Origin of the sequence: Lysobacter sp. TAB13 (assembly GCF_052113885.1) — a bacterium.
In the GTDB taxonomy this organism is placed as follows: Bacteria; Pseudomonadota; Gammaproteobacteria; order Xanthomonadales; family Xanthomonadaceae; genus Lysobacter; species Lysobacter gummosus.
Genome location: NZ_JBFRDR010000003.1, coordinates 1 through 57105 on the forward strand (window position 1 = coordinate 1; position 57105 = coordinate 57105).

The 57105-nt window shown below is 67.2% G+C and carries 46 protein-coding genes, 8 tRNA genes and 1 pseudogene (1 of these 55 only partly in view); 18 read left to right on the forward strand and 37 right to left on the reverse strand.

Features of this window, described 5'->3' with window-relative positions:
• Positions 1-236, reverse strand: a pseudogene (locus AB4Y92_RS04640) (IS1595 family transposase); the annotation flags it as partial.
• A gap of 362 nt (positions 237-598) precedes the next feature.
• Here AB4Y92_RS04640 and dnaE point away from each other — a divergent pair.
• The 3 genes from dnaE (at position 599) to AB4Y92_RS04655 (ending at position 6041) form a co-directional block, all read left to right on the forward strand.
• Entirely contained in the window at positions 599-4120 is a 3522-nt protein-coding gene (gene dnaE, locus AB4Y92_RS04645; RefSeq protein ID WP_441818587.1) for a DNA polymerase III subunit alpha, read from the forward strand.
• 155 nt (positions 4121-4275) lie between these two features.
• The gene (locus tag AB4Y92_RS04650) at positions 4276-5235 is read left to right on the forward strand and encodes an acetyl-CoA carboxylase carboxyltransferase subunit alpha (RefSeq protein WP_057943563.1); all 960 of its coding nucleotides are present in this window, start codon (positions 4276-4278) and stop codon (positions 5233-5235) included.
• Between the two features lie 20 nt (positions 5236-5255).
• Positions 5256-6041 carry a transglycosylase domain-containing protein gene (locus AB4Y92_RS04655; RefSeq protein ID WP_441818588.1) on the forward strand — a complete coding sequence of 262 codons (786 nt, stop codon included), beginning with the start codon at positions 5256-5258 and terminating at the stop codon, positions 6039-6041.
• 154 nt (positions 6042-6195) lie between these two features.
• Here AB4Y92_RS04655 and AB4Y92_RS04660 read toward each other — a convergent pair whose 3' ends face one another.
• Positions 6196-7218 (reverse strand): NADH:flavin oxidoreductase/NADH oxidase, encoded by a 1023-nt coding sequence (locus AB4Y92_RS04660; protein ID WP_441818589.1) that lies wholly within the window; start codon positions 7216-7218, stop codon positions 6196-6198.
• A gap of 149 nt (positions 7219-7367) precedes the next feature.
• On the opposite strand from AB4Y92_RS04660, the gene tilS reads away from it, so the two are divergent.
• The 3 genes from tilS (at position 7368) to ispA (ending at position 10030) form a co-directional block, all read left to right on the forward strand.
• Complete coding sequence (gene tilS, locus AB4Y92_RS04665; RefSeq protein ID WP_441818590.1) at positions 7368-8669, forward strand: tRNA lysidine(34) synthetase TilS; 1302 nt, start codon at positions 7368-7370, stop codon at positions 8667-8669.
• A gap of 132 nt (positions 8670-8801) precedes the next feature.
• On the forward strand, positions 8802-9077 hold the full coding sequence (locus AB4Y92_RS04670; protein WP_057943566.1) for an exodeoxyribonuclease VII small subunit: 276 nt from the start codon (positions 8802-8804) through the stop codon (positions 9075-9077).
• Between the two features lie 71 nt (positions 9078-9148).
• Positions 9149-10030: a (2E,6E)-farnesyl diphosphate synthase gene (gene ispA / locus AB4Y92_RS04675; RefSeq protein ID WP_441818591.1), complete on the forward strand. Its 882-nt coding sequence runs from the start codon at positions 9149-9151 to the stop codon at positions 10028-10030.
• Positions 10031-10103: 73 nt separating this feature from the next.
• Here ispA and AB4Y92_RS04680 read toward each other — a convergent pair whose 3' ends face one another.
• From AB4Y92_RS04680 to pmbA, 4 genes are all read right to left on the reverse strand, one after another.
• The gene (locus AB4Y92_RS04680; protein WP_057943568.1) at positions 10104-10451 is read right to left on the reverse strand and encodes a DUF4870 domain-containing protein; all 348 of its coding nucleotides are present in this window, start codon (positions 10449-10451) and stop codon (positions 10104-10106) included.
• Between the two features lie 298 nt (positions 10452-10749).
• A complete protein-coding gene (locus AB4Y92_RS04685; RefSeq protein WP_441818592.1) occupies positions 10750-11889 on the reverse strand; it encodes a DUF1501 domain-containing protein in 1140 nt (379 codons plus the stop codon).
• 1 nt (position 11890) lies between these two features.
• The gene (locus tag AB4Y92_RS04690; RefSeq protein WP_441818593.1) at positions 11891-13426 is read right to left on the reverse strand and encodes a DUF1800 domain-containing protein; all 1536 of its coding nucleotides are present in this window, start codon (positions 13424-13426) and stop codon (positions 11891-11893) included.
• Positions 13427-13591: 165 nt separating this feature from the next.
• Positions 13592-14917: a metalloprotease PmbA gene (gene pmbA / locus AB4Y92_RS04695; protein ID WP_441818814.1), complete on the reverse strand. Its 1326-nt coding sequence runs from the start codon at positions 14915-14917 to the stop codon at positions 13592-13594.
• A 141-nt stretch (positions 14918-15058) separates the two neighbouring features.
• Here pmbA and yjgA point away from each other — a divergent pair, with 141 nt between their 5' ends.
• Positions 15059-15637: a ribosome biogenesis factor YjgA gene (gene yjgA, locus AB4Y92_RS04700; RefSeq protein ID WP_441818594.1), complete on the forward strand. Its 579-nt coding sequence runs from the start codon at positions 15059-15061 to the stop codon at positions 15635-15637.
• Positions 15638-15892: 255 nt separating this feature from the next.
• Here the strand turns inward: yjgA and tldD are convergent, their stop codons facing one another.
• From tldD to AB4Y92_RS04720, 4 genes are all read right to left on the reverse strand, one after another.
• Positions 15893-17335 carry a metalloprotease TldD gene (gene tldD, locus AB4Y92_RS04705; protein WP_386787787.1) on the reverse strand — a complete coding sequence of 481 codons (1443 nt, stop codon included), beginning with the start codon at positions 17333-17335 and terminating at the stop codon, positions 15893-15895.
• A 259-nt stretch (positions 17336-17594) separates the two neighbouring features.
• Entirely contained in the window at positions 17595-21659 is a 4065-nt protein-coding gene (locus tag AB4Y92_RS04710; RefSeq protein ID WP_441818595.1) for a YhdP family protein, read from the reverse strand.
• 114 nt (positions 21660-21773) lie between these two features.
• Positions 21774-23261, reverse strand: coding sequence for a ribonuclease G (gene rng, locus AB4Y92_RS04715; protein ID WP_441818596.1), 1488 nt, complete (start codon positions 23259-23261; stop codon positions 21774-21776).
• A gap of 170 nt (positions 23262-23431) precedes the next feature.
• Positions 23432-24001 (reverse strand): Maf family protein, encoded by a 570-nt coding sequence (locus AB4Y92_RS04720; protein ID WP_441818597.1) that lies wholly within the window; start codon positions 23999-24001, stop codon positions 23432-23434.
• 125 nt (positions 24002-24126) lie between these two features.
• Between AB4Y92_RS04720 and AB4Y92_RS04725 the strand changes: the two genes are divergently transcribed.
• From AB4Y92_RS04725 to AB4Y92_RS04735, 3 genes are all read left to right on the forward strand, one after another.
• A complete protein-coding gene (locus AB4Y92_RS04725; protein ID WP_441818598.1) occupies positions 24127-24909 on the forward strand; it encodes an SIMPL domain-containing protein in 783 nt (260 codons plus the stop codon).
• Positions 24906-25100 (forward strand): hypothetical protein, encoded by a 195-nt coding sequence (locus AB4Y92_RS04730; RefSeq protein ID WP_441818599.1) that lies wholly within the window; start codon positions 24906-24908, stop codon positions 25098-25100. The genes AB4Y92_RS04725 and AB4Y92_RS04730 overlap by 4 nt, the downstream gene beginning before the upstream one ends.
• A gap of 175 nt (positions 25101-25275) precedes the next feature.
• A complete protein-coding gene (locus tag AB4Y92_RS04735) occupies positions 25276-26262 on the forward strand; it encodes an energy transducer TonB (RefSeq protein WP_441818600.1) in 987 nt (328 codons plus the stop codon).
• Between the two features lie 84 nt (positions 26263-26346).
• Here the strand turns inward: AB4Y92_RS04735 and rlmH are convergent, their stop codons facing one another.
• The 9 genes from rlmH to AB4Y92_RS04780 all read right to left on the reverse strand — a co-directional run bounded on the left by rlmH (position 26347) and on the right by AB4Y92_RS04780 (position 35836).
• A complete protein-coding gene (gene rlmH, locus AB4Y92_RS04740) occupies positions 26347-26817 on the reverse strand; it encodes a 23S rRNA (pseudouridine(1915)-N(3))-methyltransferase RlmH (protein ID WP_441818601.1) in 471 nt (156 codons plus the stop codon).
• A 158-nt stretch (positions 26818-26975) separates the two neighbouring features.
• Positions 26976-27272: a hypothetical protein gene (locus tag AB4Y92_RS04745; protein ID WP_441818602.1), complete on the reverse strand. Its 297-nt coding sequence runs from the start codon at positions 27270-27272 to the stop codon at positions 26976-26978.
• Positions 27273-27420: 148 nt separating this feature from the next.
• Positions 27421-29412, reverse strand: a complete 1992-nt coding sequence (locus tag AB4Y92_RS04750; protein WP_441818603.1) for a peptidyl-prolyl cis-trans isomerase — start codon at positions 29410-29412, stop codon at positions 27421-27423.
• Positions 29413-29637: 225 nt separating this feature from the next.
• Positions 29638-29714 (reverse strand) — tRNA-Asp (locus AB4Y92_RS04755).
• Positions 29715-29827: 113 nt separating this feature from the next.
• A tRNA-Asp gene (locus AB4Y92_RS04760) sits at positions 29828-29904 on the reverse strand.
• A gap of 102 nt (positions 29905-30006) precedes the next feature.
• Positions 30007-30081: transfer RNA gene (locus AB4Y92_RS04765), tRNA-Val, on the reverse strand.
• A gap of 63 nt (positions 30082-30144) precedes the next feature.
• Entirely contained in the window at positions 30145-30417 is a 273-nt protein-coding gene (locus AB4Y92_RS04770; RefSeq protein ID WP_057943583.1) for an HU family DNA-binding protein, read from the reverse strand.
• A gap of 237 nt (positions 30418-30654) precedes the next feature.
• Positions 30655-33084: an endopeptidase La gene (gene lon, locus AB4Y92_RS04775; RefSeq protein ID WP_441818604.1), complete on the reverse strand. Its 2430-nt coding sequence runs from the start codon at positions 33082-33084 to the stop codon at positions 30655-30657.
• Positions 33085-33613: 529 nt separating this feature from the next.
• The gene (locus tag AB4Y92_RS04780) at positions 33614-35836 is read right to left on the reverse strand and encodes an alpha-galactosidase D (RefSeq protein WP_441818605.1); all 2223 of its coding nucleotides are present in this window, start codon (positions 35834-35836) and stop codon (positions 33614-33616) included.
• A gap of 84 nt (positions 35837-35920) precedes the next feature.
• Between AB4Y92_RS04780 and AB4Y92_RS04785 the strand changes: the two genes are divergently transcribed.
• On the forward strand, positions 35921-36145 hold the full coding sequence (locus AB4Y92_RS04785) for a hypothetical protein (protein ID WP_441818606.1): 225 nt from the start codon (positions 35921-35923) through the stop codon (positions 36143-36145).
• 157 nt (positions 36146-36302) lie between these two features.
• On the opposite strand, the gene clpX is transcribed toward AB4Y92_RS04785, so the two are convergent.
• The 4 genes from clpX to AB4Y92_RS04805 form a co-directional block, all read right to left on the reverse strand.
• Positions 36303-37592: an ATP-dependent Clp protease ATP-binding subunit ClpX gene (gene clpX / locus AB4Y92_RS04790; RefSeq protein ID WP_057943585.1), complete on the reverse strand. Its 1290-nt coding sequence runs from the start codon at positions 37590-37592 to the stop codon at positions 36303-36305.
• Positions 37593-37802: 210 nt separating this feature from the next.
• The gene (gene clpP / locus AB4Y92_RS04795; RefSeq protein WP_057945515.1) at positions 37803-38429 is read right to left on the reverse strand and encodes an ATP-dependent Clp endopeptidase proteolytic subunit ClpP; all 627 of its coding nucleotides are present in this window, start codon (positions 38427-38429) and stop codon (positions 37803-37805) included.
• Between the two features lie 211 nt (positions 38430-38640).
• Positions 38641-39942 carry a trigger factor gene (tig, locus tag AB4Y92_RS04800; RefSeq protein ID WP_441818607.1) on the reverse strand — a complete coding sequence of 434 codons (1302 nt, stop codon included), beginning with the start codon at positions 39940-39942 and terminating at the stop codon, positions 38641-38643.
• 414 nt (positions 39943-40356) lie between these two features.
• Positions 40357-40442: transfer RNA gene (locus AB4Y92_RS04805), tRNA-Leu, on the reverse strand.
• A gap of 218 nt (positions 40443-40660) precedes the next feature.
• Here AB4Y92_RS04805 and pip point away from each other — a divergent pair.
• Positions 40661-41614: a prolyl aminopeptidase gene (pip, locus tag AB4Y92_RS04810; protein WP_441818608.1), complete on the forward strand. Its 954-nt coding sequence runs from the start codon at positions 40661-40663 to the stop codon at positions 41612-41614.
• A gap of 68 nt (positions 41615-41682) precedes the next feature.
• On the opposite strand, the gene AB4Y92_RS04815 is transcribed toward pip, so the two are convergent.
• The 5 genes from AB4Y92_RS04815 to AB4Y92_RS04835 all read right to left on the reverse strand — a co-directional run bounded on the left by AB4Y92_RS04815 (position 41683) and on the right by AB4Y92_RS04835 (position 43474).
• On the reverse strand, positions 41683-42588 hold the full coding sequence (locus tag AB4Y92_RS04815; protein ID WP_441818609.1) for a DUF2268 domain-containing putative Zn-dependent protease: 906 nt from the start codon (positions 42586-42588) through the stop codon (positions 41683-41685).
• A 428-nt stretch (positions 42589-43016) separates the two neighbouring features.
• Positions 43017-43092, reverse strand: a tRNA-Lys gene (locus AB4Y92_RS04820).
• A gap of 55 nt (positions 43093-43147) precedes the next feature.
• A tRNA-His gene (locus tag AB4Y92_RS04825) sits at positions 43148-43224 on the reverse strand.
• 55 nt (positions 43225-43279) lie between these two features.
• Positions 43280-43356 (reverse strand) — tRNA-Arg (locus AB4Y92_RS04830).
• Positions 43357-43397: 41 nt separating this feature from the next.
• Positions 43398-43474, reverse strand: a tRNA-Pro gene (locus AB4Y92_RS04835).
• 238 nt (positions 43475-43712) lie between these two features.
• Here AB4Y92_RS04835 and AB4Y92_RS04840 point away from each other — a divergent pair.
• Entirely contained in the window at positions 43713-44471 is a 759-nt protein-coding gene (locus AB4Y92_RS04840; protein ID WP_441818815.1) for a Bax inhibitor-1/YccA family protein, read from the forward strand.
• A gap of 159 nt (positions 44472-44630) precedes the next feature.
• Here AB4Y92_RS04840 and rsfS read toward each other — a convergent pair whose 3' ends face one another.
• From rsfS to AB4Y92_RS04880, 8 genes are all read right to left on the reverse strand, one after another.
• Entirely contained in the window at positions 44631-45065 is a 435-nt protein-coding gene (gene rsfS, locus AB4Y92_RS04845; protein WP_057943589.1) for a ribosome silencing factor, read from the reverse strand.
• A gap of 130 nt (positions 45066-45195) precedes the next feature.
• A complete protein-coding gene (gene nadD / locus AB4Y92_RS04850) occupies positions 45196-45852 on the reverse strand; it encodes a nicotinate-nucleotide adenylyltransferase (protein ID WP_441818610.1) in 657 nt (218 codons plus the stop codon).
• A gap of 13 nt (positions 45853-45865) precedes the next feature.
• The gene (gene holA / locus AB4Y92_RS04855; protein ID WP_441818611.1) at positions 45866-46912 is read right to left on the reverse strand and encodes a DNA polymerase III subunit delta; all 1047 of its coding nucleotides are present in this window, start codon (positions 46910-46912) and stop codon (positions 45866-45868) included.
• 47 nt (positions 46913-46959) lie between these two features.
• Positions 46960-47469 carry an LPS-assembly lipoprotein LptE gene (locus AB4Y92_RS04860; RefSeq protein WP_057943592.1) on the reverse strand — a complete coding sequence of 170 codons (510 nt, stop codon included), beginning with the start codon at positions 47467-47469 and terminating at the stop codon, positions 46960-46962.
• A gap of 151 nt (positions 47470-47620) precedes the next feature.
• Positions 47621-48295: a glutathione S-transferase family protein gene (locus AB4Y92_RS04865; RefSeq protein ID WP_441818612.1), complete on the reverse strand. Its 675-nt coding sequence runs from the start codon at positions 48293-48295 to the stop codon at positions 47621-47623.
• Positions 48296-48509: 214 nt separating this feature from the next.
• Complete coding sequence (gene leuS / locus AB4Y92_RS04870; RefSeq protein ID WP_441818816.1) at positions 48510-51233, reverse strand: leucine--tRNA ligase; 2724 nt, start codon at positions 51231-51233, stop codon at positions 48510-48512.
• Positions 51234-51520: 287 nt separating this feature from the next.
• Positions 51521-51730, reverse strand: coding sequence for a hypothetical protein (locus tag AB4Y92_RS04875; RefSeq protein ID WP_441818613.1), 210 nt, complete (start codon positions 51728-51730; stop codon positions 51521-51523).
• Positions 51731-52051: 321 nt separating this feature from the next.
• A complete protein-coding gene (locus AB4Y92_RS04880) occupies positions 52052-52267 on the reverse strand; it encodes a hypothetical protein (RefSeq protein ID WP_441818614.1) in 216 nt (71 codons plus the stop codon).
• 348 nt (positions 52268-52615) lie between these two features.
• Between AB4Y92_RS04880 and AB4Y92_RS04885 the strand changes: the two genes are divergently transcribed.
• From AB4Y92_RS04885 to AB4Y92_RS04895, 3 genes are all read left to right on the forward strand, one after another.
• The gene (locus tag AB4Y92_RS04885) at positions 52616-53932 is read left to right on the forward strand and encodes an amidohydrolase family protein (protein WP_441818615.1); all 1317 of its coding nucleotides are present in this window, start codon (positions 52616-52618) and stop codon (positions 53930-53932) included.
• A gap of 368 nt (positions 53933-54300) precedes the next feature.
• Complete coding sequence (locus tag AB4Y92_RS04890; RefSeq protein ID WP_441818616.1) at positions 54301-54507, forward strand: hypothetical protein; 207 nt, start codon at positions 54301-54303, stop codon at positions 54505-54507.
• Positions 54508-54647: 140 nt separating this feature from the next.
• The gene (locus tag AB4Y92_RS04895) at positions 54648-54860 is read left to right on the forward strand and encodes a hypothetical protein (protein WP_441818617.1); all 213 of its coding nucleotides are present in this window, start codon (positions 54648-54650) and stop codon (positions 54858-54860) included.
• A 64-nt stretch (positions 54861-54924) separates the two neighbouring features.
• Here the strand turns inward: AB4Y92_RS04895 and AB4Y92_RS04900 are convergent, their stop codons facing one another.
• Positions 54925-55587: a hypothetical protein gene (locus tag AB4Y92_RS04900; protein WP_441818618.1), complete on the reverse strand. Its 663-nt coding sequence runs from the start codon at positions 55585-55587 to the stop codon at positions 54925-54927.
• A gap of 114 nt (positions 55588-55701) precedes the next feature.
• Here AB4Y92_RS04900 and AB4Y92_RS04905 point away from each other — a divergent pair, with 114 nt between their 5' ends.
• On the forward strand, positions 55702-56571 hold the full coding sequence (locus AB4Y92_RS04905; protein WP_441818619.1) for a tetratricopeptide repeat protein: 870 nt from the start codon (positions 55702-55704) through the stop codon (positions 56569-56571).
• 130 nt (positions 56572-56701) lie between these two features.
• Positions 56702-57105, forward strand: partial view of a DUF4442 domain-containing protein gene (locus tag AB4Y92_RS04910; protein WP_441818620.1) — the 5' portion only. 46 nt of this gene lie beyond the right edge of the window; the window shows 404 of its 450 coding nt (coding positions 1-404); its start codon is at positions 56702-56704; the stop codon falls past the right edge of the window.

Here is a 57105-nt window from a genome sequence, read left to right on the forward strand (position 1 = left end):
GGCCCGAAGAAGGATTCATCGACTTCGACCTGACCGGTGAAGGGCGAATGTTGTTCGCAGTCGTGAGCAATGACACGCCGCATGGCCAGGAAGATCGTGTTGACCGAGCGCACGCTCAAGCCGGTCAACTGAGCGGTGTTGGTGGCGGTRAGATCCAGTGCCCAACAGCGCACGAGCGCCCGAAATCGGGCCTCGCTGATTTTCGAACGGCTGTAGTACCTGCTTTTCTTTTGCATTTCAGGAAGATAGCTGCGTTATGGGACAGCTTTGCTTCCTAAGACCCTTTTCAAAAGGGGGGAACAGCCACGGCGTGAGCTGAAACCGTGCGCGTGAATTCGCCCCCTTTGTTGAGGGGGCCAGCGCCCGGCGCAACCACGCAATCCGAAGAACACCCGAAGCGCGGGGGATTTGTCCCGCCGCCTCCCCAGACCACCACCCACCAGTTTTCGCGATTCACCCGATTCCCCCCACAACCCCCAATCCGATCCTGTCAAGGCTTGCCCCAGGCCGCCGGGCTGATACCCTGCAAGGCGGCTCGCACGCCGCCAGCCGACCCACGGCTTGAGTCTCCATCGGCACGGCCGCAGAACCGGTACGCATGTCCGCTCCATTCGTTCATCTCCACTTGCACAGCGAGTACTCGCTGGCCGACTCGACGATCCGCATCGGCGATCTGGTCAAACGCTGCGTCGCGCTCGGCCAGCCGGCCGTCGCGCTGACCGACGTCGACAACATGTTCGCCGCGGTGAAGTTCTACAAAGCCTGCGAAGGCGCCGGCATCAAGCCGATCATCGGCGCCGACGTGCATCTGGCCGACGGCAACGAAACCGCTTCGCGCCTGACCCTGCTGTGCCGCGACCGCGGCGGCTACCTGAGCCTGTCGCGCCTGCTCAGCCGCGCCTGGATGGAAGGCCACCGCACCGAAGGCGTGGTGCTGCGTCCGGAATGGCTGCGCGAGGACAACGAAGGCCTGTTCGCGCTGGCCGGCCGCCACAGCCTCGCCGGCCGTCTGGCCGCGAGCAACCGCGACGAACTCGCCCACGCCTGGCTGGTCGATTGGCAGGGCGTGTTCGGCGATCGCCTGCACCTGGAGCTGACCCGCTCGCAGCGCGACGGCGAGGAAGCCTTCAACGCCTTCGCCCTGCACGCCGCCAGCAAGCGCGGCCTGCCGGTGATCGCCAGCAACGACGCGCGCTTCATCGATGCGGAAGGCTACGAGGCCCACGAAGCGCGCGTATGCATCGCCTCGGGCCGCGTGCTCGACGATCCCAAGCGCCCGCGCGACTACAGCGCCGAGCAGTTCCTCAAGTCCAGCGAGGAAATGCGCGAGCTGTTCGCCGACGTGCCCGACGCGATCGACAACGCGCTGGCGCTGGCCAAGCGTTGCAACGTCGAACTCAAGCTCGGCGAATACGCGCTGCCGGATTTCCCGGTGCCGGACGATCACACCATCGAGTCCTGGCTGCGCGCGCAATCGCGCGAAGGCCTGATCAAGCGACTGGAGAAAAATCCGATCGCGCCGGGCAAGACCCGGCAGATCTACGACGAGCGCCTGGAAACCGAGCTGGACGTCATCATCAAGATGGGGTTCCCCGGTTACTTCCTGATCGTCGCGGACTTCATCAACTGGGCCAAGGACCACGACATTCCGGTCGGTCCGGGCCGCGGTTCGGGCGCGGGTTCGCTGGTGGCCTGGGCGCTGGGCATCACCGATCTGGACCCGCTGCCTTACGACTTGCTGTTCGAGCGATTCCTCAATCCCGAACGCGTGTCGATGCCCGACTTCGACATCGACTTCTGCATGGACCGCCGCGACGAAGTCATCGACTACGTCGCGCGCAAGTACGGCCGCGACCGCGTCAGCCAGATCATCACCTACGGCACCATGGCGGCCAAGGCGGTGGTGCGCGACGCCGGCCGCGTGCTCGGCCATCCGTACGGCTTCGTCGACGGCATCGCCAAGCTGATTCCGAACACGCTCGGCATCTCGCTCGACGACGCGCTGGGCGAATCCGAAGCGGCGGCGAAGAACCAGGAACTGGCCTCGGCCGATCTGATCGCGCGCTACCGCAGCGAAGACGACGTGCGCGATCTGCTGGATCTGGCGCGCGAACTCGAAGACCTGACCCGCAACGCCGGCAAGCACGCCGGCGGCGTGGTGATCGCGCCGAGCCCGCTGTCGGACTTCTGCCCGCTGTTCGCCGAACACGACGGCGAGGGCCGCGGCAAGAGCCCGGTCACCCAGTTCGACAAGGACGACGTGGAAGCCGTCGGCCTGGTCAAGTTCGACTTCCTCGGCCTGCGCACGCTCACGATCATCGATTGGGCGGTCAAGGCGATCAACAAGCGCCGCGGCAAGGAAGGCCAGGGCCCGCTCGACATCACCGCGCTCGAACTCAACGACCAAGCGACTTACGAGCTGTTCGCGCGCGGCGACACCGTCGCGGTGTTCCAGTTCGAATCGCGCGGCATGCGCGAGTTGCTCAAGCGCGCCAAGCCCGACACCTTCGAAGACATCATCGCGCTGGCCGCTTTGTTCCGTCCCGGCCCGCTGGGCTCGGGGATGGACAAGGACTGGGTCGATCGCAAGCACGGCAACGCCGAGGTCACCTACCCGCACGACAGCCTGGAACCGGTGTTGGGGCCGACCTACGGCGTCATCGTCTACCAGGAACAGGTGATGCAGATCGCCCAGGTCCTGGCCGGCTACTCGCTCGGCGGCGCGGACATGCTGCGCCGCGCGATGGGCAAGAAGAAGCCGGAGGAAATGGCGAAGGAGCGCGCCAAGTTCGAAGCCGGCTGCGCCGAGCGCAACATCCCGGCGCGCCAGGCCAGCCCGATCTTCGACTTGATGGAGAAGTTCGCCGAGTACGGCTTCAACAAGTCGCACTCGGCCGCGTATGCGCTGGTCGCGTACCAAACCGGTTGGTTGAAGCGCCACTACCCGGCCGAATTCATGTCCGCGACCTGTTCGTCGGACATGGACAACACCGAGAAGGTCGTCAACTTCCTCGACGAAGCGCGGGTCATGGGCCTCACCGTCCTGCCGCCGCACGTCAACGAATCGGACTACATGTTCGAAGCGATCGACGCCACCACCATCCGCTACGGCATCGGCGCGGTGAAGGGCGTCGGCCGCGGCGTGTGCGAGGCGATCGTGGAAGCGCGCCGCGCCGGTCCGTTCTCGGACCTGCTGGATTTCTGCAAGCGCGTGGACACCGGCAAGCTCAATCGCCGCGCGCTGGAAGCGCTGGCCCACGCCGGCGCGCTCGACGGCCTGGGCCGCAACCGCGCCAGCTTGATGCTGCAGTTGCCGGAAGTGCTCAAGGTCACCGACCAGCTGGCCAAGGAACGCGCCGCGGGACAGGTCTCGCTGTTCGGCGGTTTCGAAGCTGCCGCGCCGGCGCTGCACCTGGACCTGCCCGAAGCCAACGAATGGCCGCTGAGCCAGATCCTGCACGGCGAGCGCGAAACCCTCGGCCACTATCTCAGCGGCCATCCCTTCGATCCGTACCGCGACGAGTTGCGCAGCCTGGTCGGCAACGACTTGGGCGAGCTGGAAACGATCTGGGAAAAACGCCCGGAAAGCGCGCGCAGCGGCTGGCGTCCGGAGCTGGAGATCATCATCGCCGGGCAAGTCGTCGGCTTCCGCAAGAAGGGCGACAGCCAGATGTTCGTGCAGATCGAGGACGGCCGCGGCCGCCTGGAGTGCGCGTTCTTCTCCGAGACCTACAGCGAGTTCGCCTCGATGCTGGCGCGCGACCGCCTGCTGGTGATCCAGGGCGGCCTGCGCGAGGACGCCTTCAGCGGCGGCTTCGCCCTGCGCGCGGCGCGCTGCTGGGACTACGCCCAGGTCTGCGCCAAGCACGCGCAGCGCCTGGCCCTGCGCCTGGACCTGCGCGTGCCCGGCACCTGGCAACGCGTGGACGCGCTGCTGGCCAAGCAGCGCCCCGGCCCGACGCCGATCCGCCTGGACCTGCTGCGCCAGGGCGCGGCCGGCATGCTCGACCTCAACGGCCCGCAGTCGGTGCGCGTGGATGCCGATCTGGTCGGCATCCTGCGCTCGCAACCGGGCGTGACGGCGGTGAAATTGAGCCTGTCCAAGCCCTGGGCGAATTGAAGCAGGAACGAGTGGAGAGGAGTGAGGAGTGAGTAAAGGCGCGCTCCTACTCACTCCTCACTCCTCTCCACTCGTTCCTCGCCCCCCCCATCCCCCTCGGTACGGTCCGCCCCACTGGGCTAGACTGTCCGTTGACCAAGGCCCACGGCCCCCGAATGAATCCGAACTACCTCGACTTCGAGCAGCCCATCGCCGACCTGGAAGCCAAAATCCAGGAACTGCGACACGCCAGCAGCGGCCCGGCGGTCGATATCGACGCCGAAATCCACGCCCTGCAGGACAAGCTGCGGCTGCGCACGGCGCAGATCTTCCGCGACCTGTCGTCCTGGCAGATTTCCCAACTCGCCCGCCACCCGGCGCGGCCGTACACGCTCGATTACATCCGGGTGATGTGCGACGAGTTCCAGGAACTGGCCGGCGACCGCGCCTTCGCCAACGACTACGCCATCGTCGGCGGCCTGGGCCGCATCGCCGGGCGCAGCGTGGTCATCGTCGGCCACCAGAAGGGCCGCGACACCAAGAGCAAGATCAAGCGCAACTTCGGCATGCCGCGTCCGGAGGGCTACCGCAAGGCGCTGCGCCTGATGAAGCTGGCCGAGCGCTTCAAGCTGCCGCTGCTGACCTTCATCGACACCGCCGGCGCCTGGCCGGGCATCGACGCCGAAGAGCGCGGCCAGTCCGAAGCCATCGCGCGCAACCTGCTGGAAATGGCCGAACTCAAGATTCCGGTGATCTGCACCGTGATCGGCGAAGGCGGCTCCGGCGGCGCGCTGGCGATCGGCGTGGGCGACCGCACGCTGATGCTCGAATACAGCACCTACTCGGTGATCACGCCCGAAGGCTGCGCCTCGATCCTGTGGAAGACCGCGGAAAAAGCCAAGGACGCGGCCGAACAGCTCGGCCTGACCGCCAAGCGCCTGCACGAGCTGGGCCTGATCGACAAGATCGTGCGCGAACCCATCGGCGGCGCCCACCGCAATCCCAAGCAGATGGCCACGCGTTTGAAGGCGGTGTTGATCAACGAGATCGACGCGCTGGAAAACGTGCCCGCCGATGAGTTGCTGCAGCGGCGCTATGAGCGTTTGCGCGGGTACGGCGCTTACGAGGCGGCGTAAGCGACGATACGAGGTCACGGATGACCCTCAGCAGCTTTTTCAAATGGATCGGCGGCGGCTTGGTCGCGCTGACGGCGTTGCTGTGCCTGTTTTTGCAAGGCGTGTATTGGTGCGGCGCGGCGCAGTTGCCGAGCGAATTGCCGCAGCCGCGGCGCACCTATCCGGCTCCGGCCCGCGTGGCCTTGTGGCGAATGATCGGCGATGGTGAGACCGCGCTTTCGGTAAGAAAGCTCAATATTTTCAGCTACGCCGGGAACCATATCGGGTTCATTGCAAGCTACTCGGCCGGCTCTCCAACCAAGTTGCCGGCCGTCCCCGCCGACCTGACCTTGCTGCAATTCACTGGTAATGCTGTAAGCGCGGCAATCCGCCGAGCGCGCAAGGCTCAGTCCCCTCCCGTACCGCAAGCGGCTCCGACCAGCAACGCCGAAGCCTTGCAACAAGTGAGTTACCAGGATCAACTCGAACCGGTTGCATTGCTCATTCGCATCAGCCGCGAATGGCCGCCCGAACGCATGGCCGACATGGTCCTGGGAACACTCGATTACGGCCGCGACAGCGAAGGTTTGGAACAAGCGGCCAGAACCTACTTCGGCACCGCAGTCGAAGACCTGTCATCACCCGAACTGTCGATGTTGATGGCGATCGCACTGCGCTCCGGAAATCGCGATCCTTACTGCTATCCCGAGCAATTTCTAGAGAATTACGACGAGCACTTCGACCGGCCCTGGACCCGTGCCCTGCCCGCGATTTCGGTGGCATCGTCAGCGCGTCTCAAACCGGTGGACTGCAAAAAGCAGCCATGAGTCGAGCTCGGGCCAGCACCCCGACCCGCGCATGCCACGCGGCCAACTGAGACGAAAGCATCGGGCCTGAAGGCCCTCCCACAACAGCGGCCGATAGCACGAAGTCTTTTGTGGGAGGGCCTTCAGGCCCGATGCTTTCGTTACAGCCGCAGCCTTAGCCCCAAGCCCGCTGATACTGCTCCGGCACATGCGTCGCCGCGCCCAGTTCGCGCGCGGCGCGATGCGGGAAATACGGATCGCGCAACAACTCGCGCGCCAGCAGCACCACGTCGGCTTCGCCGTCTTCGATGATCCTCGAAGCCTGCCGCGCCTGCGTGATCAATCCGACCGCGCCGGTGGCGATACCGGCTTCGCGGCGGATGCGCGCGGAGAACGGCACCTGATAACCCGGCTCGTTCGGAATCCGCACATGCGGCACCAGGCCGCCGCTGGAAACGTCGATCAGATCGACGCCGAGGTCTTTCACGATCCGCGCCAGCTCCACGCTCTGTTCGATATCCCAGCCGCCGTCGGCCCAATCGGTCGCGGAAATGCGCAGCCATAGCGGCAAGCGCTCGGGCCACACCTCGCGCACCGCGGCCAGCACCTCGCGCAACAGGCGCGTGCGGTTTTCGAAACTGCCGCCGTAGCGATCGGTGCGCTGGTTCGACAGCGGCGACAGGAACTGATGCAGCAGATAACCGTGCGCGGCGTGGATCTCGACCAGTTGGAAGCACGAATCCAGCGCGCGCTGCGCCGCGGCGGCGAAATCGTCGATCACGGTGCGGATCTCGATCGGCTGCAATTCGCGCGGTTCCGGCCCGTCTTCGCGGAACGCCAGCGGCGACGGCGCGACCGTGGTCCAGCCGCCGTCTTCCGCCGACACCGCGTTGCCGCCCAGCCACGGCGGCTCGACGCTGGCCTTGCGCCCGGCGTGGCCGAGTTGAACGCCGACCACCGCCTCGCGCGAGCGCAGGAAGCAGGTGATGCGATGCCAGGCCTCGGCCTGCGCGCCGTTCCACAGACCGGTGTCGGCGGCGGAAATGCGGCCCTCCGGCGAGACCGCGCTGGCCTCGGTCATGACCAGGCCCGCACCGCCGACCGCGCGGCTGCCCAGATGCACCAGATGCCAGTTGTTAGGCAGGCCATCGACCGCCGAGTACTGGCACATGGGCGAAACCACCAGACGGTTGCGCAAGCTCAGGGATCGTTGCGAAAGCGGAGCGAAAAGCCGGGACACGGGGGAATCTCTGCATGGATGACTGCGAACCAAGGTAGTGGCGGCCTCGCGCCGTTGCAGCATCACGCATGGGTTGCTGCGTCCCGTGGCCGTGGCACCATGCCGGCATGTCCGTATCAAACGCCGATGCGATCACCCTCGCCCTGGCTCAAACGCCGGATGCGCCGCTGTGCGTGGCCTACAGCGGCGGCCTGGATTCGACCGTGCTGCTGCATGCGCTGGCGGCGCGCGCGCGTTCGCGCGGCCAGCGCGTGCGCGCCTGGCATGTCCATCACGGCCTGCATCCGAACGCCGACGATTGGGCGCGGCATTGCCAGCAAATCTGCGACCGCGACGGCCTGGAACTGACCGTTTCGCGGGTATCGGTTGCGCGCGAGGACGGCGACGGCCCGGAGGCCGCGGCGCGCCGTGCCCGTCACGCCGCCTTCGAGGCCGGGCTGGGCGAAGGCGAAATCCTGGCGCTGGCGCACCATCGCGACGACCAAGCCGAAACCCTGCTGCTGCGCCTGCTGCGCGGCTCCGGCCCGGACGGCTTGGCGGCGATGCGGCCCTGGCGCGATTGCGGCCGCGGCCGCTTGTGGCGGCCGTTGCTGGCGCTGCCGCGCGAGGCCTTGCAGGCCTACGCGCAAGCGCACGGCCTGCGTTGGATCGACGATCCCAGCAACCAGGAACACCGCTACGACCGCAACTTCCTGCGCCATCGTGTATTGCCGCTGCTGCGCGAACGCTGGCCGCAGGCCGACGCCGCCTTCGCCGCATCGGCCCAGCTCAGCGGCGAGGCCGCGCGCTTGCTCGACGGCGAAGACGCGCAAGCCCTGGCCCGGGTGCGCAGCCTGGACCCGCAGGCGTTGTCGCGCTCGGCCCTGCTCGCCCTGCCGGCGGCGCGGCGCGCGCGGGTGCTGCGGCGCTGGATCGCGGCGCTCGAACTGCCGCCGCTGCCGGCGCAGGGCGTGATGCGGATCGAAACCGACCTGTTACCCGCGCGCGCCGACGCCGAAGCCGAATTCGCCTGGCAAGGCGCGAGCATCCGCGCCTGGCGCGATCTGCTGCACGCGCAGCCTCAGCGCCCGGCCTGGCCCGAGAACTGGAGCCATGCCTGGGACGGCCGCGCGCCGCTGCGGCTGCCCTGCGGCGGACAATGGCGGCTGGAAAACGCTACAGCCTTCGACACCCCGCTTCTGGCGCATGCGCGCCGTGGCGGCGAACGCATCGCCCTGCCCGGTCGCGCGCACCGGCATTCGCTGAAGAATCTGTTGCAGGAACTGGGCGTGCCGCCGTGGGAGCGCGCGCGCCTGCCGTTGCTGTCCTCGCCGCAGGGCGAACTGCTGGCGGTCGGCGATCTGGTGTACTCGGCGTCGATGGATGCTTGGCTGCGCGAACGCGCGGCGCGATTGCACTGGACCGGTTGAGCGCGAAGGCGCTGCGAATATCGCCGCGATCGGCAACGCGGCCGCGGCCTGGAAGCTGACCGCGACCGATTGTCGCGGCCATCGCCACGGGCGCGCATTGACCCCGCCCCGTCCCCGCCGCACACTTCTCACATGGCCCGTAAATCCACCACAGACGCCTCGCCGGTCGCAGATTTCGAGCAGTCCCTGGACGCGCTCGAACAACTGGTCGAGAAAATGGAGCACGGCGAAATGAGTCTGGAAGACTCCCTCGCCGCCTACGAACGCGGGGTCGGGCTCTACCGCCGCTGCCAGAGCGCGCTGGAGCAAGCCGAACTGCGCGTGCGCCTGCTCACCGATCCGCAGGAACCGGCCAGCGCCGAGCCCTTCGGCAATGCCGGCCCGCCGGGCAGCGAAGTCGATGCCTGACATGCCCGCGACCGGCCGCTGACACCATGGCCGTTCCCGTTCCGACCGGCTCACCAAGGCCCGATTTCTCCATGCTCGACGGCATCTTGAGCGAATGGCGCCAACGCGCCGACGCCGCACTCGCACGCGCCCTGCCTCCGACCGACGAGCAACCGCGGCGTCTGCACCAGGCCATGGGCCACGCGGTGCTGCTGGGCGGCAAGCGCATGCGGCCGCTGCTGGTCTACGCCAGCGGTGCCTTGTTCGAAGTCGCCCCGCTGGTGCTCGACGCGCCGGCCGCGGCGGTGGAATTCATTCACGCCTATTCGCTGGTCCACGACGATCTGCCGGCGATGGACGACGACGCGCTGCGCCGCGGCCAGCCCACAGTGCACGTAGCCTTCGACGAAGCCACCGCGATCCTCGCCGGCGATGCGCTGCAGTCGCTGGCCTTCGGCGTGCTCGCCGACACCCAGGTCTCCGACGCGATCCGGGTCGATCTGCTGCGCACCCTGGCTCAGGCCGCGGGCGTGGCCGGCATGTGCGGCGGCCAGGCGCTGGACATCGACGCCACCGGCGCCGGCGTGCGCCTGGACGTGGCGGCGCTGGAACGGCTGCATTCGCTCAAGACCGGCGCGCTGATCCGCGCGTCGGTGCGCCTGGGCGCGTTGTGCGGCGGCGCCGACACGGCCGCGCTGGAGGCGCTGGATCGCTACGCGCGCGCGCTCGGCCTGGCGTTCCAGGTGCGCGACGACATTCTCGATATCGAAGGCGACAGCCAGACCCTGGGCAAGACTGCGGGCAAGGACATCGCTCAGGACAAATCGACCTTCCCCGCGCTGATCGGCGTGGAGGCTTCGCGCGCGCGCCTGGACGAACTCGCGCAGGTGATGCGCGATGCGCTGGAGCCGTTCGGCGAACGCGCGAACGCGTTGCAGGCGCTGGGCCGGTTGGCGATCGAACGCGATCGCTGAGGCGCCGACGCAAATCGCGGACATGAAAAAAGCGGGCCGAAGCCCGCTTTTTTTTGTTACCGCGATGCGCGCCTTACTTGACCAGACGCAGCGTCCACGGATAGCGGTATTCCTCGCCCTTGTTGGCGGCCAGCGCGGCCATGATGGTCAGCACCAGCCATGCCAGACCGACCAGCGGCAGCAGCACCAGGCCGATCAGCACGAAGGTCAGCAGGAAGCTGACGATGCCGGCGATCAGCGCGGTGATGTTGAAGTTCAGCGCTTCTTTGCCCTGGTCGGCGACGAAGGGCATGGTGTCCTTCTTGACCAGCCATACCACCAGCGGGCCCAGGACGGTGCCGAAGGGAATGATCAAACCGACCAGCGTGCTCAGATGAGCCAGCATGCCCCAAGTCTTTTCGTCCTGACTGATATCGTTCATTACGCTTCCCCTACGTGTTGGATGGTGTCGGTTTAGGTGCCAGCAAAGCACAGCCCTGGCACCCTTGCGGGCATCATAAACCTTTATTCATCACAGAATAACAACGCAGTGGCGCAAGTTTTCCGGCCCTTGGTCCACGTAGGAAGGACGAAAAAGCGGCCGTGCGCGGCCTCATGGGGCACGGAATAAACACGGGTTTGCCAGCCCTACGGCGCTGGCCGAACCGGCGGTCCGGCGATTGACCGGCGAACCGCGCGCATTCGCGCCAGTCAGCGCTGCGATCCGGCCAAGTCCGCGCTCAGGCCAGGCTCACGCCCTGCATCGCCGCGACCGCGCGGCTGCCGGGGAACACCTTCGATTCGATCGCCGCATCGGCCAGCCCCACGTGTTCGACCAGCACGCGCTTGAACAAGCCGCGCAGGTCGCTGGTGGCGCGCACGTCGCGGCCTTCGTTGAGCTGCGCCGGCGCCAGGCCCGGCCAGTCGCCGCCGATGCGGCCGCCGTGCACGGCGCCGCCGCACAGCAGGGCGACGCCGCCGGTGCCGTGGTCGGTGCCGCCGCTGCCGTTGATCGCCGCGGTGCGGCCGAATTCGGTCACCACCGCCACCACCGTGCGCGGCCACGCCGCGCCGAACGCGTCGCGCGCGTTGGCCAGGCCTTGATCGAGTTCGGCGAGCTTGCGCTGCAGCAACGCCGCCTGATTGCGGTGCGTATCCCAGCCGCTGTCTTCGACGAAGCCGATGCGCGGGCCGTCGGCCGCGCTCATGCGCTGCGCGGCCACGCGCATCGCCTCGGGCAGCGCGAACGCGCCCTTGCCGTCGCGCATCATCGTCGCGCCGTGGATGGAGCGCTCGAAGGTTTCGCTGAGCCGCGCATCGGCCGCGTACAGCGGGCCCAACTGCTGCAGCAACAGCGGATCGACTTTCTTCGACAACGGCGGCGACCAGTTGCTGGCGCGATCGCTGCCGCGCAGCGCCAGCGGCATCACCGCCGCGATCGCGATCGCCGAGTTGCCGGGCATGGCGCCGACGCAGCGGCCGAGCCAGCCGTCGCGCGCGCCGCTGGGCGTGGCGGTGCCGTTCTCCAGGCAATCCTGCGCTTCGAAATGCGAGCGCTGGCGATAGGGCGGCGCGATCGCCACGATCGGCAGCAATTGTTTTTCGCGGTACATCGCCGCGCTCTGCTGCATCGCCGGATGCAGGCCGAACTGGCTGTCGATGCGGATCGGATCGGCGATGGCGCCGTCGCCGCGCAAGGCGGCGTAGGCCGGATCGCCGATGGCCGGCAGCATGTGCAGGCCGTCGAGGCCGCCGCGCAGCAGGACCAGCAGGAAACGCGTGTCGTGTCCGGTCGCCGCGCGGGTCGTGCCGGGGAATAAGGTCAGCAGCGCGCTCGCGCCGAACGCCGCCAGCAGGCTACGTCGTTGAGCGTCGATCATCTCAAGCTCTCCATTGGAACGCCGGGCTGGCGAACAGCAGCGAATAACCGTCGCTGGCCGAACCGGCGCGGCGCAGGCCAATGGCGAAATCGCCGCTGACCGCATCGCTGCCCAGCACCGAGACCGCGCGTTGATACGGCGTGATGCCGTTCGTCGCATCCACGCGCGCGGCGAACAACTGCGCGGCCTGGATGCGCTTGAACAAGCCGTCCGGACTGCTCCAGTCGGCGGTGGTGTCGGGGAAACCGGCCGGCGAGCGCGGCGTGAATACCGGCTGGCCCAGGCTGGCGAGCAGCGCGATCAAGGCGCGTGCATCGTCGTCCACCGGCAATTCGCCGGCGCGCAGCGCCGAGATCACGAAATCGTTCGGGGTCTTGAACTTGCGCGCATCCGGCGCCCACGCCAGCGGGCTTTCGACCAGGGCGGTGTAGAGCGCGCGCAAATCGCCGCCGCTGCGCAGATAGGCCTTGGCCATGGCATCGACCAGCGCCGGCGGCGGCTCGTCGGCGACGAAGTGACGCGCCAGCTTGAAGCTCAGGTGCTTGGCGGTGGCCGGATGCCGGGCCAGATCGGCCAACACCGCGCGGCCCTGGTCGAGCCCGCCTTCGGCGTAGTCGCGGCCCAGCACGCGGCGCGCGCCGGGCTCGTGCGCATTGGCGCGGAACACGAACGGATTATCGATATCGGCATCGCGCGGCGCCGGCGTGCTCCAGCCGGTGATCGCGCGCGCCAGTTCGGTCACGTCGGCTTGCTTGTAGCCGCCGTTGACGCCCAGGGTGTGCAGTTCCAGGATTTCGCGGGCGAGATTTTCGTTGAGCCCGCGCTTGGGCTTGTTGGCGCGTTCGGCGTTCATCGCCACGCGCGAGTCGTTGCCGATGGACACCGCGTTGTCGAGGTAACGCAGCATCGCCGGGTGGGTTTCCACCGCGAACAGCATGTCTTCGAAGCGGCCGGTCACGTGCGGACGGATCGCTTCGCGCTCCATCGAGGCGGCGTACAGGCGCGCATTGGACTTGTCGATGGAGACCGCGAAATGGTTCGACCAGAATTGGGTCAGGCGCTCGACGAACGGCGCCTGGGTGCGCGCGGCGTGACGATAGCGCGCGGCGAATTCGTTGAGCTGCTGCCGGCGCAGATCGCGCAGCATGGCCTGGCCCGGATTGTCGGCGTCGCTGGCGGCGGCGTTGGGTTTGTTGTCGCCGGGCATCGCCGCGGCGGCCGCGCTGGCGCGGCGGCGGCGCTGGGGCGCTGCGGACAGGTTCGGCGCGGCCATGTCGCCGGCCGCCATATCGGCGGCGGCCTGCGGCGGCGTTGCCGGCGCGGCATCGCGGCCGCGGTTCTCGCGATTGAGCCGCTGTTGTTCGAACTCGCTGCGCATCGTCGCGGCGCTGCCGGGCAGGCCTTCGAAATCGCTCAGCGACGCGGGCTGCTGCAGTTGTGCGAGCAGAACCTCGCGCCCGTCGCTGCCGCGATCGATCTCGCCGGGACGCGCACCGAGTCCGAAACGATTGGCGGCAGTGGCCTTGCTTGCGCTCATCGGGCTCTCCGGGGCAATGGGAAGATACCCCCGGAAACGGACGTGCACTTTGCGGGTTGACAACAAACGGCGCCCGTTCAGGCGCCGATGTCGTATTTCGAGAAATCGAACGGAAATTCGATGGCGCAGGTTCATGATCAAACCGCGCCGTCGTTCATGCCGCGATCAATCTTCCGCGGTATCGCCGGCCACGGTCATGCGTCCGACCAGGATCGAACCGGTGCGCACGTGCGAGCGCAAATCCACGTCGGTGCCGACCGCTTCGATCGCCTCGAACATCTTGCGCAGGTTGCCGGCGATGGTGATGCCGTCCACCGGGTACTGGATTTCGCCGTTGTCGACCCAGAAACCGGCCGCGCCGCGCGAGTAGTCGCCGGTGACGCTGTTGACGCCCTGCCCCATCAGCTCGGTGACCAGCAGGCCGCGGCCCATCTGCCGCAGCATCGATTCGAAATCGCCGGCGTTGGCCGCGACGTGCAGGTTGTGCACGCCGCCGGCGTTGGCGGTGCTCTGCAGGCCGAGCTTGCGCGCCGAGTAACTGCCCAGCACGTAGCGCTGCAGCACGCCGGCGTCGATCAGCGCCGATTCGCGCGTGGCCACGCCTTCGGCGTCATAGGAGGTCGAACGCAGGCCGCGATGCAGGAACGGTTGTTCCTCGATGCGGAACCACGACGGGAACAGCTGCGTGCCGACGCTATCGACCAGGAAGCTCGCGCGCCGGTACAGCGCACCGCCGCTGACCGCGCCGAGCAGATGGCCGATCAGCGAACGCGCGCTCTCGGCGGCGAACAACACCGGGTATTCACCGGTGTTGAGCTGGCGCGGCGCCAGCCGCGCGACCGTGCGTTCGGCGGCCTTGCGGCCGACGCTGGCGGCCGATTCCAGTTCGTCGGCGATCAGCGCCGAGGTGTACCAGCCGTCGCGCTGCATGCTGTCGCCGCGGCCGGCGATCAGCGCGCAGCCCAGGCTGTGCTGGGTGCCGCGATCGCGGCCGATGAAGCCGTGCGAGTTGGCGTACACGCCCAGGCTGGCGCCGGTGCCGACCGAGGCGCCGTCGGAATTCTCGATGCGCGCGTCGAACTCGCGCCCGGCCGCTTCGCTGGCCAGGGCCAGCTCGATGGCGCGGTCGGCGTCGATGTGCCACGGGTGCCAGGTGTCGAATTCGCGCAGGTCCGTGGCCATCAGCGCGGCGTCGGCCAGGCCGGCGGCGCTGTCGTCCTCGGTGTAGCGGGCGATCGCGCAGGCCTGCTCGACCGTGGCTTCCAGGCTGCTGTCGCGCAGGTCGGCGGTGCTGGCGCTGCCCTTGCGCTGACCGAAATACACGGTCACGGCGATGCCGCGGTCGCGGGTGGCTTCGACGGTTTCCACCTCTCCCATGCGCACGTTGACGTTGAGGCCGGTCTCTTCCGAGCACGAGACCTCGGCCTGGGTCGCGCCGCGCGCGCGCGCGGCCGCGAGCAGGCGCTGCGACAGGTCCGACAGCGCGTCCATGCGCGCTTCGGGGTCGGCGAAGATATGGGCCGGAGCGGCCTGGCTGAGGGCTGACGCGTTCAATGGCTTATCCTAGTCGTGGGCCGCGCTTGGGCGCGGCCGTCGTAATGTTCAGTTTGCAGGCTATAGAGGTGTTTTGCGATGCGCGGCAGAGACGAGGAAACCGGCGAATTCCTGAGCCCCAGCCGGAGCCAGAACCGGCGCGAAGCGCTGGAAACCCTGGCCCTGGGCGAAAAACTGGTGTCGCTGACCGAGGCCCAGCTGGCCAAGCTGCCGGTGCCCGAAGCGCTGCTGCCGCACATCCGCGACTGCAAGCGCATCACCGCCCACGTCGCGCACAAGCGCCAGCTGGCGTTCCTGGCCAAGCAGATGCGCCGCGAGGACGATGCGGCGATGGACGCGCTGCGCGATGCGCTCGACGAAAACGGCGAAGCGGCGCGGCGCGAAATCGCCGCGATGCACCGGATCGAGCAATGGCGCGAGCGCCTGCTGATCGACGGCGACAGCGCGCTGGCCGAGCTGTTGAGCGAATACCCCGGCGCCGACCGCCAGCGCCTGCGCCAGTTGGCGCGCAACACGCTGGAAGAGCGCAAGCGCAACAAGCCGCCGCATTCGTTTCGCGAGTTGTATCGCGAGTTGCGCACGGTGATGTTGGGGGCTAATGAGGTCGATGACGGCGCGGAAGACGGCGACGAATTCGACGGCAACGAACACGATTGATCTTCGATCGCTGCGTATAGCCCCTCTCCCGCTTGTGGGGTGAGCGCACACAGCTTGCGAGCCACTGGCTCGCGTGTGCGCGAACGCCCAAACGCCATGCGTTTGGGCCGGGCCGGGGTTGGGGTGAGGGCATCCAAGATCGCGCCGTAGCTCGATGCTCCGCGCGCCCTCATCCGGCCCTGCGGGCCACCTTCTCCCGCAAGCGGGAGAAGGGAAAAATAAGCCGCAGCGCTCTTATCGCGAACGCTCGCGATATCAGGCACTGGTGCCGCCCACCGTCAATCCGTCGATCAACAGCGAAGGCTGGCCCACGCCGACCGGGACGCTCTGCCCGTCCTTGCCGCACACGCCCACGCCTTCGTCCAGCGCCAGGTCGTGGCCGATCATGCTGACCTTCTGCATGGTCTCCGGGCCGTTGCCGATCAAGGTCGCGCCCTTCACCGGCGCGGTGATCTTGCCGTCTTCGATCAGATACGCCTCGGTCGCCGAGAACACGTACTTGCCGCTGGTGATATCGACCTGGCCGCCGCCGAAATTCACCGCGTACAGGCCCTTTTTCACCGAGCGGATCATCTCTTCCGGATCGTGCGTGCCGGCCAGCATGTAGGTGTTGGTCATGCGCGGCATCGGCAGATGGGCGAAGGATTCGCGGCGGCCGTTGCCAGTCGGTTGCATGCCCATCAGGCGCGCGTTGAGGGTGTCTTGCATGTAACCGACCAGCACGCCGTCTTCGATCAAGGTGGTGCAGTTGGTCGGCGTGCCTTCGTCGTCGATGTTGAGCGAGCCGCGGCGGCCTTCCAGAGTGCCGTCATCGACGATGGTCACGCCCTTGGAGGCCACGCGCTGGCCCATGCGGCCGGCGTAGACCGAGGTGCCCTTGCGGTTGAAATCGCCTTCCAGGCCGTGCCCGACCGCCTCGTGCAGCAGCACGCCGGGCCAGCCGGAACCGAGCACCACCGGCATCACGCCGGCCGGCGCGTCGATCGCGTCCAGATTCACCAGCGCCTGGCGCAGCGCTTCGCGCGCGAGGCGCTCGGGTTTGTCGCCGCCCAGCAGTTCGGCGTAGCTGTAGCGCCCGCCGCCGCCGGAATAACCGCTTTCGCGGCGGCCGTTGTGTTCGACGATCACCTGCACGTTCAAGCGCACCAGCGGGCGCACGTCGGCGGCGAGCACGCCGTCGCTGCGCGCGACCAGCACGGTGTCGATGCCGCCGCTGAGGCTGACCATGACCTGCTTGACCCGCGGATCGGCCGCGCGCAACAGCTTGTCGATCTTGCGCAGCGCCTCGACCTTGGTTTCGTTCGCCAGCGAATCGATCGGATCGTCGCTGGGATACAGCGAACGACCGCCGCCGCGCACCAGCGAACGCGCCTGCTGCGCATTGCCGTCGCGGGCGATGGCACGCGCCGACTTGGCCGCGCCGAGCAAGGCCTCGCTGTTGATCTCGTCGGAATAGGCGAAGCCGGTTTTCTCGCCGCTGATCGCGCGCACGCCGACGCCCTGCTCGATCGAATGCGAGCCGTCCTTGACGATGCCGTCTTCCACGCTCCAGCTCTCGCGGCGCGAATGCTGGAAGTACAGATCGCCGAAATCGATGCCCGGCCCGAGCAGGGTGCCGAAGCTGCGCTCCAGGCCGCTGGCGTCGAGCCCGGCGGGCAGGAGGAGGCGGGATTCGGCGATCTGGATCGGTAGGGTCATGACGGAACCGTGGTTGCGTGGAATGGGCATCTTAGGCGGCCGGGCCGCGGCTGTATCGGACCGCGGACGCAGCCCGGACGGCGTGCGACCGGCATGAGCCCAAGATGGTGGCGCCGCGGCGGCCGATCAATGGGGCCGGGCTTGCGCAATCCGGCTTCGATGGGGCGCTTGCGGCGAAACGGGCGCCAAGTTCGGTGAAACCCCTGTTCGCGGTCGAGTCTTGGCTTGCCGGTGCGTAACCGGCAAGCCGCAAGCCGCCTCAGCCTTCGGGCGGCATCGCTTTCTGGGTCAACCGCGTCTGCTCGCGCGTCACCACTTCGACCTTCGGCTCCTTCCACGGCCCGGTAACCCGGTAGGTCTTGGACGCCAGGCTGCCCAGCGGCTTTTGCAGCACCGCGTTCGCCGCCGCGCCGATCGCCGCGCCGATCGGGCCGGCGGCCAGCGCGCCGACCGCGGTCAGCACGTTGGCGGCCTTGGGCCGCACTTCGATGGTCTGGTCGTAGCTCTGCGCGCGAAGGTCGGTGGCGCCGCGGATGGCGATGTTGGCGGCCGGGCCGTCGATCACCAGATCGTCGCTGCGCGCGCTGCCGTTGCCGAAGCGCACGTTGCCGCCGATGCGGTCGAAGGCGAAGCCCTTCGAGAACAGGTCGCGGAAATCCAGGGTCAGGCGGCGCGGCAACTGGGCCACGCTGAGCAGGCCCAGCACGCGGCCGGCGCCGGGATCGATTTCGATCAGGCGGCCGTCGCGCACGTCCAGGTTCAAATTGCCTTCCAGCGATCCCAGCGCGAAGCCGGCCGGACTGCCGGGCCAGCCGGCGTCGAGCTTGGCCTTGGCCTTGCCGCCGCCGATCTGCCCGCCGAAACCGAAACCGCCGATCAGGCCGCCGACATCGCCGCTGTCGAGCGCGACGCTCAGGTGCGTGCGCGCGGCCGCGCCGCGTCCGGTCCAGTCGCCGCTGATGTCGATCGATTGCTTGTCGCCGCGCGTGTTGAACTGATCGATGCGCATGCCCGCCGGGGTCGGCCGGGTGCGCAGGCTGGCGCTGCCGAGCGCGGCGTCGCCGATGCGCAGATCGGCGATGTCCAGGGTCAGCCCGGGGATCTTCGCCGGGTCCATGCCCGCGTCGGGCACCGGCTTGGCCGCGGCCTGCGCGGTGTTGGCGGCGACCGCGGTGCTTGCGTTGACGCCGTTGGCGCCGGGATTCACCGGAGCGTTGGTCGCGGCGGCGTTGCTGTCGGAGCGCCAATGCAGACGCGCGAACTTGCCGGCAATGGCGCCGCCGTCGCTGCCCGGGATCATCAGCGCGCCTTCCAGCGCCGCGCCCTCGGCGCGCACCGCGGTGGCGCCGCGCGCGGCCGGGGCGACGATCACGCGCGTGTTCGGAAATACCGCGCCGAGCAATTGCAGCCGTTGCGCGGTGACGTCGATGCGCTGCAAGGCCACGCCTTCGCCGGAACCGTCGCCGTGCGCGATCGCGATCCAGTCGATCGCCTCCAGCGCATTGGCGCGGCCGGTGGCGATCAGTCCGCTGGCCGGCGGCACTTCATCGACCCGGTTGCTGCCCAGCACCACGCGCACGCCGGTCTTGCCGTTGGTGGTGCGCGCGCGCAGCGCGAGGGTGTTGCCGAGCGCGACCCGCACATCGCCGCTGCCCAACGGCAAGGGCGTATCGATCGTGGTCGCCAGCGGCACGCCGGCGGCCTTGTCCAGCGGCGGCGGCAACGTCATCGCGGTGCCGATCAGATTCGATTGCAGATGCAGGATGGTCGGAGTCGGATTGGACGCGACCGGTTTCGGCGCCGCGCCCGGCGCGCCGACCGTGCTCGCATGCGAGGACTTGGGAATCGAAATGCCCACCGTCCACAACGAACGTCCGTCCAGATACGACTTCAGCCAGGCCAATTCGTCCGGGCCGCGCGCGATCAATTCGTCGGCGCCGGAAATCACGTCCAGCCCGGCCTCGAACACGTTGCCGCGATCGCGCACGAAGTTCTCGCCGGCGCGCAGCGACAACTTGCCCGGCGCGCCTTCGTGCAGCACCGCCAGATCCTCGGCGCGGAAACCGCCGCGGCCGTATTCGGCGCGGCCGCGCACTTGTTCGAAGGCAAGCTTCCAGCGCGGGTCGGCGAGCTTGGCGTTGTTCAGATCGACCGTGCCGGTGACCTCGGTCTGCGCGTCCGGATGCAGCGGCAGGCGCATGTCGAAGCCGACCGTCGCCGCGCCGCTTACGCGCAGATTGTCGAGCGTGTCGGCCTGATCTTTGTGCAGCGGGCTTTGCTTGAGCAAGCTCAGCAGTTGGTTCGCATCGGAGGTCGCATCGGCCTTGACGCTCAGCGAGCCGTCCTTGTAGTGGTCGATGCCGGCCTGGATCTTGCGGATGCCGACGCCGGCGATCTTGCCGGTGCCTTCCACGTTGAAACCGTCGGCGACGAAACTCACGTCCGCGTCCAGCGCTTCCACCGCCGGCCATTCGGGCTGGAACTTCACCACCGCGCCGGTCAGGTGCGCGCTGGCCTGGAACAGGCCGTTATTGCGGTTGAACGGCCACTCGTCGAGATCGCCGGAGACCACCGCGTGGGCGTTGTCGAGCCGTCCGGCGACCAGGGCGGTGTCGAGCCAGTTCAACAATCGCGGCGACATCTGGCTGCGAATCCAGAAGCCCTTCGCCGCCGGTATCTGGGTCGCGTCGAGATCGGCGGCGATATCGATCCACGGCCGCGAGCCGTCGCCCTGCCACCACATGCCGCCGCGCGCGCTGACGCCGAAATCCGTGCCCTTGATGCGCAGCGAGGTGGTGCCCATGCGCCAGCCCGCGCCTTCGCGCCAGCCGCCGACGCGGCCCTTGAGCGCGACCGTGTGGACCACGCCGAAACCGCTCGGCCAATCGAAACGCATCGGCGCGCTTTCGTCGAGATCGACGGTGAAGCCGTCGAGGTCGGCCTGCAGGGTTCCGGCCAGGCCGCTCAGTCCCGGCGAATGGCCGACCGCGTCGAAGCCGAGCGCGTCGATCCGCGCGCTGGCGAACATCGGCCCGTTGCGGCGGCCGTTGACCGCGATCGAACTGAGCGACACGCGCGGCTTGGCGGTTTCGAACCAATGGCGCAGGCGTTCGGGCAAGGCGTCGCTGAGCGCGGCGACCGCGATCAGCGGGCCGGCGTCGATGCGGTCGGCGCGCAGTGCGTAGTGCTCGCCGCCGGCCACGGCCAGGCCGTCGAGCGTCTGCACGTTCTGGCCGCTGCCGATGCGCAGCGTGGGTGCGTCCAGGCGCCAGCCGGTCTGGGTCAGGCGCCAGTGGGAAAGGGTTTCTACGTGTTCGAATTCGATTCGCGCGGGGGCGGTTGTGGGAAGGACTTCGGGAGCTGAGGGCGCGGCGATCTGAGCGGAAGGCGTCGGGCCTGAAGGCCCTCCCACAAGAGCAGGCCCTCCCGCTACTGCGGTCGCGGGCGCGGAAGCCGGAGCCGGCAGCATGCGTTCGGCGCGCAGTCCGACCCGGTCGAGCGCGGCGGAGACCATCACGCCGGCAACGCGATGGCCGCGCAGATCGGCCCAGGCCTGGGCGCGGCCCTGCCCGGATTCGATGCGGATGCCGGCCACTTTCAGCAGCGGCGACCAGCCGGACAGATCGGCGCGGGTGGCGCCGGCGTAGGCGCGGCCGTCGCCGCGCTTGCGATCGAAATCCAGGACCGCGTCGAGCGGCGTGGACGGCGCGCCGGCGACGCCGACGCTCGGCCACGCGCGCACGCCCGCGCGCACGCGGTCGCCGTCCACGCGCAGGCGCAGGTCGATCTTGGGAATGCGGGCGTCGATGCCCAGGGTCGGCGCGATCACCGCCAGCTTGCCGTCGATCACCTGCAGTTCGCCCAGCCCTTCCAGCGCCGACAGCGGATCGCGTTGCGCGGGCTGCTCCTGTCCGGGCAGGCCGCGCACTTTCCAGCGGCCGTCGTCGGCGCGTTCCAAAGTCAGGTCCAGGCCCTTGAGCCGCAGTTCGGAGAACGACTGCCCCGGCAGCAGGCCGGCATACACCGACACCAGCATTTCCGCATCGCCGATGGTGAACGCCTGCGCGCCTTCGCCGATGCGCAATCCGTCCAGACGCAGCAGCGGGCCGCGCCGGGTCCACTGGGTTTCGACCTTGTCGAACGCGACCGGCCGCCCGGCGCGCTTGCTCAGCCAGGCCGCGACTTGCTCGGGATGGCTTTCGGCCAACGGCAGCACCTGGCTGGCCACGCCCAGCAGCAACGCCACCAGCACGAGCACGACCGCGGCGCCATAGAAGGCGCCACGGCGGGCCATGCGCAGGCGGCGGCGCAGGGGGGTGGGCATCAGCCTCGCGCTCCGCTTCGCGCGGGGAATCGGGAATCGGGAATCGGGAATCGGCAAATCAAAGGCCGGGCTTCGCTTTTACGATTCCCGATTCCCCATTCCCGATTCCCGGCTTCAGAGCAACACAACATCGAACTGCTCCTGCGCATACTGATCGTCGGCCTGGAAACGGATCGACTTGCCGAGGAACTCCTCCAGCTCGGCCACCGCCGCCGACTCTTCGTCGGTGATGCGCGCGACCACTTTCGGCGAAGCGATCACCAGCAGCCGCGCCGCGTCGAACTGGCGCACCTGCCGCACGATGTCGCGGAAGATTTCGTACGTCACCGTCTCCGGCGTCTTCAAGGTGCCGCGCCCGCCGCATTCGTGGCAGGCCTCGCTGAGCTGGCGCTCCAGGCTTTCGGTGGTGCGCTTGCGGGTCATCTCGACCAGGCCCAGCGGCGAGAATTCGTAGACCGTGGTCTTGGCGTGGTCGCGCGTGAGCGCCTTCTCCAACTGCCGCAGCACCTGACGACGGTGCTCCACGTCGGTCATGTCGATGAAGTCGATGATGATGATCCCGCCCAGGTTGCGCAGCCGCAGCTGCCGGGCGACCGATTGCGCCGCCTCCAGATTGGTGCGGTAAACGGTTTCCTCCAGATTGCGTTGACCCAGGAAGGAACCGGTGTTGACGTCGATGGTGGTCATCGCTTCGGTCTGGTCGATGACCAGATAGCCGCCGGACTTGAGCGGGACTTCCTTCTCCAGCGCGCGCTGGATCTCGTCCTCGACCCCGTACAGATCGAAGATCGGCCGCGCGCCGGTGTAGTGCTCGATCTTCTCCGCAAGGCCGGGCATGTACTGCGCGGCGAAGCTGCGCAGGCGCTCGCAGGTTTCGCGCGAATCGACCTTGACCTTCTCCACGTCGCGGCGGATCAGGTCGCGCACCGCGCGCAGCGGCAGGCTCAGGTCTTCGTAGACCCGCTCGCCGATCTTCGAGGTTCCGGACTTTTCCGCGATCAGCGCCCAGGCCCTGCTCAGGTAACCGATGTCCTCCGCCAGCGCTTCCTCCGGCTGGCCTTCGGCGTTGGTGCGCACGATGTAGCCGTGGTTGTCGCCGGCCGGCGCCAGGGTGGTCACCAGCGATTTCAGCCGCGCGCGCTCGCCTTCGTCCTCGATCCGCGCCGACACCCCGACCACGCGCGTGCGCGGCAGCAGCACCAGATAGCGCGAGGGGATGCTGAGCTGGGTGGTCAGGCGCGCGCCCTTGCTGCCGATCGGGTCCTTGACGACCTGGACCACGATTTCCTGGCCTTCGCGCAGCAACTCGGCGATCGGCCGGGTCGGCGTCGGCGGCAGCGGCGCTTCGTCGCCCTCGCCTTCGTTGCTCTGGTTGGGCTTGACGATGTCGGCCGCGTGCAGGAACGCGGCGCGCTCCAGGCCGATCTCGACGAACGCCGCCTGCATGCCGGGCATGACCCGCTGCACCCGGCCCTTGTAGATGTTGCCGACCACGCCGCGGCGCCAGCCGCGTTCGATGTGCAGTTCCTGCAGCATGCCGTTTTCGACCACGGCGACGCGGGTTTCGCGCGGAGTAACGTTGACCAGGATTTCTTCAGTCATGAGGCGGCGCGGATCCCAATGCGGTGATACGGGGCGGTGATGCGGGACGACGATAGCGAGCAGTAAACGCCCGGTCGGGTGAAGCGCAAGTGCTGCGGTAATGGAAAGCGGCGCGGCAGCTTAAGTTCAACGCTGTCGGAATGATGCATGCGCGCTCCCCTGCGCGCGATTCACACGCCCACGCCGAATTCGCGCAGCAGGCGCGCGGTCTCGTGCAGCGGCAAGCCCATGACTCCGGAGTAACTGCCGTCCAGGCGGCTGACGAACACCTCGGCATAGCCCTGGATGGCGTAGGCGCCGGCCTTGCCCATCGGCTCGCCGGTGGCGACGTAGCGCTCGATGGCGGCATCGTCGAGTTCGGCGAAGCCGACCTGCGAGATCGACACCGCCTGCGCCTCGCGCGAAGGCGATACCAGCGACACCGCGGAAATCACCTGATGGGTGCGGCCGGAAAGCTTGCGCAACATGGCCGCGGCGTCCGCGGCGTCGCGCGGCTTGCCGAAGACCTCGTCGTCCAGCACCACTTCGGTGTCCGAACCCAGCACCAGCGCCGAGGGATTGGCGACCACCTTGAGCAGGCCGGCGCCGGCCTTCTCGCGGGCGACGCGGCGCACGTACTCCAGCGCCGGCTCGCCGGGCTGGCGGTGTTCGGGCAGGTCGAGATCGATGAGGCCGAATTCCAGGCCGAGACGGCCGAGCAATTCGCGTCGCCGCGGCGACTGGGAGGCTAGATAGAGCATGCGCGAAAGCATAACCCGCGCTGACTGAGCGCCAGCCGACGCCGTCCGGCGCAAACCCCGCACCGAATCACGGTTCGTTAACCGGTTCAGCAAGACCCTAGCCCTCGCCCATCAAGGAGTTCCACATGACCCGGTTGTCGTCCTCGTCCACGCCCCTGTCCTTCGCCCGTCTTTCGTTGCGCCCGCTGGCGCTCGCCGCCGTTCTCGCCTTCGGAGCCGCAACCGCCATGACCGCTTCCGCCCAGCCCGCTTCCTACGTCGCCACCGACGGCACCCTGCTGTCGGTTTCGGCCACCTCCGAAGCCAAGCGCATCCCGAACATCGCCACCGTGTCCACCGGCGTGGTCACCCAGGCCGCCGACGCCAACGCCGCCATGCGCGCCAACGCCGACCAGATGGCCAAGGTCGTGGCCGCGATCAAGGCCGCCGGCATCGCCGAGCGCGACATCCAGACCAGCGGCATCAGCCTCAACCCGCAGTACCGCTACGCCGAGAACCAGCCGCCGGTGATCACCGGCTACCAGGCCAGCAACAACGTCAACATCGTGGTGCGCGACATCTCCAAGGTCGGCAAGATCCTCGACTCGCTGGTCGCCACCGGCGCCAACCAGATCAACGGCCCGACCTTCGACCTCGACGACAAGGACAAGGACGCCGCGTTCGACGAAGCCCGCCGCGGCGCGATCGAAAAGGCCCAGGCCCGCGCCGAGCTGTACGCCAAGACCCTCAGCATGAAGGTGCGCCGCATCGTCAGCGTCAGCGAAGGCGGCCGCTTCGCGCCGCCGATGCCGATGCCGATGATGGCCATGCGCATGGAGAAGGCCGGCGCGGCCTCCGACACCTCGGTCTCGCCGGGCGAAAACTCGCTGTCGATGAGCCTGGACGTGGTCTTCGAATTGGGTAAGTGAGCATGGCCAGCCCCGACAAGACCGCGCCGCCGGCGCCCGATCCGCGGCCGGGACGCAATCCCGGCTACCCCGAGCCGCAGCCGCGCGACCCGGACGACGCGCGTCAGCCGCATCCGCGCAAGCCGCCCAATCCGGACGACGGCGGTTTGGAGCGCAAGCCCGGGGCGGATCAGGACCCGGCCGGGGATTGAGTCGGCGCCAGCACCTGTAGGCACACGAGGCCCGCGCAAGCGGGCCTCGTTTCGTTTGGTCTGCATGCGTTGAGGGGCTCGGCAGCGCCATCGATCGCGTCATGCCGCAGGCTGCCGACAGGGCAGGATCGGCAAAGTTTCAAAGGAAACGCTGAGGCTTTGCGCCGATGCGCAAGTGGCCAAGCGCATGACCGCCGCAAGTCCGTTGTTATCCGTTCAGCGATTCGACACTTGTCGATGGCGCCTCGCCGCCGCGCCCGCGATCGGCGATCCCGGAAAAACCCCGGCGAAAAACCGCGAGGCCGCCTGCGAAGCGCTCATCGCGATAGCGCTTCGCCCCGTGCCCCCACCCACCAAAGTCGTAAACGAGAACCGCTTGCATTACCCGCCCGCGCCAGCGCATTTTTGTGACGCGGCTCCGTCTTCAGTTTCAACCCCGTTGGCGGAACCCGGCCGTTGTCTGAGTTGTGTAGACAATCCAAGGAGGCAGGACATGGTTCGCGCGATTCCCTCTCACCCGCATCAACCGCTGGACTTCACCCGCATCGCCGCGAATGCCGGCGCCATCGCCTTCAACGGGGCGATGTTGATGCTCATGCTCATCCCCTTGAGCGCCCCGCAACTGATCCTGCCCAAACCGGACACCGAGATTCCGATCATCTGGGTCAAGAAGGAGCCGCCCAAGATCGATCCCATCAAGATCGAGGACCGCCAGATCGAGAGAAAGCCCAAGCCGACCCCGATCGCCCAGCCCATCGCGAAGCCCACGCCGCAGCCGCCGATCGTCGCCGACAACCCGGAACCGAATATCAACGATTTCGTGGCGGTCGCCGACACGCCGATCGCCGAACCCGTCGCGACCGATGTGAGTACGCCGGTGCTGCAGGGCGCCACCCTGCAAAGCCTCAAGAACCCGCCTCCGTCCTACCCGCCCGACGCCGTGCGCGGCAACCTCACCGGCGTGGTCGAACTGGAAATCCTGGTCGGCATCGACGGCAAGCCGATCGACGTCAGCATCGTGCGCAGCAGCGGCCATCGCATCCTCGATCAGGCCGCGGTCCGGGTGGTCAAGTCGCGCTGGACCTTCCAGCCGGCGATGAGCAACGGTCAGCCCGTGCAGGCGCGCGGCCGCGTGCCGATCGAGTTCAAGCTCGACCAGTAATCGCTTCGACATCGCGCAGAACCGAAAAGCCCGGGCTCAGGCCCGGGCTTTTTTAACGCCGCGCGAAAACGCGCAAGCCGCCGATCAGGCCCGGTGATACGGATGATTGGCCAACAGCGCCGCGGCCCGATACAACTGCTCGGCCGCGACCAATCGCACCAGCATGTGCGGCAAGGTCAGCGGCCCCAGCGACCATTGCTCATCGGCGCGCGCCAGCACTTCGGGCGCATGGCCTTCCGGACCGCCGATCAGAAACGCCAGATCGCGTCCCTGCCCGCGCCAATGCTCCAGGCGCTGCGCCAGTTGCTCGGAGGTCCACAAACGCCCGCGTCCTTCCAGCGCGACCACGCAGGCATTCTTCGGCAAGGCGGCGAGCACGCGCGCGCCTTCGTCCTGGGTCGCGCGCACCGCGTCGCGGCCTTTGCCGCGCAGTCCGGGTTCGATTTCGATCAGCTCCAGCGGCAGCCAGTGCGACAACCGCTTCTGGTATTCGCCGAAGCCCTCCGCGACCCAGCGCGGCGCGCGTTCGCCGACGGCGATGAGTTTGCTCTTCATGCGTCCATGGTAGCCAAGCCGCCGCGATCGCGCCGCCGACCGCGAGGCCGGGCCGGCGAACACGGCATCCGGCCGAACATGAAAAGGCCCGACGAATGCCGGGCCTCTCCTTTGCGAATCCGTGCCGCACTGGAACCAACCGGCCGGCTACGCCGTCCTCAGCGCCGCGGCCTGAAGACCAGCGCGACCAGCGCCGAAACGATCGCCGGCGAAAAAGCCAGCGCAGCGGCGTAAGCCATCAAGCGCGCCCATGAGTCCGCGGCCGAAATCGCCAGATGCACCACCCAACCGGCCGCCAATCCGCCGATCGCGACGATCAGCCAGCGCGCGATACCCAACGCGGCGGCCCATCGGGGCAAGGGACGAAAGCGGTGCCAGACCAGCAGCAAGGCGCCCAGCACGCACAGGCCCTGCACCGAGAAAAAGACGTAACCCAAGCCATCGCCGCTGACCACGCCTTATCTCCTTGAGCGCGTAGCGGGCATCGCGAAGCGTCGTTGGAACGCTTCGCGGCGGATCTTCCCAAGCTGCCGGGAAGATCGCCCGATGCCCGCGACCGCCGTCATCCTCAACGGCGCGCGGTTATTCAATGCCTGCCTGCGCTCAGCGCAGATTCTCTTCGATCACCTTGATCTGCACGCGCTTGCGCAGCGCCGAGGTCAGCTCGCGGCTTTCCTCGAAACCGCCCATCTGCGCGATCTGCGTGCGCAGCATATCCATCTGCGCCGCGGGGATATCCGACTTGTTGCCCGGCACCACCTTGTTGAGCGCGAACAGCACCACGCGGCCGTCGTCGAGCTTGGCCTTGCCGGCCGTCACCTTGCCCGCGGCCGGAGCCTTCAGGGCGAAGATCGCTTCGCTGACTTCCGGCGTCGGCAGCGGCATGCCGCGGCTCACGCCCGGCAGCGTTTCCGGCGCCGGCAGCTGCTTGGACGCGGCTACCGCGGCGATGGTTTCGCCGCCGTTGATGCGCGCGATCAGCGCGTCGGCTTCCTTCTCGGCGGCCTTGGCGCCGCGATCGGCGCGCACCGCGGCGATCACCTTGTCGCGCACCTGAGCCAGCGGCTGCGCGCGCTCAGGGGTGTGCGCGAGCACGCGGATCAGCACGCTGTGATCCTGGCCGATATCGATCGGATCGCTGACCGTGTTGTCCTGGATGCGCGCATCGGAGAACGCGGCGCGGATCACCGCGGCGTTGGCGCCGATACCGGTGTTGGCCGCGGCGTTGCGGGTCAGACCGTCCAGCTTGAGCACCGGCAGGTTCATCGCCTTGGCCGGTTCGGCCAGCGTGGTCGGGTTCTTGTAGACGCGATCGACCAGCTTGGCCGAGAAGTCGTTGAAGGCGCGCTCGCGGCTGGTTTCGGATTCCTCGCGCACCAGCGTCTCGCGCACCTGCTCGAACGACTGCTGCTGGCCGCTCTTGATTTCGCGCACCCAGATCACGTGCCAACCGCTGTCGTCCTTGACCGGATTGCTGATCTGGCCGGACTGCAGCGCGAAGGCGGCATCGTCGAACGGGCCGGGAATCGCGCCCTTGCCCATCCAGCCCAGGTCGCCGCCGGTGGCCTTGGAACCCAGGTCGTCGCTGTTGGCGCGGGCCAGCGCGGCGAAGTCGGCGCCCGGCGCCTTGGCCTGCGCGGCGATCTGCTTGGCCTTGTCTTCGGCGGCCTTCTGCGCGGCCGCATCGGCGCCGGCCGGCACGTTGATCTGGATGTGCGAGATCTGGCGCTGTTCAGCGGCGAGGAAGCGGTTCTTTTCGTCGTCGTAACGCTTGCGCAGCGCTTCCTCGCTGGGCGGACCCGGCGGCGGCAGGCTCGCGCCGATGAGTTCGACGTATTCGATATTGACGCTTTCCGGCGCGCGGAAATCCTTCGCGTGGCTGTCGTACCACTTCTGGATGTCGGCGGCGGCGACTTCGCCGGTGTCGGCCGGCGGCGCCGGCATCATCACCAGGCTGACGTCGCGCTTTTCGCCCATCAGCTTGACCAGGCGATCGATCTCGCTGTGAGTCAGAAAGCTGCTTTCGCCGATGCCGCCGGTCAGCAGGGTTTCCATCAGCCGATCGCGCACGAACTGCTCGAACTGCGTCGGCGTCTGCTGCGGCTGACGCATCTGCAGGCCGAGGATGTAGCGCTCCTGGCTGAACTTGCCGTTGCTGTCCTGGAAGTCGGGCACGCTCTGGATGGTCTTGACCACCAGCGCATCGCTGACCGCAAGACCATCGATTTCCGCGGCGAGCTTGCGCACGCGCTCATCGATCAGCTGATCGAGCACTTCACGCTTGCTTTCGGGCTTTTCGAACTCGCGCGCGTCGAAGGCTTCGCCTTGCTGCGCGCGACGGCGATCGCGTTCGCGCTGGAAGCGCTCGCTGAATTCGCCCGCGTCGATCGATTCCTTGCGCCACAGCATGGACGCCGGCCACCACGTCGGCGCGGTGCGCCACCAGGTCGGCGCGATCTCGATGCGCGCCACGGCGTTGTCCACGCGCTGCACGAGGTATTGCTCGATGCCGACGAAGGCGAAGGGAATGATCAACAGGCCGAGGATCACGGTGGCGATCCAGCCCGAGGTCTTGTCGCGTAGGGTCTGCAGCATGTCCGGGTCGCGTTAAGTCGTAAGCCGGACAGTTTAGCGCGGTTCCAACAGACCGCACGCGGCACCGGCCGAATCTGGACGAAGGCGCGCCGCCCCGGGCCTCAAGCCCCCTCGCCAGCCCCACCCGCCCTGCCCGGGGCACCGGCGGCCCCAAAGAAAAAGGGCGCCCCATCTGGGACGCCCCGAACAAAACGAAGGCATCGTTGCCGATGCCTTCGGTAAAACTGGCGGAGTGGACGGGACTCGAACCCGCGACCTCCGGCGTGACAGGCCAGCATTCTAACCGACTGAACTACCACTCCGCGCTTTGAAACTTTCAAGGCCTTCGATCCTTAATTGCCGCATCGCGACAAAATCGAAGCCCCTCACTTATATAAAAACAAAGGCGCCGTATAAACGGCGCCCTTGGCAAAACTGGCGGAGTGGACGGGACTCGAACCCGCGACCTCCGGCGTGACAGGCCAGCATTCTAACCGACTGAACTACCACTCCGCATGCTTTGAAACTTTTACCGCTAAACGCTTGTAACCGGGAACCCGACTCTTACCGCGAACCGCCTTGCGGGGAACGCTTCGGCAGAAAGACCAGCCAGCCTGGTGGGTGCTGAGGGTTTCGAACCCCCGACCCTCTCCGTGTAAAGGAGACGCTCTACCGCTGAGCTAAGCACCCGAATGATTTGGGCCTACTGCTTTGGGTTCCGTTCGGCGATGCCCTGCACCGCCGTCGAGTTACTCAGTTTACAGCATCCTTCAGCGCCTTGCCAGCCTTGAAGGAGGGATTCTTCGAGGCCGCGATCTTGATCGTTTCGCCGGTCTTCGGGTTACGGCCCTGGCGGGCGGCGCGCTTGCGCACCTGGAAGGTGCCGAAGCCTACGAGCGTGACTGTGTCGCCCTTCTTGAGCGCCTTGGTGACGACGTCGATCAGCGCATCGACGGCGGCGGTAGCGTCGGTCTTCGACAGCTCGGCGGTTTCGGCGACGGCGCCTACGAGTTCGGCCTTGTTCATTATTTTTTTGACTCCCTGTGCGGTGTGACCGCGTGTTCTGAGAATCGAAACGGTCGCCGCAGGAGGCGAGCGTTTCGATCAAGTGTGCCGCGCAACAGTTTTGTTGTGCATTGATGCAGCGCGGTTGCGCTCGTTATACCAGCGGCATTTTGGGGGCGCAAGCTTGAAAGCTAGCTGTGGCGCGGCTTTCAGAGGTTTTTTGCGTCCCCATTCGATCTGCCCGACCAGCGGCCCGACTCAGTGCTTGACGTCGGGCTGCGGATTGGTCTTGCCGCTTTCTCGAACCGGAAGTTCGCCTTCGCCGGAGGCCGGAGTGGGCGCGATAGGACGTTCAAGCGCGAGATCGAGCACTTCGTCGATCCAGCGCGCCGGCACGATCTTCAGGCCCTGGGTCACGCTCTTGGGCAGATCGGCCAGATCCTTGCGGTTCTCTTCGGGAATGATCACGGTGCGGATGCCGCCGCGCAGCGCGGCCAGCAACTTCTCTTTCAAGCCGCCGATCGGCAACACGCGGCCGCGCAAGGTGATCTCGCCGGTCATCGCCACATCGGCCTTGACCGGATTCTTGGTCAGCATCGACACCAGCGCGGTCGCCATGCCGATGCCGGCGCTCGGGCCGTCCTTCGGCGTCGCGCCTTCGGGCACGTGCACGTGCACGTCGTGCTTCTGCAGGAACTCGACATCGATACCCAGCGTCTGCGCGCGCGCGCGCACCACCGACAACGCCGCCGACGCCGATTCCTTCATCACGTCGCCGAGCTGGCCGGTGAGGATCAGCTGGCCCTTGCCCGGCACCAGCGTGGCTTCGACCTGCAGCAAGTCGCCGCCGACTTCGGTCCAGGCCAGGCCGGTGACCAGGCCGATTTCGTTCTGCTCTTCGGCGCGGCCGAAATCGAAGCGACGCACGCCCAGGTACTTCTCGAGATTCTTCGAGCTGATGCTGAGCGCACTGTCCTTGCCCTTCTTGACCTTGGGACCGGCGAGCGCGATTTCCTTCACCACCTTGCGGCAGATCTTGGAGATTTCGCGTTCCAGGTTACGCACGCCCGATTCGCGCGTGTAGTAGCGCACGATGTCGCGCACCGCCGATTCGGCGATCTTGATTTCCTCGACTTTCAGGCCGTTGTTCTTGATCTGCTTGGGCAGCAGATAGCGCATGGCGATGTTGAGCTTCTCTTCCTCGGTGTAACCCGGGATGCGGATCACTTCCATGCGGTCCAGCAACGGGCCGGGAATATTGAGCGAGTTGGAGGTGGCGACGAACATCACTTCGCTGAGGTCGAGATCGACTTCCAGATAGTGATCGTTGAACGAGTTGTTCTGCTCCGGGTCGAGCACTTCCAGCAACGCCGAGGACGGATCGCCGCGGAAGTCCATCGACATCTTGTCGATTTCGTCGAGCACGAACAGCGGGTTCTTGGTGCCGATCTTGTTGAGGTTCTGCACGATGCGGCCCGGCATCGAACCCACGTAAGTACGGCGGTGGCCGCGAATCTCGGCCTCATCGCGCACGCCGCCCAGCGACATGCGCACGAACTTGCGATTGGTGGCCTTGGCGATGGACTGGCCCAGCGAGGTCTTGCCCACGCCGGGCGGGCCGACCAGGCACAGGATCGCGCCCTTCATGTTTTTCACGCGCGTCTGCACGGCGAGGTATTCGAGGATGCGTTCCTTGACCTTCTCCAGGCCGAAGTGATCCGCGTCGAGCACGTCCTGCGCGGCCTTGAGGTCCTTGCGGATCTTGCTGCGCTTCTTCCACGGCACGCCGAGCAGCCAGTCCAGATAGTTGCGCACGACCGCGGCCTCGGCCGACATCGGCGACATCTGCTTGAGCTTGTTGAGCTCGGCCTTGGCCTTGGTCTCCACCGGCTTGGGCATGCCGGCTTCGGCGATCTTGCGCGCGAGTTCGTCGATGTCGTTGGGCGCATCGTCGATTTCGCCGAGCTCCTTCTGAATCGCCTTCATCTGCTCGTTGAGGTAGTACTCGCGCTGGCTCTTCTCCATCTGCGACTTGACCCGGCCGCGGATGCGCTTTTCCAGCTGCTGCACATCGATCTCGCCATCGACCAGCCCGACCAGTTGTTCCAGGCGGGTACCGATCGCATGGGTTTCGAGCAGCTTCTGCTTGTCGCCGATGCGCACGCCCAGGTGGGCGGCGACGGTGTCGGCCAGGCGGCCGGGTTCGTCGATGCCGGCCAGGGTCTGCATCAATTCCGGCGGCAGCTTGCGGTTGGTCTTGACGTACTGCTCGAACAGGCCCATCAGCGAGCGCGCGATCGCTTCGACTTCGCGTTCTTCGCGATCGACGATCGGCTCGACCACCACGGCCTGGCCCGACAGCGCGCCGTCGCGCTCCAGCACGTCGCTGACGCTGACGCGCGAGACGCCTTCGACCAGCACCTTGATGGTGCCGTCGGGCAGCTTGAGCAATTGCAGCACCTGGGCGAGCGTGCCGATCTCGTAGAGATCCTCCGCGCCCGGGTCGTCGGTCTCGGCGGACTTCTGCGCGACCAACAGGATGCGCTTATCGGATTCCATGGCCTGATCGAGCGCGCGAATGGATTTGTCGCGCCCCACGAACAGCGGGATCACCATGTGCGGGAACACGACCACATCGCGCAGCGGCAGCACCGGCAGGGTCATGGATTCGGCGGAAGACTCAGTCATCGTAGGTCTCGACAAGCGTGGGGTGAGGACGCTGGAGCGTCCAGGCTCCCGTTATGGGGGTGCCGGCCCGGGAGCGCAAGCAAAGGCTGCCGGGTCGCTCGCAAAAACCTGAAAAACACCTTCGAAATCACTAGCTTACGACACAAATTCGAGACTGGGACAAAGCGTCCCGCGGTCATGGATCCACATCCCGGACGCCCCGGATATGCGGCGATTGCGCGAGCCCATCGAGCTATACAACGCAAGCGGGTGCAAGTACCGGAACCGCGGCTGCAGGCCCCTCATTCAGCTGGGCCGGCCCGCCCTGTCGCCAGGTCCGGCGGCGGGCGGCCAGCCGCCGCCTGAGCCGCCACATGAGGCTGAGGCCGGATCGGCGGACTGCGGAACCGCCGCAGCGTCCAGTGCTACTCAATCGCCTCGCCCGCTCCGGCGCAATTGGCCAATGGTCTTGCGCCATCCGGCGCCGAAAATGAAAGAAGGCCGGACGCGCGGCGCCCGGCCTTCTTCTATCGATCTCGCTACGCGGGCCTCAGTAACCGGCCCGGCCGGCGCCCCGGCCGGTATCGATCACGATGCTGTCCAGATCCGGCGCGAAACCGCCGTTCGCGCTGCGGAAGCGAATCGTGTTGACGCCGGCCTTCAACGGCACCTCGATCACCGTGCTGTACGGCAGATCCCAACTGCTGCCGGTCAGATCGAGCCGGCGATCGGCGCCGCCGTTGACATTGACCACGAACGAACGCGGCTCTTTGGTCAGGAAATCGATCTGCATCCGGTAGGTCCTGGATTCGGCCACTGCGACTTGGTCGAACAGCACATCGGTCTGGCCGCTGAGATTGCCGGCTTTCGACAATCCCGAGCAGGCTTCGCAGAACGCCGCATTTTTGCCGCGCACGCCGCCGATCAGCGCGTCCTCAGCCTCGTAGGTGAGCGAGTTGGCCGGCGTGGCGAAACCATCGCCGCCGATCGCGATGCGGTCCAGGTCCGAGGCATAACTGGTCGGGTTGTCGAAGCGGATGCTGTTGACGCCGGCGCGCAGCCGCATCGGCACCGCCGTGGACGAAGGCAGCGCGAAGCTGCTGCCGCCGAGGTTCATCGACGTCGCCGCGCCGCCGTTGACGCGGAACTGCAGGGCCCTGGGGCCCAGGGTCAGCGAATCCACCTGCATCAGATAGGTTCCGGCGCGCGCCACCCGCACTTGATCGAAGGTGACGGCGTTGGCGGCGCCCAGGCCGAGATAACCGACCTTCTGCCCGCCCGAGCACGCGCCGCAGCTGTCGGTGCGCGCCGATCCGCTCAACACGGCGGTCTCGGCTTCGTAGATTTGCCGCGACGGCGGCGGCGAGCGCTCGCGGCCGACCACTTTCAACAGGCGCACGCCGTGCGCGGACACCATCGCTTCGAACGTTTCGCGATGGCCGGCCAGCTCGCTCCGGCTCCACAAGTCGCGCACTTGCGAGGCGCTGTCGAAGCCCAGCTCGCTCCAGCGCACGCGCATCGGCGAAGCGAATGCGTTCAAATTGAACAGACCGACGTAGTAGACGCCGTTGCCCTGATCCGACACCCATACCTGACTCTTGCCGCCGATCGCCTGTCTGGCCGGATGGCCGGATTGATTGACCGCGATGACTTCGTCGTTGCTCAGCAAGCGGCGGCCGGTTTCGTCCAGCGTGGTCATGTCGCCGCCCAGGTACATCGGCGAATTGGCCAGGGCCCAGAACGCGATCGCGGTCTTGCGTTCCTCCGGATTCAAGCCGGAATTAGCGCTGTTGAGCACCACCAGCGAATCCAGGTCGTTCCAGCCCGCGGCCGGGCCGGCGGCGTTTTGCCAGGCGACCAGGTCGTAGAAACGCTGCGCCACCATCGCCCAGTTGGTGATGGTCGCGCAGCGGCCCTCGCATTCGACATCGCCCTCGATGCGCCACGCGTTGGAGAAGCGCTGCCAGGTGCTCAGATAGTCCTGCTGCAATCCCCACGACACGGTCAGCCAGATGGGCCGGCCGGTCTTCGCGATCGCCTTCGACCAGGCTTCGACATCGGCGCGATTGTCGATCCCCAGATCGTTGTTGTACGAACCCGGCGTGACGCCGTCGAGCTTGATGAAATCCACGCCATACGACGCGATCTGCGCGACGACCGAGTCCACGTACTCCTGCGCGCCCGGCTTGGAGAAATCGATCTTGTAGTGATACGGCGAGGTCGTGTCCCTGTTGCCGAACGCATTGCCGGCCCGGTGCGGCTCGGCCAGGATGTCGCGAATGTGATAGCTCGTGCCGAAGATCGGGTAGTTGGCTTCCACCGCCGGCAATTGCACGCCCGGGACCCAATACACACCGAGTTTCTGCCCGTTGCGGTGAACATGCGCGACCAGCGCATTGATGTCGCGCAGGCCGCTGGTCACCCGCCCAAAGCCGTCGTACGGCCCGGTCCAGCCCGAATCCAGGTTGAGATAGCGGTAGCCGTGCGCGGTCAGCCCGGAGCGGGCCAAGGCATCGGACTGCGCGATCATGTTGTCCTGGGTCAGGAAACCATCGACGATGGTCTGCTGGCTGAAAGTGCTCCAGCCCAGATACGGCCGTTGGCCGGCGCCGTTGGTTTGCGCGGACGCCGGCAGCATCGCGGCGCACAGCGCGATCGCGCTCAGTCCGGCGGCCCAGCGTCGCGCTTCGGCTCGCGTCGAGATGCGGCGTGACGAAGCGGAGCGCGCGGCGATGAGCTGCGCATGCGTTGCATCAAAGTGATCGGTTGCCATGGGTCGCCCTTTAGATATCCGGTCAAGACTCGATCCGAGAAAGGGCCGTCCACGCCTGCGCGGGTCGCGCGGTGGAGAGGGCCGATGCCCTTCCACCCCGAACCGCTGCGAACGTTGCTATGCCTTCAACGAGGGCACGACAGCCCGACTGAAACCCGTTACCACTTGCTGCGTATTGCGGCGGAACGCCATGCATCGCGCGGGCGCCGCCTGCTTCGCACTGCTGCGTTGCGCATCGCCGGACTGCGCCTGCGCGCGGGCGATGCCTCGAAGATCAATCTCTATTTGTATGATCAATCATATTTATGAGATTAAAGCCGGGACAAGCTGCAGCGCAGCAATAAGCGTGGCTGAAGGCACGGAATGGGTATCGGCTTTGGCGCCGGCAGACGTAACGCGCGCGCATACGAAAACGCCCCGGAGGTCCGGGGCGTTTGTCTGCTTCTGATTCGTCTGCGGCTTAGGCTTACTCGGCCGAAGCGACCTTGGGCTGCGCCGGCGGCGTCTGATAGATCAGATACGGCTCGGACTTGTGCTCGATCACCGACTCGTCCACGACCACCTTGCTGACGTTCTCCAGCGACGGCAGTTCGTACATCGTATCCAGCAGCACCGACTCGACGATGGTGCGCAGGCCGCGCGCGCCGGTCTTGCGCTTCAGAGCCTTGCGCGCGATCGCCGCCAGCGCGTCGGGACGGAATTCGAGCTCGACGCTCTCCATCTCGAACAACTTGCGGAACTGCTTGGTGATCGCGTTCTTGGGCTCGGTCAGGATCGACACCAGCGCCGCTTCGTCGAGTTCCTCGAGCGTGGCGACCACCGGCAGGCGGCCGACGAACTCGGGGATCAGGCCGAACTTGATCAGGTCTTCGGGCTCGACTTCGGCCAGGATCTTGCCGATGTCGATCTTGCGCTCGCTGCTCTTGACCTTGGCGCCGAAGCCGATGCCGCCGGCCTCGGTGCTGCGCTGCTGGATGATCTTGTCCAGACCGGCGAACGCGCCGCCGACCACGAACAGGATGTTGCGCGTATCGACCTGCAGGAATTCCTGCTGCGGATGCTTGCGCCCGCCCTGCGGCGGCACGCTGGCGATGGTGCCTTCGATCAGCTTCAGCAGCGCCTGCTGCACGCCTTCGCCGGACACGTCGCGGGTGATCGACGGGTTATCGCTCTTGCGCGAAATCTTGTCGATTTCATCGATATAGACGATGCCCTGCTGCGCCTTCTCGACGTCGTAGTCGCACTTTTGCAGCAGCTTTTGAATGATGTTCTCGACGTCCTCGCCCACGTAACCGGCTTCGGTCAGGGTGGTGGCGTCGGCGATCGTGAACGGCACGTTGAGCAGGCGCGCCAGCGTTTCGGCCAGCAGCGTCTTGCCCGAACCGGTCGGCCCGACCAGCAGAATGTTCGACTTCGACAATTCGACGTCGTCGTTCTTCTGGCGGCTTTCGATGCGCTTGTAGTGGTTGTACACGGCCACAGCTAGCGTGCGCTTGGCGCGCAGCTGGCCGATCACGTACTGGTCGAGCACCTCGAGGATCTCGCGCGGCTTCGGCAGGTGACTGCGTGCCGACTGCGCCTTTTCCTCGAGTTCTTCACGGATGATGTCGTTGCAAAGCTCGACGCACTCATCGCAGATGAAGACGCTCGGACCCGCAATCAGCTTGCGGACTTCGTGCTGGCTTTTACCGCAGAACGAGCAATACAGGATCTTGTTGCTGTCGCCCGTGCTGCGTCCTTGTCGATCGTCGGTCATGCTTGGTGGGGTCCGTTGCTGCTCAGTCGTGAAGCTTGGTTCTTAATATGCCCAAATGAGCTTGACGGCAAGCGCCGCCAGCACTCATTCAGCTATGACGATCCGAGAATAACACAGCGCCCCCGACCCACCCCGCAGGATGGGTCGCGCCGGGGTTCCCCAGCGCTATCAAGGGTTTGCGTGTCATGTCCGGTCGCTGATCGGCGCCGATCAGGAGGCCTGGACCGAATCTTCCGGGCGGCGTTCCAGCACCTGGTCGATCAGGCCGTAATCGCGCGCGGCCTCGGCGCTCTTGAAGTTGTCGCGCTCGGTGTCGCGCGCGATGGTCTCCAGGGCCTGCCCGGTGTGCTTGGACAGGATTTCGTTGAGGCGCTGGCGCAGGGTCAGGATCTCGCGGGCGTGGATGTCGATATCGGTCGCCTGACCCTGGAAGCCGCCCAGCGGCTGGTGGATCATCACGCGCGAATTCGGCAGCGCCAGACGCTTGCCCTTGGCGCCGGCGGCGAGCAGCAGCGCGCCCATGCTGGCGGCCTGGCCGATGCAGATGGTGCTCACGTCGGGCTTGATGTACTGCATGGTGTCGTAGATCGCCATGCCGGCGGTGACCACGCCGCCCGGGGAGTTGATGTAGAGGTTGATGTCCTTCTCGGGGTTTTCCGCCTCGAGAAACAGCATCTGGGCGACGATCACGTTGGCCACGTGGTCGTCCACGCCGCCGACGAGGAAGATCACGCGCTCTTTGAGCAGGCGCGAATAGATGTCGTAGGCGCGTTCGCCGCGGCTGGTCTGCTCGACCACCATCGGCACCAGGTTCAGGGCTTTGGTTCGGTTATCCATGTTCAACGGCACCTATTGGCTGACGTAGAAGTGCGCTTGATTAACGCAGCGCGGTCCGGCCAACTTGGGGCCGGCCGGACCGCAGCGCAAGAGGCGCGATTGCTAAATGTGGTCAAGCCGCTGAGCGCGCCCGATTCGGACAGCCCCATATCGGGCCGTCCGGGCCGCATACGGCGACGGCCCGCGGCCTTCGCCGCGGGCCGCGCGAAGGTCAGCTCGGGCGGATCGCTTCACTGAACGACAGCGGCTGCTCGGTGTGCTGGGCGCGCTCGGCGATCCAGTCGATCACCTGCTCTTCCATCACCCGGTTCTGCAGGCCGGCCATCAGCTGCTGGTCGTTGCGGTACAGGTCGATCACCTGCTGCGGCTCCTCGTAGGTCGAGGCGATCAGGCGCAGGGTCTCGTTGACGCGCTTGGGCTCCAGGCGCAGCTCGTTGCGGCGGGCGATCTCGCCGACCAGCAGGCCGACCAGCACGCGCTGGCGGGCGGCGTCCATGTAGTTCAGGTGGGCGTCGGCCGGCGCTTCGATCTGGCGGCCCTGGCGGCGGGCCTGCTCGACGGTCTGCCAGACCATGTCGCGGGCTTCGTTCTCGACCAGCTTCGGCGGCATTTCCACCGATTCGTAGGCCTTGACCAGCTGCTCGCCGACTTCGCGGCGCAGGCGGGTCATCAGCGCGCCCTTGAGCTCGCGCTCCAGGTTGGTGCGGATGTCGTTGCGGAACTGCTCGACATCGCCGCTCTTCACGCCGAAGCTCTTGATGAAGGCATCGTCCACGTCCGGCAGGACCGGCTCGGAGACGTGGTTGAGCTTGAGGTGCACGTTGGCTTTCTTGCCGGCGACTTCAGCGGCGCGCCAATCGGCCGGGAACTCGACTTCGGCGATCTTCTCTTCGCCGGCCTTGACGCCGACCATGGCGTCTTCCAGCGGCTTGAACATCGCGCCCGAGCCGATCTGGGTGCTGCCGTACTCGGCGCCCTCGGCCGGCAGACGCACGCCGTCCACTTCGGTCCAGGTTTCCACTTCGACCACGTCGCCTTCCTGCGCCGGACGCTCGACCGTGGTCAGGGTGCGGCGCTGCAGGCGCAGGTTTTCGATCATCGCGTCGATGTCGGTGTCGGTCACTTCCGCGGTGTGGCGGGTGATCTCCAGCTTGCCGACGTCGATGTCGCCGAAATCCGGCACGACTTCGAAGGTGGCGATGTACGAAAGCGTCTCGCCGCTTTCCACCGCCGGCTCGATGCGCGGGTTGCCCGCGATCTGCAGCTTTTCTTCACGCACGGCGTTACTGAAGCTTTCGCGCAGCATCCCATCGAGGATTTCGGCGCGGACCTGGGCGCCGAAGCGCTGCTCGATGACCTTGGTCGGCACCTTGCCCGGGCGGAAGCCCTTGATCTTGGCGCCGCGCGCGATTTCGCGCAGGCGGCCGCCGACCTGGTTTTCCAGATTCTCGGCCGGGAGGCTGAAGGTCAGTCGGCGTTCCAGCGAGCCCAGCGATTCGAGCGAAACTTGCATATCCACTCCTGCGACCACGGCACCTGCCGCAGCGACGATGTTGATGATCTTTGTCCGGCCGCCAATCCTTGCGAAGAGCTCGCCGGCCAGCGGAACTTGCTAGTTTGGCCGATAAAGGTCGCCGCTGCCAGCGCTAAAGGGCCGCAAATCCACCATGGATGGGGTTTTGCGGGCAATTCGGCGTTTTTGGGGGACGAAATCGGGGGCGGGCCGGGCCTGAGCGGGGCTGGGGGGTGCTTCCGGCTGCCGCTATCGAGCTGAATCTTGAGCTGGTGAGACGGTCGCGGGGCCGGTTCGGGCGGCGACGCAAGGCAGTCGGCGACCGGGAGGCCACCTGCCCTGTTGGTTAAGAGCACGGCCGGGGTGACCGGCCATTGCTGCATTCAAGGCGTCTGGCCTTCAGGCCGGACGCCTTGGTGCGAAAGGCGGGACTCGAACCCGCACGGGGGTTACCCGCTGGAACCTAAATCCAGTGCGTCTACCAATTCCGCCACTTTCGCATGGGCCGGCATCGTGCGATGCGGCCGACGCATTCTAGCCATGCGCCGGTAAAAAATCGCCTGCGCGCCCGATCTTCCGCAAGACGATCGCCGCTCGCGCCCTGCACCGCCGCGATGGCATCCAGTCGCCATCGCTAGCAAACAAGCAGCCACCGCATCCGGATTCTGTTCGCCGACCGCCGCGGCTATGCTCGCGCAAACCCAACGGAACCTCAGCCGTGCGCGAGCTATATCCCGAGATCGAGCCGTACCAGACCCATCGCCTCGCCGTCAGCGATCTGCACGAGTTGCACATCGAAGAATGCGGCAATCCCGACGGCCTACCGGTGGTGTTCCTGCACGGCGGCCCCGGCGCGGGCGTGTCGCCTTATCACCGCCGCTTCTTCGATCCCAAGCGCTATCGCATCGTGTTGTTCGATCAACGCGGCGCCGGCAAGTCCACGCCGCACGCCGAGCTTCGCGACAATACGACGCAGCATCTGGTCGCCGACATCGAGACCATCCGCGCGCACTTCGGCATCGAACGCTGGGTGGTGTTCGGCGGTTCGTGGGGCTCCACGCTCTCGCTCGCCTATGCTCAGGCTCATCCCGAGCGCGTGCTCGGGCTGGTGTTGCGCGGAATTTTCCTGGGCCGGCCGGGCGAGCTGCGCTGGTTCAACGAACTCGACGGCGGCGCGCGCTGGGTATTCCCGGAACGCTGGGCGCATTACCTGGCGCACATCCCGGAAGAAGAGCACGACAATCTGACCGAGGCCTATTGGCGCCGGCTCGACAGCGACGACCCGGCGGTGCGTCTGGCCGCGGCGCTGGCCTGGGGCTATTGGGAGGGCGGCAGCACCACCTTGATCCACGATCCGGAAGAACCGGGCAGTTTCGAACAACCGCACGTGGCGATCAGCGTCGCCCGCGCGGAAGCGCACTACTTTCGCCACGACATCTTCCTGGAGCCGGATCAGCTGCTTCGCGATGTCGGCCGCATCCGCCACATTCCGGCGACGATCGCGCAAGGACGCTACGACATGATCTGCCCGGTCAAGAGCGCGATCGATCTGGCCACGGCATGGCCGGAAGCGCAGCTTCGCATCGTGCTCGCGGGCCACAGCGCGGCCGACCCGGCGATCGTCGATGTGCTGGTGACCGCCACCGACGCCATGGCCGATCGCTTCGGCTGATCGGCGCCGGCCTCTCGCGCAAGACGAAACGCTGCTGAGCGAAGCCGGCTGCTCGAACGCCGGCTCGCTCAGTCCCTGCCTGCGACCGAGTCCGGCAACTGCATGCCCGGCGTCCATCCGCTCTGCGCCAGAAACGCCTTGGGATCGTCGAGCTCGATCAGGCGCTTGAGCGCGGCTTTGCGATCGTCGGCCTGAAGGTAATACGACTTCGCGATCCGGTAGCCGACCCAGTAACCCAGGTCGTAGGGGTCGTCGGAGCCCTTGCGATAGTTGAAGAACCAGTCGGACAGATCGGTGCCGTCCATTTCGCGCACGAACTTGGTTTCGATCTGCGCCTGCTTGCCGCGCGTCCATTCGGCATGGCGGGCATTGGCGACATTGCCCGAAGTGATCTGCGCGATCAGCTCGGCCACGCCTTCGGCCATCGCATGCCGCAGCACCGTGGCCCTGGGATCGCCTTTCTCGAAATCGGTGGAAACGCGCTGCTGGATGTGAGCGTATTCGTGCGCGATCACATGGACGAAGCGATCTTCCGGATTCGGATTCATGAAATCCGCCGAGCACAGCGCTTCCAGGCCGATGGTGACGCCGGCGGGATTGGTGATTCCCACCGGCCGGCCACGGCCGACCACGATGGCCACCGGCGGAAACCGGGCCTGGGGATACAGGGACGACAGCTTGCGGAACGTCGCCACGAGCCGGCGCTTGACCGCCGGCAGCGCGGTCAGGCACTGCTTGGCGTTTTCGTACATCGCAGGATCGCTGGCCAACTGCTCGGCGATGCGCTGCGCGGTGACGCGCCTGGCCGCGGCGAATTCGCTCAGGCTCTGCGTGCCCTTGGCGAGGTAGTCGTCCTGGATCTGCTCCACGGTCGGATGGCCGCCGGTGGCGTCGTACAAGGCATAGAAGCGGGTGACATCGTCGATGCGGATTTCCGGCCCGCGCTGCGGCTGCGCGTGGGCAAAAACGGGCATCGCGAGCGCTGCGAGAAGAACCATCGAGCGCAAAGGTTTCGACATGGCGTCAATCCTGGAATGAGCCCGCGCAGTGCGCCGGGGCTGGGCCGTATGAGTTCGCGCTGACATCACAGCACAGGCCCGGCCGGGTCGAGAACGTGGCATTAGTCACCCTGCCCTTTGCATGAGCGCGCGCGTTCCTGTCGATCCGGCGGCGAGCGAAAACGCGGAGCGCATAAGCGCGTGGAGCAAGCTCAGTCGACCCGCCTTCGACGTAGCCGCGGCGCGAGCGATCTGTCGAGTTCGCGCAACGCGCCATGCGCGAGCGCCGCGCGCCGCGACATGCAGCGCCGCTTGTTACGCCGGCCGCCAGGCGCCGGAAAGTCCGGCCAGTTTTTTCGAGGCAAAGAAAAAGGCCCCTGGATCGCTCCAGAGGCCTTTCAATTTGGTGGGCTGTCAAGGATTCGAACCTTGGACCTATTGATTAAGAGTCAACTGCTCTACCAACTGAGCTAACAGCCCGATAAAACCGGAGCGACACTATAACGAACTACTGCGTGCCGCACAACTAAAAATTTGGGGTGGAAGACGGGATTTGAACCCGCGACCCCCGGAATCACAATCCGGTGCTCTAACCAACTGAGCTACATCCACCATAAACACTTGCGGGGTGAAGCGACTTGCCTGAGGCGAATCTTAATACAAAACGTGGCGCGCCCGGCGGGACTCGAACCCACAACCACCGGCTTAGAAGGCCGGTGCTCTATCCGGTTGAGCTACGGGCGCCAGAGTTGAATCTTAACTGACGTCCGCCCTGATGCTATGGATGGTCGGGGCAGAGGGATTCGAACCCACGACATCCAGCTCCCAAAGCTGGCGCTCTACCAGGCTGAGCTATACCCCGAGCCGGGACTTCCGTTGCACGCCAATGCCGCGAAAGGCCGCATAGTGTGGGCGGCAGTCCGGACACTGTCAATCCTGTCCGTGCGACCGTTGCGAATCGGTTTGAACGCCGGCACAGATAGACACGTCTTGCCCGGCATGGGCCGCGCTTGCGCCGTGTATGCTTCAGCCCCAATTAGTACTCATTCTCAAGTATCGGCCGGCCCCGGCGATGCGTTTCAAAAAGGAGCACGACCATGATGCGCAGCGGCAATCCCGCATTGAAGGAATCCACCTTCCTCGACCTCGGCACCGGCAACGTGGTGCGCGGCGGCGATCAGGTGATGACCCTGAACGGTACGGTCAACAAGACCGGCTTCCTGCTCCTGCTGACGGTGCTCACCGCGTCCTTCGCCTGGAGCCAGGTGCAGATCACCGAACAGGGCGTGGTCGGCGGGGCGCCGTACCTGTGGGGCGGCATGATCGGCGGCCTGATCCTGGCCCTGGTCACCACTTTCAAGAAGACCTGGGCGCCGGTGACCGCGCCGTTGTACGCGCTGGTCGAGGGCTTCTTCCTCGGCGCTGTTTCCTCGATCTTCGAAGCGCGCTTCCCGGGCATCGTGATCCAGGCGGTGATGCTGACCTTCGGCACCTTGTTCGCGCTGCTGGCCGCCTACCGCACGGGCCTGATCAAGGCGACGGAGAACTTCAAGCTCGGCGTGGTCGCCGCCACCGGCGGCATCGCCCTGCTCTATCTGGCCTCGATCGTGCTGCGGATGTTCAACATCAACATTCCGTATATCCACGACTCGGGGATCATCGGCATCGGCTTCAGCCTGTTCGTGGTGGTGGTGGCGGCGCTTAACCTGGTGCTGGACTTCGACTTCATCGAAACCGGCGTCGAGCAAGGCGCGCCGAAGTACATGGAGTGGTACGGCGCGTTCGGCCTGATGGTCACGCTGGTGTGGCTGTACATCGAGTTCCTGCGCCTGCTGTCGAAACTGCAGTCGCGCAACTGACGGCTCGATCTGGGCAGTACGAAAAAGGGCGCCGTCGGCGCCCTTTTTCTTTGCGCGCTTGCGGCGGCGCGAAGCGCGCGGAAACCGCCCGCCGGAAACGACGACGGCGCCCGTAGGCGCCGTCGTGTATTGCCTGCGATGCGAAACGCGGCGATCGGATCAGAAGCGATCTTCGTCGTCGGTCTCGAACTTGCCTTCGTAGCCTTCCGGCGGCGGCGGCTGGTCGCCGACCGTCCACAGGCGCTCGAGCGCGTAGAACTCGCGCACGCGCGGCAGCATGACGTGCACGACCACGTCGCCGAGATCGACCAGCACCCATTCGGCCTCGCGCTCGCCTTCCACGCCCAGCGGCATGACGTCGAGATTCTTCGCGAATTTGACCACTTCGTTGGCGATCGACTTGACGTGGCGGGTCGAGGTGCCGGAGGCGACGACCATGAAATCGGTAACGCTGCTCTTGCCGCGCACATCGATTTCGACGACATCCTTGGCCTTGAGTTCTTCGACCGCAGCGTGGACCGTCTTGAGCAGGAGTTCGATCGGCGGCGGCGGGTTCGGCAGCTGGGTCTTGATGACTTGGGCTTGACTGGTCAAGAGGATGCGGCTCGTTAATACGGGAGATGTGCCGGGATTATACCGAAGGGCCATGCGACAGCGTGCGGATCGCGCGGCACAGACGCGCCGGCCCGGATCGGGCCGCCCTGAGACGGCCCGCAACGGCCGCTCAGACCACCGCTCCGCGCTGGATCGGAACCCCGTACAAACCATGGCGTTCGATGTAGGCGGCCACCGGCGCCGGCACGAACGGCTGCCAGGCCTGGCCGGCGGCGATCAGCTGGCGGACCTGGCTGGCCGATTCGGCATACAGCGGCTGATGGAGGCGATAGACCCGCCCGGCCGGCGCGCCGCGCAAGGCGTCAACTTCGGTCGTCTCGCGATTGGCTGCGATGGCCTCGACGCGCTCGTGGTCGAGCGGGCTGCCGGGACGTTCGGCGACGACAAAATGGGCCAGCTCGAACAAGGCCTGCCATTCGCGCCATTTGGGCAGGTCAAGAAAGCTGTCGGCGCCGACCAGCAGCGCCAGCGGTTGCTCAGGGCCGACTTCGGCGCGGATTTCGCGCAGGGTCTCGACGCTGTAGGACGGGCCGTCGCGGCGCAGTTCGCGGCGATCGACAACCAGATCGTGCTCGCCCGCCACGGCCAGGTCCAGCATCCGCGCGCGGTGTTCGGCGCTGGCGCCGGGCGGCGCGCGATGCGGCGGATCGGCGGCCGGCATCAGCCGCACCCGCGCGCTGAGCGCGTCGCGCGCGGCGCGGGCGATGGCCAGATGGCCGTCGTGGATCGGATCGAAGGTGCCACCGTAGAAAACGAGCAGACTCATGGCCGCACGCGGCTCAGACGGCCGAAACCGAGAGCAGGCGCAGCGCGCGCGGCTCGGCCACCGCCAGCAGCAGGCGCTCCAGCGCCACCCAGGCGTCGCCGGCTTCGCGGCCCTTGGCCATGCGATCGACCCGGCCGGCCTGGGCCAGCAGGCCTTCCCAGCGGCGCGCGTCGTGACGCTGCAGGGCGCGGCGGTACATGGGCTGCTTGGAGTCCCAGATCCGCTGCGCTTTGAATTCAGAAGCGATATTGCCGCCGCGCGCGGCGACCCGCGCCAAGGCGGCGGTGCGCTGCAATTCCATCACCACCATGCCGAGCAGGGCCGGCACCGCCTCGCCCTCGGCGCGCAGGCCGGCGAGCATGCGCGAGACTTGCGCGCCCTGCCCGTTCATGGCTGCGTCCAGCACCCGGAACACGTCGAAACGCGCGGCATCGGCGACCAGCGCCTGCATGCGCTCGACGCTCAAGGTTTCGCCGTCGGACAACAGCGCCAGCTTGTCCACTTCCTGCGCGGCGGCGAGCAGATTGCCCTCGACCCGGTCGGCCAGGCTCTGCACCGCGTCGCGATCGGCGCGCAGGCCGCGCGCGCGCAGGCGGCGTTCGATCCAGTCCGGCAGTTCGTGCGGCTTGATCGCCCAGGCCACGGCCACATGCCCGACCTTGGCCACGGTTTCGCTCCACTTGCCGCCGTGCTGCTTGCTCCATTCGCCGGCGGTGATCAGCAGGCTGACATCGCCCGGCGGATCGGCGCAGAAGTCGCTGATGACCTCGGCGCCCTCCTTGCCCGGCTTGCCGGTGGGCAGGCGCAGTTCCAGCAGGCGCCGGCTGGCGAACAGGCTGGGGGCGCGGAACGAGGCCGACATCGCGTTCCAGTCGGGTTCGCGCTGGTTGCCTTCGGCTTCGAAGATTTCGCGCTCGGCGATGCCCTGCTTGCGCGCGGACGCGCGCACCGCGTCGGCGGCTTCGAGCACGCGCAGCGGTTCCGGGCCGGCGATCAGATAGACCGGACGCAGCGCTTCCTGGTCGAGCTGGGCGAGCAGGCGCTCGGGCGTGAGTTCCATGGCGGCAGGCTAGCGCCGGCGGGACGGATGCGGCGGACGCGAGCGGCTCAACGCCGTTCGCTGACCGCGCCGACCCGGCGCAGCACCGCGGCGCTCATCTCGCGGCGCATTTCGCGCATCAGGATTTCGCGCTCGCCTTCGGTGCCGATGGCGTTGGTCGGGTTGGACACGTAGTCGCGCGACAGCTCGATGCTCTGGCGCGGGACCAGCGCCTTGCCGTCGGCCTTGCGCAGTTCGAACACCACCGCGTAGCGCAGGCTGTATTCCTGCACGCGGCCGAGTTCGTCGAGCGCGGCCGGGGTGTCGCCCCAGCGCTCGGACAGCAAGTCGAGGACGGCGACTTCGCTGGAGTCCGGCTGCGCCGGCACGGCGCCCGCGCGGGTCAGGGCCTGGGCCAGCGATTCGGCCAGCGGGCTGTAGCGGTCGGCCGAGACCACCCGCACCGGACCGAGGTCGGGCGGCAGGACCAGGGCTTGGCGCAGCTGGAATCCGCAGGCCGACAGGGTCAGCACGAGCGCGGCGAGCGACGTGCGGGTAAGAAGGGAGCGAGGCGTCATGGGCGAAGTCTGGACGAGGCGGCTGCGGGCATCAATAGGAAGACTGAACCGCGCGGGGCCCGCACGATGCGAACTGGCGCGGCGATGCGCGCGGGATCACGCAAAGGCGGCAAGGCCGGCGACCAGGCGCACAGATCGCGCGCAACGCCGGTCAGTAGCGCAGTTCGTAGCCGGCGAACAGCTCCTGCGCGCTCTGCGCGCCCGGCAGCGCCAGCAGGCGCTGGTACCAGGCCTCAAGCGCCGGCCAGCGCTGCGCCCAGGACTGCATGGCGACGCCGGCGTCCTGCGCCCAGGGCTCTTGCGTGAAGCACAGATAGCCCATGCAGGCCACATCGGCGATGGTCGGCGCCGGCCCGGCCAGCCACGGCGTCAGGCTCAGTTGCTGCTGCAGACGGTCGAGATCGGCGGTGGAGCGGCGGTCGTACCACGCCAGCACGGCCGGGTCGTAGCTGCCGAACTGGCGGCCGTAGCGCGAATGGGCGAGGTTGAGGCTGATGCGGTTGGCTTCCCACGACAGCCATTCGCGCACATGCAGGCGCTGTTCGGTGTCGGCGCCGTCGAAGCGGCGCATGCCCTCGCCCAGGGCGTCCTGGCGGGTGGCTAGGTAGTCCAGGATCACGTTGGACTGGCACAGCACCAGATCGTCGATCAGCAGCACCGGGATTTCGCCGTGCGCGGCGAGGTCGCGGAATTCCTGCGAACGCTGGTCGCGCGGGATGCGGATGTTGACGTGGCGCTGTTCGAAGTCGATGCCTAGCAGGCGCAGGGCCAGTGCGGCTTTGTAGCTGAAGCCGGAGTCGGGGTGGCAGTAGAGGATTGCGGGCATGGGGGGCTTGATCGATTGAGGTTTGGGGGTAAAGAGCAAATCCCCCCTAGCCCCCCTTTTTCAAAGGGGGGAATGCTTCGGGTGGGGGTGGTGCGAGTTGGATAGGACGTCGCCTCGGCCGCATCGTCAGCCTGCGCAACCACCGCAGCACCGTGCTTGTCTTCCCCCTTTGAAAAAGGGGGACCGAGGGGGATTTGCTTTTAAGCCCCGAAGCTTACGAAGCAACGATATTGACGATCTTCCCCGGCACCACGATCACCTTGCGCACGGTCAGCCCTTCCATGTACTTGACCACGTTCGGCTCGGCCAGCGCCAAGCGCTCGACCTCATCCTTGGGCAGATTCACCGCCACCTCGATGGTACCGCGCAGCTTGCCGTTGACCTGCACCGCCAGGGTCACCGAATCGCGCGTCAACGCCGAGGGATCGGCCTGCGGGAACGCCAGGTCTTCCAGCAGAGTCTCGCCATGCCCCAACACCTGCCACAGCGCGTGGCTGGTGTGCGGGGTGATCGGGTTGAGCAGCAGCACGATCGCCGTCAAGGCTTCCTGACGCAGCGCGCGGCCGTTGCCGCTGGCGTCGTCGAACTTGGACAAGTGATTGTGCAGCTCCATCACCGCGGCGATCGCGGTGTTGAAGCTGTGGCGATGGCCGTAATCGTTGCCGACCTTCTGGATCGCTTCGTGCAACTGCCGGCGCAGGACCTTCTGCGCGGAATCCAATGCCGCCAGATCGAGCGCCGGCGCCGCGCCGTCGGCGACGTGCTTGTGCACCGACACCCACACGCGGCGCAGGAACCGCGCCATGCCTTCGACGCCGGCTTCGTTCCACTCCAGCGACTGGTCCGGCGGCGCGGCGAACATCGAGAACAGGCGCACCGTGTCGGCGCCGAACTTGCCGACCATCAACTGCGGATCGACGCCGTTGTTCTTCGACTTGGCCATCTTCTCGATGCCGCCGATCTGCACCGGCTCGCCGTCGGCCTTGAGCACCGCGCCGGTGATGCGGCCGCGGTCGTCGCGCTTGATCTCGACATCGGCCGGGTTGATCCAGTCGAAACCGCCGTTGGGCAAGGTGCGGTAGAAGGTCTCGGCGATCACCATGCCCTGGGTCATCAGGTTGGTCGCCGGCTCATCGCTGTCGACCAGGCCCTGGTCGCGCATGAGCTTGTGATAGAAGCGGAAGTACATCAGGTGCAAGATCGCGTGTTCGATGCCGCCGATGTACTGGTCCACCGGCGTCCAGTACTTGGCGCGCTCATCCACCTGCTGGGCCGCGCCCGGCGAGGTGTAGCGGGCGTAGTACCAGCTCGACTCCATGAAGGTGTCGAAGGTGTCGGTTTCGCGCTCGGCCGCGCCGCCGCAGTTCGGGCAGGTGGTCTTGCGCCACTGCGGGTCGGCCTTGATCGGCGAGGCCACGCCGCTGAATTCCACGTCTTCCGGCAGCACCACCGGCAACTGGTCTTCCGGCACCGGCACGTCGCCGCACTTGGCGCACAGGATCACCGGGATCGGGCAGCCCCAATAACGCTGGCGGCTCACGCCCCAGTCGCGCAGACGGAAGTTGACCCGGCGGTTGCCGCGGCCTTCGGCTTCGAACCGCGCCGCCAGCGCATCGAGCGACTGCTGGAAATCCATGCCGTCGTATTCGCCCGAATTGACCAGCCAGCCGCGCTCGGTCCACGGGCCTTGCTCCTGGATCGAAGTCTGGAACTCCTCGACCACCTGCACCGCGGCGCTGGTTTCGTACACGTCCACCGACGGCGCGCTGCCCAGCGCGCTGCTCATCGGGTCCTTGTGCGTGACCATGTCGCCGGCGATTTCCGCCAGCGCGTCGCGCACCGCGTCGGGCACGATCACGGTCTTGATCGGCAGGTGATAGCGCTTGGCGAATTCCCAGTCGCGCTGATCGTGGCCGGGCACGGCCATGACCGCGCCGGTGCCGTAGTTCATCAGCACGAAGTTGGCCACGTACACCGGCACTTCTTCGCCGCTGACCGGGTGGATCGCGCGCAGGCCGGTGTCGCGGCCGCGCTTCTCCTGGGTTTCCAGTTCGGCTTCGGACACGCCGCCCTTGCGCAGCTCGGCGATGAAGGCGGCCAGATCGGCGTCGGTCTGCGCGGCATGCGCGGCCAGCGGATGCTCGGCGGCGATCGACACGAAGGTCGCGCCCATCAAGGTGTCCGGACGCGTGGTGAACACGGTCAGCGGCTGGACCGGGTTGCCGGCTTCGTCGCGCACGTCGAAGCGGATTTCCAGGCCTTCGCTGCGGCCGATCCAGTTGCGCTGCATGGTCTTGACCGCATCCGGCCAGCCCGGCAGCGTGTCCAGGCCGTCGAGCAGTTCCTGCGCGTAGTCGGTGATCTTCAGGAACCACTGCGGGATTTCGCGCTTCTCGACCAAGGCGCCGGTGCGCCAGCCGCGGCCGTCGATGACCTGCTCGTTGGCCAGCACGGTCTGATCCACCGGATCCCAGTTCACCACCGAGTTCTTGCGATAGGCCAGGCCCTGCTTCATCAGCCGCACGAACATGCGCTGCTCGTGGACGTAGTAGTCCGGCGTGCAGGTGGCGAATTCGCGCGACCAGTCGATGGCGTAGCCCATCGTCTTGAGCTGCGCCTTCATGTGGGCGATGTTGGCGTAGGTCCACTTCGCCGGCGCGGTGTTGTTCTTGATCGCGGCGTTTTCCGCCGGCAGGCCGAACGCGTCCCAGCCCATCGGCTGCAGCACGTTGAAGCCGGTCATGCGCTTGTAGCGGCTGATCACGTCGCCGATGGTGTAGTTGCGCACGTGGCCCATGTGCAGCGCACCGGAGGGGTACGGCAGCATCGACAGGCAGTAGTACTTGGGCTTGTCCGAGCGCTCATCGACCTCGAACGCGCGCGTGCCGTCCCAGAAACGTTGCGCGGCGGCTTCGATCAGGCCGGGCTCGAAGGCCAGGGGATCGTTCTGGGGGTCGTTCGGGGCGGGGGCGGCGTCGGACACAGGCAGGTAGTGGCGATGGGACAGGACCGGCAAGCCTACCGCAGCGCACAAAAGCCCGCCACGCACCGGCGCCGGTCGATGGGCGCGATTCCGCGATCCGGGCCCGCTTTGGCCCGCGATCGTGCCGCGGGGATCACGCGCGGCGAGGCTATCGGCAGGCGAAATCGCCGTGCGTTCATTCCGCGACCCGGAGCGCGGTCGGCGCTCCGGGTCGCAACGGGCGATCGCCCGGGGACCTCAACTCACACGCAAACGCGCGCGACCGGCCGGCCGGTCTTGTCGTAGATCACCTGCTCGCTCTTGCCCACCGGGCAGGGTTGGGGCAAGGGCTTGAAGATGTCGGAGCTGGCGATAACGCCGGGCGCCGACGCGGATTTACGCTCGGCCGCGTTGACGGCGAAGGACAGAACGCAGGCGGCCACGATCAGGGCCGGACAGATCAACTTGCTCATAAAAGAATCGACTCGCTGTGGCGAACCGGACAGACGTGGCGATGGCCTGGAACCCCCGGTCCGTAATGGCTCCCTGCCGGCGCCCACCTTGCGCAGCCCCGGCCGCGCTGGCAACCGCCCGCAACCGCCGCGGCGAGGTTTTTTGGCCAACCCGGTTACGGAATCGGGATCGCGCCTGGCCGGCGGCGCTTGGGCCGCCGACCATACGCCGGCGTTTCAGGCCGGCGGCCGTTGGCGGGCAAGGCCGCGACAGCCCAACCGCCCGGCCGGTCACTGGTTGTTGGAGCAACTCCAGTCGATGCCGAGGCAGTTGGAAGGCAATTACAGCGGCGTCGGCTCGCGGTCGCGCGTGCAGACCCAGACGATCCTGCCGTCCGCGCCGGTCGCCGGCAGCGCGGTCTCGCCGGCGGGACACACCACCGGCGGCTGGCGGTTGGCGCGATCGGTGCCGTTATTGCCTTCGCCGCCTTCGCCGGCCGCGAAAGCGCAGGTGCTGCACAACGCGAACAGCGCTGCGATGAGGAATCGGGTTTTCATGCGTGGCTCCTTGATCGAATCGGGTGCGGACATCCGCGGATTCGGGCCGAAAGCGAGCGCGCAACCGCGCTCGCCCCGCCCTGCGGCAAGACTCGGGATTCGCGCGGGATCCGGCTCATGCCGCGCCGTCATCGCCCGATAGCGGCCCTCGCCGCCGCGGCGCGCACGCCGACTAGTACGTTAGTCACGTTGACCCGTCGCCGGCCCGGCTTGCATGCTGCGACGGCTTCGGCAGTCGCGCAGGGGCCTGTTCGCGCGGCTGCGCTGGTCGATGCATATCGCGATTCGTCCTGCGCGCCGCGCGGCGAATCTCCGGGCGCCCACGCCCGCACTCAGCCGGAATTGCTCATGACCCGCCTGTCCGTCGCCGTATCGATCGTTCTCGCCGCCAGCACCGGCGCGCTCGCCGCGCCCGTCCACGCCGCCGTCGCCGCCGCCGAGCCGGTGGCCTTGCAATGCGGACGCCTGTTCGACGCGCGCAGCGGGAAAATTCTGTCGGCGCGCACCGTGGTCGTGCGCGAGGGCAAGATCGAGAAGATCCTCGACGGCCGCAGCGAAGCGCCCGGCGCGCGCGCGATCGATCTGTCCCAGCACACCTGCACGCCCGGCTGGACCGATCTGCACGTGCACATGAGTTCGCAATCCAGCCCGCAGAGCTATTCGGAAGGCTTCCGCCTGGACGACACCGACTTCGCCTTCCGCTCGGTCGGCTACGCGAAGAAAACCCTGCTGGCCGGCTTCACCAGCGTGCGCGATCTGGGCGGCGAAGTGGCGCCGCACCTGCGCGATGCGATCAACCAGGGCCTGGTCGATGGCCCGCGCATCTGGGCGGCCGGCAAGTCCATCGCCACCACCGGCGGCCACGCCGATCCCACCAACGGTTACAACGACGCGCTCTCGCACCTGATCGGCCCGCCCGGCCCGACCGAGGGCGTGATCAATTCCATCGACGACGCGCGTCAGGCCGTGCGCCAGCGCTACAAGGAAGGCAGCGACGTCATCAAGATCACCGCCACCGGCGGCGTGCTCAGCTACGCGCGCTCCGGCGACGCGCCGCAGTTCACGGTGGAAGAAGTCAAAGCCATCGTCGATACCGCGAAGGACTACGGCTATCGCGTCGCCGCGCACGCGCACGGCACCGAGGGCATGAAGCGCGCGGTGCTTGGCGGCGTCACCTCGATCGAGCACGGCACCTACATGGATGCCGAGGTCATGTCGCTGATGAAACAGAAAGGCACCTGGTACGTTCCGACCATCTACGCCGGACGCTTCGTCGCCGACAAGGCCAAGATCGAGGGCTACTTCCCCGAAGTGGTGCGGCCCAAGGCCGCGCGGATCGGCGCGCTGATCCAGCAGACCGCGGCCAACGCGTACAAGAACGGCGTCAAGATCGCCTTCGGCACCGACATGGGCGTAGGCCCGCACGGGGATAACGCGCGCGAATTCCTGTACATGGTCGAAGCCGGCATTCCCGCGTCGGTGGCCCTGCAGGCCGCGACCATCCGCGCCGCGGAAGTGCTGGGCGTGGACGATCAGGGCGTGATCGAAGCGGGCAAGCGCGCGGACATCGTCGCGGTCAAGGGCGATCCGGTGGAGGACATCAACACGGTCATGAACGTCGATTTCGTGATGAAGGACGGACAGGTCTACAAGCAGGCGCTGTGAGCGCGTACTGACCGTCTGCGCGAACCATCCACGCCCGGCCGTCCTGCGGCCGGGGCGTTGTTTTTTGCGCTGCGCTTGTCCGCGGCGAGCCATGCGATATCGCGCGGCCGTTCCGCGAACGACATGCCGCTGACCGCCATCACGACGCCGGGCGATCACACGCCCCGAACGGCCGCGGTTCCGACCGAGTCCTCAGTTTGGCCAGCGCGACGGCATCGAACGCCGGCGCATTGCCGCGCCCGTGAGCGCGGTCACGGCGATCATGGCGACGCCGTGACATAAGTCATGAGACCGGACCACGTTCGCGCGGACCAACGTCACTCTCGCACCCACCCGGACCGTTCGCGCCCCTGAGAAAAGGAGTTCGCATGAAATCCTGGTCGTTGATCGCCGCGCTCGCCGCGGGTTGTTTCGGTTTCGCCGCAGCGTTCACCGCCACACCCTCGCAGGCCGCGGGGCGATGCCCGTTCTGCCAGGAACGCCTGGATATCTGCCTGGAGCACGCGACCACGCCGGCGCGCGAGGCCGCTTGCCAAGCTTCGTTCGATCGATGCCTGGTGAGCGCCTGCCCCTGAGCCGATGCCAAGTTTCGCCGTTGCCGCAACAAGGCCTATGCGGAATTCGTTCCGCGATGGGCGCCGGTCACGACTGGCCTTGTTGCGGCATCGGCACCACTCCCGCGGCGACCGCCGCCGCATCTTCCAAGGAATGACCGATGCACATCGCATGGCAGCGCAGCACCCTTCTGGCGATCGCGATCGCCACCGCCGCTTTCGGTTTCACCGCCACGCTGCGGGCCAGCGAGCCTTGCGACTGCGAGGCGCAGCGCCAGCAATGCATCCTCGATAATCAGAACAACTGGCCCGGCCCGCAGTTGGAGTGCGATGTGATGTTCCGCATGTGTCAGCGCAGGACCTGCGCGAGCTGATCGCCCGCGCGTTGCGACGCAAGCCGGGTCGGGTTCGCGTGCCGCGCCACCCGACCGCGCGCGCTCATCCCGACGATCCGCGCCGCGGCCACGCCGCGGCGACATAGGCCGCCAGCCACGCCAGCAGCGCCACGCGCTGCGCCGGCGCCGACGGCGCCACGCGCAGATCGGCCAGGACGATCGCCAAGCACAGCACCGCCGCCGAGGCCAGCGCGATCGCGCCGAAACGCCGCCATGCCGGCGTGCCCAGCGTCGCCCGCGCCAGCAACAGCGCGCCCGGCACGAACGCCAGCCACCACAGCAGCCACGCCAGCGCATGCAGGCGGCTGGCCTGCGCGTCCAGATCCTGCGGATCGAGCGACGCCACGCCCTGAGCCGCCCAGGCCAGCGCCGACCACAGCCACAGCCACGCGCCGATCCGCGCCGACGCGCCCCGCGCCTGCAGGGCATCGCGTAATCGCCACGCGATCCAGGCCAACACCAGCCCCGGGCCGACATAGGCCAGCAGATTGAACGCCAGCGCGCGCTCGATGCCGCGCGCGCCGAGCAAACCCGGCGGATGCAGCCATTGCGAATAACCGTCGAGCGCCGCGCCGAAACCGAGCAACGCCGCCACGCAACACAGCGCCGCGGCCACGGCGAGCGCGCGCGCGCCGGGCGCGATCGCGGCCTCGCCGACAGTGGAATTCGCAGCCCCAGCGGCGGCCGGTTTCGATGAGCGTTTCATCGCGACATGCTAGCGTGCGCTGCCGCGGCGCGCGCCGGCCGGGCCACCGCTTGCCTGACGCGCGCATCGCCCCCACCTCGGGTTTCGACCCCGCACAGCCTCACGAGCCAGCCGATGACCGCACCCGCCAAACCCCACGTCTTCGACGCCACCGCCGACCGCTTCCAGGACGAGGTCCTGCAGAAATCGCTGACGACGCCGGTCCTGATCGATTTCTGGGCGGAATGGTGCCAGCCGTGCAAGACCCTCGGCCCGATCCTGGAAAAGCTGGCCGGCGAATACCACGGCGCGTTCGAACTGGCCAAGGTCGATGTCGAGGCCGAGCAGCAGCTCGGCGCCGCGTTCCAGATCCGCTCGATCCCGACCGTGTTCCTGGTCAAGGACGGGCAACTGGTGGACGGTTTCGCCGAAGCCCTGCCGGAAAGCGCGGTGCGCGAATTCCTCAAGCACCACGGCATCGAGCCGGCCGCCGCGCCGGTGGAAGAACCCATCGAAGCCGAAGTGCCCGCGCTCGATCCGCACGCCGAAGTCGTGCGCCTGCGCTCTGAGGTGGCCGGGCAGCCGGACAAGGCCGAACTGCGGCTCGATCTGGCCCTGGCCCTGCTCGACACCGGCGCGGCGCACGAGTCCGAACAACTGCTCGACGCCCTGCCCGCCAACCTGGCCACCGACGACCGCAGCCTGCGCGCCCGCGCCCGCCTGGGCTTCATCGCCGCCAGCAAGGACGCGCCGCCGGTGCCGACCCTGGAAGCGGCGGTCGCCGCACAACCCGAGGACCTGCAGGCGCGTTACCTGCTCGGTGCGCGCCTGATCGCCGCCGGCCGCGACGAGCCCGGCCTGGAGCAGTTCATCGAAATGCTGCGCCGCGACCGCGCTTTCCAGGACGGCCTGCCGCGCAAGGCCCTGATCGACGCGTTCCGGGTGGTCGCCGACGAAGACCTGGTCGGCAAGTACCGGCGCAAGATGTCCTCGCTGCTGTTCTGAGCCACCGGCGGCGCCCGGCCCAGGCCGGCGCGCCGCATCCGCGGCGGCCCGAATCCATCGAAGCCGCCTCGAGGCTTGACTATACGCTACCGTATGGCAGGCTAGGCACGCCTTCCCCACCTGCGCCTGCATGAAAGCCTCGACCCTGCGACACGGCCTGAACCTGTGGCCGCCGTTCCTGTTCTCCGGTATCCACGTCGCCCAGATCGCGCCCGACTACCGCCACGCCAGCGTCGAGCTGCGCATGCGGCCGTGGAACCGCAACTACGTCGGCACCCATTTCGGCGGCAGCCTGTTCGCGATGACCGACCCGTTCTGGATGCTGCTGGCGATGAACGCGCTGGGCCGGGACTACATCGTCTGGGACCGCGCCGGCGCCATCGAATTCGTCAAACCCGGCCGCGGCACCGTGCGCGCCCGGTTCGACCTGGACGACGAGGTGCTGCGCGAACTGCGCGAAGCCACCGCCGGCGGCGACAAATACCTGCGCTGGTTCGACACCGAGGTCACCGACGCCAGCGGCGAAGTAGTGGC

Coding starts and splice junctions, on each gene's coding strand:
- AB4Y92_RS04880 (WP_441818614.1), bottom strand. CDS start 52,267: ATGAAAACCCGATTCCTCATCGCAGCGCTGTTCGCGTTGTGCAGCACC.
- AB4Y92_RS04895 (WP_441818617.1), top strand. CDS start 54,648: ATGCACATCGCATGGCAGCGCAGCACCCTTCTGGCGATCGCGATCGCC.
- nadD (WP_441818610.1), bottom strand. CDS start 45,852: ATGAGTCTGCTCGTTTTCTACGGTGGCACCTTCGATCCGATCCACGAC.
- AB4Y92_RS04720 (WP_441818597.1), bottom strand. CDS start 24,001: ATGCTCTATCTAGCCTCCCAGTCGCCGCGGCGACGCGAATTGCTCGGC.
- lon (WP_441818604.1), bottom strand. CDS start 33,084: ATGACTGAGTCTTCCGCCGAATCCATGACCCTGCCGGTGCTGCCGCTG.
- clpX (WP_057943585.1), bottom strand. CDS start 37,592: ATGACCGACGATCGACAAGGACGCAGCACGGGCGACAGCAACAAGATC.
- AB4Y92_RS04815 (WP_441818609.1), bottom strand. CDS start 42,588: ATGCCCGTTTTTGCCCACGCGCAGCCGCAGCGCGGGCCGGAAATCCGC.
- AB4Y92_RS04670 (WP_057943566.1), top strand. CDS start 8,802: ATGGCCCGTAAATCCACCACAGACGCCTCGCCGGTCGCAGATTTCGAG.
- AB4Y92_RS04710 (WP_441818595.1), bottom strand. CDS start 21,659: ATGCCCACCCCCCTGCGCCGCCGCCTGCGCATGGCCCGCCGTGGCGCC.
- AB4Y92_RS04680 (WP_057943568.1), bottom strand. CDS start 10,451: ATGAACGATATCAGTCAGGACGAAAAGACTTGGGGCATGCTGGCTCAT.
- AB4Y92_RS04770 (WP_057943583.1), bottom strand. CDS start 30,417: ATGAACAAGGCCGAACTCGTAGGCGCCGTCGCCGAAACCGCCGAGCTG.
- ispA (WP_441818591.1), top strand. CDS start 9,149: ATGCTCGACGGCATCTTGAGCGAATGGCGCCAACGCGCCGACGCCGCA.
- AB4Y92_RS04785 (WP_441818606.1), top strand. CDS start 35,921: ATGCCCTTCCACCCCGAACCGCTGCGAACGTTGCTATGCCTTCAACGA.
- clpP (WP_057945515.1), bottom strand. CDS start 38,429: ATGGATAACCGAACCAAAGCCCTGAACCTGGTGCCGATGGTGGTCGAG.
- AB4Y92_RS04840 (WP_441818815.1), top strand. CDS start 43,713: ATGCGCAGCGGCAATCCCGCATTGAAGGAATCCACCTTCCTCGACCTC.
- AB4Y92_RS04890 (WP_441818616.1), top strand. CDS start 54,301: ATGAAATCCTGGTCGTTGATCGCCGCGCTCGCCGCGGGTTGTTTCGGT.
- tilS (WP_441818590.1), top strand. CDS start 7,368: ATGTCCGTATCAAACGCCGATGCGATCACCCTCGCCCTGGCTCAAACG.
- AB4Y92_RS04860 (WP_057943592.1), bottom strand. CDS start 47,469: ATGACGCCTCGCTCCCTTCTTACCCGCACGTCGCTCGCCGCGCTCGTG.
- tig (WP_441818607.1), bottom strand. CDS start 39,942: ATGCAAGTTTCGCTCGAATCGCTGGGCTCGCTGGAACGCCGACTGACC.
- AB4Y92_RS04875 (WP_441818613.1), bottom strand. CDS start 51,730: ATGAGCAAGTTGATCTGTCCGGCCCTGATCGTGGCCGCCTGCGTTCTG.
- AB4Y92_RS04905 (WP_441818619.1), top strand. CDS start 55,702: ATGACCGCACCCGCCAAACCCCACGTCTTCGACGCCACCGCCGACCGC.
- AB4Y92_RS04725 (WP_441818598.1), top strand. CDS start 24,127: ATGACCCGGTTGTCGTCCTCGTCCACGCCCCTGTCCTTCGCCCGTCTT.
- AB4Y92_RS04885 (WP_441818615.1), top strand. CDS start 52,616: ATGACCCGCCTGTCCGTCGCCGTATCGATCGTTCTCGCCGCCAGCACC.
- dnaE (WP_441818587.1), top strand. CDS start 599: ATGTCCGCTCCATTCGTTCATCTCCACTTGCACAGCGAGTACTCGCTG.
- AB4Y92_RS04780 (WP_441818605.1), bottom strand. CDS start 35,836: ATGGCAACCGATCACTTTGATGCAACGCATGCGCAGCTCATCGCCGCG.
- tldD (WP_386787787.1), bottom strand. CDS start 17,335: ATGACCCTACCGATCCAGATCGCCGAATCCCGCCTCCTCCTGCCCGCC.
- AB4Y92_RS04865 (WP_441818612.1), bottom strand. CDS start 48,295: ATGCCCGCAATCCTCTACTGCCACCCCGACTCCGGCTTCAGCTACAAA.
- yjgA (WP_441818594.1), top strand. CDS start 15,059: ATGCGCGGCAGAGACGAGGAAACCGGCGAATTCCTGAGCCCCAGCCGG.
- AB4Y92_RS04750 (WP_441818603.1), bottom strand. CDS start 29,412: ATGCTGCAGACCCTACGCGACAAGACCTCGGGCTGGATCGCCACCGTG.
- AB4Y92_RS04900 (WP_441818618.1), bottom strand. CDS start 55,587: ATGAAACGCTCATCGAAACCGGCCGCCGCTGGGGCTGCGAATTCCACT.
- pmbA (WP_441818814.1), bottom strand. CDS start 14,917: ATGGACGCGCTGTCGGACCTGTCGCAGCGCCTGCTCGCGGCCGCGCGC.
- AB4Y92_RS04655 (WP_441818588.1), top strand. CDS start 5,256: ATGACCCTCAGCAGCTTTTTCAAATGGATCGGCGGCGGCTTGGTCGCG.
- AB4Y92_RS04690 (WP_441818593.1), bottom strand. CDS start 13,426: ATGAGCGCAAGCAAGGCCACTGCCGCCAATCGTTTCGGACTCGGTGCG.
- AB4Y92_RS04685 (WP_441818592.1), bottom strand. CDS start 11,889: ATGATCGACGCTCAACGACGTAGCCTGCTGGCGGCGTTCGGCGCGAGC.
- rng (WP_441818596.1), bottom strand. CDS start 23,261: ATGACTGAAGAAATCCTGGTCAACGTTACTCCGCGCGAAACCCGCGTC.
- rlmH (WP_441818601.1), bottom strand. CDS start 26,817: ATGAAGAGCAAACTCATCGCCGTCGGCGAACGCGCGCCGCGCTGGGTC.
- holA (WP_441818611.1), bottom strand. CDS start 46,912: ATGGAACTCACGCCCGAGCGCCTGCTCGCCCAGCTCGACCAGGAAGCG.
- AB4Y92_RS04650 (WP_057943563.1), top strand. CDS start 4,276: ATGAATCCGAACTACCTCGACTTCGAGCAGCCCATCGCCGACCTGGAA.